General features: G+C 65.1%; 52 protein-coding genes (2 of these 52 only partly in view). 29 read left to right on the top strand and 23 right to left on the bottom strand.

All coding sequences use genetic code 11. The features are described from left to right. Together IIB36_05250 and IIB36_05245 are read right to left on the bottom strand one after the other, a co-directional pair. On the bottom strand, positions 1-615 hold the 5' portion of the coding sequence (locus IIB36_05250) for a hypothetical protein (GenBank protein MCH7531157.1). The gene continues 801 nt to the left of window position 1, outside the view; 615 of the gene's 1,416 nt are visible here — the first part of the coding sequence; its start codon is at positions 613-615; its stop codon lies off the left edge, out of view. A 192-nt stretch (positions 616-807) separates the two neighbouring features. Next, positions 808-1,218: a DUF4143 domain-containing protein gene (locus IIB36_05245; GenBank protein ID MCH7531156.1), complete on the bottom strand. Its 411-nt coding sequence runs from the start codon at positions 1,216-1,218 to the stop codon at positions 808-810. Positions 1,219-1,586: 368 nt separating this feature from the next. Here IIB36_05245 and IIB36_05240 point away from each other — a divergent pair, with 368 nt between their 5' ends. After that, a complete protein-coding gene (locus IIB36_05240) occupies positions 1,587-2,990 on the top strand; it encodes a cytochrome c (protein MCH7531155.1) in 1,404 nt (467 codons plus the stop codon). Between the two features lie 7 nt (positions 2,991-2,997). Continuing rightward, positions 2,998-3,981, top strand: coding sequence for a hypothetical protein (locus IIB36_05235; protein ID MCH7531154.1), 984 nt, complete (start codon positions 2,998-3,000; stop codon positions 3,979-3,981). Here the strand turns inward: IIB36_05235 and IIB36_05230 are convergent. Continuing rightward, a complete protein-coding gene (locus IIB36_05230) occupies positions 3,959-5,005 on the bottom strand; it encodes an SMP-30/gluconolactonase/LRE family protein (GenBank protein ID MCH7531153.1) in 1,047 nt (348 codons plus the stop codon). The genes IIB36_05235 and IIB36_05230 overlap by 23 nt on opposite strands. Beyond that, positions 4,902-5,360: a zinc ribbon domain-containing protein gene (locus IIB36_05225; protein MCH7531152.1), complete on the bottom strand. Its 459-nt coding sequence runs from the start codon at positions 5,358-5,360 to the stop codon at positions 4,902-4,904. Before IIB36_05225 ends, IIB36_05230 begins: the two co-directional genes overlap by 104 nt. A 51-nt stretch (positions 5,361-5,411) precedes the next feature. Here IIB36_05225 and IIB36_05220 point away from each other — a divergent pair, with 51 nt between their 5' ends. Beyond that, on the top strand, positions 5,412-6,851 hold the full coding sequence (locus IIB36_05220) for a short-chain fatty acid transporter (protein ID MCH7531151.1): 1,440 nt from the start codon (positions 5,412-5,414) through the stop codon (positions 6,849-6,851). 5 nt (positions 6,852-6,856) lie between these two features. Here the strand turns inward: IIB36_05220 and IIB36_05215 are convergent, their stop codons facing one another. From IIB36_05215 to IIB36_05205, 3 genes are all read right to left on the bottom strand, one after another. Continuing rightward, a complete protein-coding gene (locus IIB36_05215) occupies positions 6,857-8,260 on the bottom strand; it encodes a PQQ-dependent sugar dehydrogenase (GenBank protein ID MCH7531150.1) in 1,404 nt (467 codons plus the stop codon). Between the two features lie 88 nt (positions 8,261-8,348). Continuing rightward, on the bottom strand, positions 8,349-8,753 hold the full coding sequence (locus tag IIB36_05210) for a type II toxin-antitoxin system VapC family toxin (GenBank protein MCH7531149.1): 405 nt from the start codon (positions 8,751-8,753) through the stop codon (positions 8,349-8,351). Beyond that, entirely contained in the window at positions 8,750-8,986 is a 237-nt protein-coding gene (locus tag IIB36_05205) for a hypothetical protein (protein MCH7531148.1), read from the bottom strand. The genes IIB36_05210 and IIB36_05205 overlap by 4 nt, the downstream gene beginning before the upstream one ends. 143 nt (positions 8,987-9,129) lie before the next feature. On the opposite strand from IIB36_05205, the gene IIB36_05200 reads away from it, so the two are divergent. After that, positions 9,130-11,424 (top strand): carboxypeptidase regulatory-like domain-containing protein, encoded by a 2,295-nt coding sequence (locus IIB36_05200; GenBank protein MCH7531147.1) that lies wholly within the window; start codon positions 9,130-9,132, stop codon positions 11,422-11,424. 38 nt (positions 11,425-11,462) lie between these two features. On the opposite strand, the gene IIB36_05195 is transcribed toward IIB36_05200, so the two are convergent. Further along, entirely contained in the window at positions 11,463-13,340 is a 1,878-nt protein-coding gene (locus IIB36_05195; protein ID MCH7531146.1) for a PQQ-binding-like beta-propeller repeat protein, read from the bottom strand. Between the two features lie 138 nt (positions 13,341-13,478). Between IIB36_05195 and IIB36_05190 the strand changes: the two genes are divergently transcribed. The 5 genes from IIB36_05190 (at position 13,479) to IIB36_05170 (ending at position 20,556) form a co-directional block, all read left to right on the top strand. After that, complete coding sequence (locus tag IIB36_05190) at positions 13,479-14,174, top strand: FAD-dependent oxidoreductase (protein ID MCH7531145.1); 696 nt, start codon at positions 13,479-13,481, stop codon at positions 14,172-14,174. Positions 14,175-14,466: 292 nt separating this feature from the next. Next, complete coding sequence (gene ggt / locus IIB36_05185; protein MCH7531144.1) at positions 14,467-16,167, top strand: gamma-glutamyltransferase; 1,701 nt, start codon at positions 14,467-14,469, stop codon at positions 16,165-16,167. 26 nt (positions 16,168-16,193) lie between these two features. Then, complete coding sequence (locus tag IIB36_05180) at positions 16,194-18,341, top strand: 4Fe-4S binding protein (GenBank protein MCH7531143.1); 2,148 nt, start codon at positions 16,194-16,196, stop codon at positions 18,339-18,341. A 49-nt stretch (positions 18,342-18,390) separates the two neighbouring features. Beyond that, the gene (locus tag IIB36_05175) at positions 18,391-19,371 is read left to right on the top strand and encodes an FAD:protein FMN transferase (protein ID MCH7531142.1); all 981 of its coding nucleotides are present in this window, start codon (positions 18,391-18,393) and stop codon (positions 19,369-19,371) included. 108 nt (positions 19,372-19,479) lie between these two features. After that, entirely contained in the window at positions 19,480-20,556 is a 1,077-nt protein-coding gene (locus IIB36_05170; GenBank protein MCH7531141.1) for a hypothetical protein, read from the top strand. A gap of 24 nt (positions 20,557-20,580) precedes the next feature. Here the strand turns inward: IIB36_05170 and IIB36_05165 are convergent, their stop codons facing one another. Both IIB36_05165 and IIB36_05160 read right to left on the bottom strand, forming a co-directional pair. Then, positions 20,581-21,177, bottom strand: coding sequence for a hemolysin III family protein (locus IIB36_05165; protein ID MCH7531140.1), 597 nt, complete (start codon positions 21,175-21,177; stop codon positions 20,581-20,583). Between the two features lie 72 nt (positions 21,178-21,249). Then, positions 21,250-22,083, bottom strand: a complete 834-nt coding sequence (locus IIB36_05160; GenBank protein ID MCH7531139.1) for a hypothetical protein — start codon at positions 22,081-22,083, stop codon at positions 21,250-21,252. Positions 22,084-22,126: 43 nt separating this feature from the next. Between IIB36_05160 and IIB36_05155 the strand changes: the two genes are divergently transcribed. Next, positions 22,127-23,797: a hypothetical protein gene (locus IIB36_05155; protein ID MCH7531138.1), complete on the top strand. Its 1,671-nt coding sequence runs from the start codon at positions 22,127-22,129 to the stop codon at positions 23,795-23,797. A gap of 19 nt (positions 23,798-23,816) precedes the next feature. On the opposite strand, the gene IIB36_05150 is transcribed toward IIB36_05155, so the two are convergent. Together IIB36_05150 and IIB36_05145 are read right to left on the bottom strand one after the other, a co-directional pair. Further along, positions 23,817-24,893 (bottom strand): DUF3179 domain-containing protein, encoded by a 1,077-nt coding sequence (locus tag IIB36_05150; protein MCH7531137.1) that lies wholly within the window; start codon positions 24,891-24,893, stop codon positions 23,817-23,819. 92 nt (positions 24,894-24,985) lie between these two features. Continuing rightward, positions 24,986-26,110 carry a DUF3179 domain-containing protein gene (locus IIB36_05145; GenBank protein MCH7531136.1) on the bottom strand — a complete coding sequence of 375 codons (1,125 nt, stop codon included), beginning with the start codon at positions 26,108-26,110 and terminating at the stop codon, positions 24,986-24,988. 424 nt (positions 26,111-26,534) lie between these two features. Between IIB36_05145 and IIB36_05140 the strand changes: the two genes are divergently transcribed. The 6 genes from IIB36_05140 to IIB36_05115 all read left to right on the top strand — a co-directional run bounded on the left by IIB36_05140 (position 26,535) and on the right by IIB36_05115 (position 31,034). Further along, positions 26,535-26,996, top strand: a complete 462-nt coding sequence (locus IIB36_05140) for a hypothetical protein (protein ID MCH7531135.1) — start codon at positions 26,535-26,537, stop codon at positions 26,994-26,996. Continuing rightward, complete coding sequence (locus IIB36_05135) at positions 26,993-27,391, top strand: prepilin-type N-terminal cleavage/methylation domain-containing protein (GenBank protein ID MCH7531134.1); 399 nt, start codon at positions 26,993-26,995, stop codon at positions 27,389-27,391. The genes IIB36_05140 and IIB36_05135 overlap by 4 nt, the downstream gene beginning before the upstream one ends. Beyond that, positions 27,388-28,197: a prepilin-type N-terminal cleavage/methylation domain-containing protein gene (locus IIB36_05130; protein MCH7531133.1), complete on the top strand. Its 810-nt coding sequence runs from the start codon at positions 27,388-27,390 to the stop codon at positions 28,195-28,197. Before IIB36_05135 ends, IIB36_05130 begins: the two co-directional genes overlap by 4 nt. A gap of 27 nt (positions 28,198-28,224) precedes the next feature. Further along, positions 28,225-29,367 (top strand): hypothetical protein, encoded by a 1,143-nt coding sequence (locus IIB36_05125; protein ID MCH7531132.1) that lies wholly within the window; start codon positions 28,225-28,227, stop codon positions 29,365-29,367. A 199-nt stretch (positions 29,368-29,566) separates the two neighbouring features. Beyond that, positions 29,567-29,821 carry a hypothetical protein gene (locus IIB36_05120; GenBank protein ID MCH7531131.1) on the top strand — a complete coding sequence of 85 codons (255 nt, stop codon included), beginning with the start codon at positions 29,567-29,569 and terminating at the stop codon, positions 29,819-29,821. A gap of 274 nt (positions 29,822-30,095) precedes the next feature. Next, positions 30,096-31,034, top strand: a complete 939-nt coding sequence (locus IIB36_05115; protein ID MCH7531130.1) for an alpha-L-glutamate ligase — start codon at positions 30,096-30,098, stop codon at positions 31,032-31,034. A 40-nt stretch (positions 31,035-31,074) separates the two neighbouring features. On the opposite strand, the gene IIB36_05110 is transcribed toward IIB36_05115, so the two are convergent. From IIB36_05110 to IIB36_05085, 6 genes are all read right to left on the bottom strand, one after another. Then, positions 31,075-31,278, bottom strand: coding sequence for a hypothetical protein (locus IIB36_05110; GenBank protein MCH7531129.1), 204 nt, complete (start codon positions 31,276-31,278; stop codon positions 31,075-31,077). Positions 31,279-31,463: 185 nt separating this feature from the next. Then, positions 31,464-31,898: a hypothetical protein gene (locus IIB36_05105; GenBank protein ID MCH7531128.1), complete on the bottom strand. Its 435-nt coding sequence runs from the start codon at positions 31,896-31,898 to the stop codon at positions 31,464-31,466. Between the two features lie 132 nt (positions 31,899-32,030). Continuing rightward, positions 32,031-32,876, bottom strand: coding sequence for a hypothetical protein (locus IIB36_05100; protein ID MCH7531127.1), 846 nt, complete (start codon positions 32,874-32,876; stop codon positions 32,031-32,033). 54 nt (positions 32,877-32,930) lie between these two features. Beyond that, positions 32,931-33,698 (bottom strand): NADPH-dependent F420 reductase, encoded by a 768-nt coding sequence (locus IIB36_05095; protein ID MCH7531126.1) that lies wholly within the window; start codon positions 33,696-33,698, stop codon positions 32,931-32,933. A gap of 234 nt (positions 33,699-33,932) precedes the next feature. After that, positions 33,933-34,466: a GNAT family N-acetyltransferase gene (locus IIB36_05090; GenBank protein ID MCH7531125.1), complete on the bottom strand. Its 534-nt coding sequence runs from the start codon at positions 34,464-34,466 to the stop codon at positions 33,933-33,935. Positions 34,467-34,522: 56 nt separating this feature from the next. Then, on the bottom strand, positions 34,523-35,542 hold the full coding sequence (locus tag IIB36_05085; protein ID MCH7531124.1) for a calcium/sodium antiporter: 1,020 nt from the start codon (positions 35,540-35,542) through the stop codon (positions 34,523-34,525). Between the two features lie 121 nt (positions 35,543-35,663). Here IIB36_05085 and IIB36_05080 point away from each other — a divergent pair, with 121 nt between their 5' ends. From IIB36_05080 to IIB36_05020, 13 genes are all read left to right on the top strand, one after another. Beyond that, a complete protein-coding gene (locus IIB36_05080) occupies positions 35,664-35,984 on the top strand; it encodes a winged helix-turn-helix domain-containing protein (GenBank protein ID MCH7531123.1) in 321 nt (106 codons plus the stop codon). A gap of 87 nt (positions 35,985-36,071) precedes the next feature. Next, on the top strand, positions 36,072-38,162 hold the full coding sequence (locus IIB36_05075) for an amino acid permease (protein ID MCH7531122.1): 2,091 nt from the start codon (positions 36,072-36,074) through the stop codon (positions 38,160-38,162). A gap of 211 nt (positions 38,163-38,373) precedes the next feature. Beyond that, positions 38,374-38,958, top strand: coding sequence for a sigma-70 family RNA polymerase sigma factor (locus tag IIB36_05070; GenBank protein MCH7531121.1), 585 nt, complete (start codon positions 38,374-38,376; stop codon positions 38,956-38,958). Then, positions 38,948-39,304 carry a hypothetical protein gene (locus IIB36_05065; GenBank protein MCH7531120.1) on the top strand — a complete coding sequence of 119 codons (357 nt, stop codon included), beginning with the start codon at positions 38,948-38,950 and terminating at the stop codon, positions 39,302-39,304. Before IIB36_05070 ends, IIB36_05065 begins: the two co-directional genes overlap by 11 nt. Before the next feature lies 1 nt (position 39,305). Next, positions 39,306-39,701 (top strand): hypothetical protein, encoded by a 396-nt coding sequence (locus IIB36_05060; protein ID MCH7531119.1) that lies wholly within the window; start codon positions 39,306-39,308, stop codon positions 39,699-39,701. A 26-nt stretch (positions 39,702-39,727) separates the two neighbouring features. Beyond that, on the top strand, positions 39,728-42,139 hold the full coding sequence (locus tag IIB36_05055; GenBank protein MCH7531118.1) for an ABC transporter permease: 2,412 nt from the start codon (positions 39,728-39,730) through the stop codon (positions 42,137-42,139). Next, positions 42,136-44,397 carry a 4Fe-4S binding protein gene (locus tag IIB36_05050; protein MCH7531117.1) on the top strand — a complete coding sequence of 754 codons (2,262 nt, stop codon included), beginning with the start codon at positions 42,136-42,138 and terminating at the stop codon, positions 44,395-44,397. The genes IIB36_05055 and IIB36_05050 overlap by 4 nt, the downstream gene beginning before the upstream one ends. Positions 44,398-44,410: 13 nt before the next feature. Continuing rightward, the gene (locus tag IIB36_05045; GenBank protein MCH7531116.1) at positions 44,411-45,421 is read left to right on the top strand and encodes an FAD:protein FMN transferase; all 1,011 of its coding nucleotides are present in this window, start codon (positions 44,411-44,413) and stop codon (positions 45,419-45,421) included. A gap of 75 nt (positions 45,422-45,496) precedes the next feature. Beyond that, the gene (locus IIB36_05040; GenBank protein MCH7531115.1) at positions 45,497-45,730 is read left to right on the top strand and encodes a hypothetical protein; all 234 of its coding nucleotides are present in this window, start codon (positions 45,497-45,499) and stop codon (positions 45,728-45,730) included. Between the two features lie 54 nt (positions 45,731-45,784). Next, positions 45,785-47,932: a carbohydrate binding family 9 domain-containing protein gene (locus tag IIB36_05035; GenBank protein ID MCH7531114.1), complete on the top strand. Its 2,148-nt coding sequence runs from the start codon at positions 45,785-45,787 to the stop codon at positions 47,930-47,932. Between the two features lie 257 nt (positions 47,933-48,189). Continuing rightward, the gene (locus tag IIB36_05030) at positions 48,190-48,345 is read left to right on the top strand and encodes a hypothetical protein (GenBank protein MCH7531113.1); all 156 of its coding nucleotides are present in this window, start codon (positions 48,190-48,192) and stop codon (positions 48,343-48,345) included. Continuing rightward, a complete protein-coding gene (locus IIB36_05025; GenBank protein MCH7531112.1) occupies positions 48,342-49,847 on the top strand; it encodes an efflux RND transporter periplasmic adaptor subunit in 1,506 nt (501 codons plus the stop codon). The genes IIB36_05030 and IIB36_05025 overlap by 4 nt, the downstream gene beginning before the upstream one ends. Positions 49,848-49,857: 10 nt before the next feature. Next, positions 49,858-51,072, top strand: a complete 1,215-nt coding sequence (locus tag IIB36_05020; protein MCH7531111.1) for an ABC transporter permease — start codon at positions 49,858-49,860, stop codon at positions 51,070-51,072. 110 nt (positions 51,073-51,182) lie between these two features. Here the strand turns inward: IIB36_05020 and IIB36_05015 are convergent, their stop codons facing one another. The 5 genes in view from IIB36_05015 to IIB36_04995 are tightly spaced (at most 38 nt apart) and all read right to left on the bottom strand, a layout consistent with a single transcriptional unit that may run on beyond the window. Further along, on the bottom strand, positions 51,183-52,202 hold the full coding sequence (locus IIB36_05015; protein MCH7531110.1) for a hypothetical protein: 1,020 nt from the start codon (positions 52,200-52,202) through the stop codon (positions 51,183-51,185). 1 nt (position 52,203) lies between these two features. Continuing rightward, the gene (locus IIB36_05010) at positions 52,204-54,411 is read right to left on the bottom strand and encodes a PQQ-binding-like beta-propeller repeat protein (protein MCH7531109.1); all 2,208 of its coding nucleotides are present in this window, start codon (positions 54,409-54,411) and stop codon (positions 52,204-52,206) included. Positions 54,412-54,420: 9 nt separating this feature from the next. Next, the gene (locus IIB36_05005; protein ID MCH7531108.1) at positions 54,421-55,788 is read right to left on the bottom strand and encodes a hypothetical protein; all 1,368 of its coding nucleotides are present in this window, start codon (positions 55,786-55,788) and stop codon (positions 54,421-54,423) included. A gap of 17 nt (positions 55,789-55,805) precedes the next feature. Next, positions 55,806-56,636 carry a PKD domain-containing protein gene (locus IIB36_05000; protein ID MCH7531107.1) on the bottom strand — a complete coding sequence of 277 codons (831 nt, stop codon included), beginning with the start codon at positions 56,634-56,636 and terminating at the stop codon, positions 55,806-55,808. A 38-nt stretch (positions 56,637-56,674) separates the two neighbouring features. Further along, positions 56,675-57,411 carry the 3' portion of an ArsA family ATPase gene (locus IIB36_04995; GenBank protein MCH7531106.1) on the bottom strand. 280 nt of this gene lie beyond the right edge of the window, so 737 of the gene's 1,017 nt are visible here — the last part of the coding sequence; the start codon falls outside the window, past its right edge; it ends in the stop codon at positions 56,675-56,677.

The following is a 57,411-nucleotide window of genomic DNA, read 5'->3' as shown; positions in this document are numbered from 1 at the left end:
GGAGATGTAGCGCGTGCCCGGAGCCCTCCGGAAGAACGCGCCCGGCCGGCTCGGTAGCGGGTACGTGGCGAGCAGCTCCACGTCGCGCATCGGCACGTCGCCCGCGGCGGGCGCGGCGGGCGCGGCGGGCGTGGTGAGCGCTCCCTCCTCGAGCATCCCGAGTCGGCGGCCGAGCATCGACTCGTAGACCTCGGCGGGTTTGTACCCGACCAACGCGTTGCCCACTGGCGCACCGTCGTTCACGACGACGACCGCGGGGAAGTGGACCGTGGCCCCTGCCTCGACCAGAGCCATGCGCAGGGCGTCGAGCCTGGGCTCGGCCACCGGCTCGAACAGAGTGCGGGCGGGCAGGATGCTGAGCGGGACGTCCAGGGCCCGTGTGGCTTCGACGATCTCGGGCACGCCCAGCTCGGAGAGCGGCATGGCAGGGGAGCGCACATAGACCATGTGGGCGCACGGGTCCTGCGTCTCGCACGTGGCGAGTCGCTCGGCCAGCTCGTCGAGCGAGTCCAACTCAGGGCCGCGAACCGCACCGGAGCCCAGCCTCCAGAGCGTCAGTCCCCCGAGCCCGACCGTCGACAGGACGACCAGACCCGCCACCGTGCTGAGCTTCATTGGAGACCTCCCTACGTGCAGACCCAACGAGACGATTACGGCCACTCGCAACGCGGAGTGGCAACGGTCCTGCGTTCGGCAACCTATTCGGCGCGGACCCGATTGAGAACGCCTCGATGGGGGAGCGGCTGCACCTCGTCGAGGAGCTCGTGGATCGACACCGCGCGGAAACCCTCTTGAAGAGGATAGCTGTCACGGCCGGCGTGGACGACACGCACCAGCTCGATGCCAAGCGTCTCCCGGGCGCTCCTCATGGACTTGGTCACCTTGGGCGAGGTCGTCCGCTTCACCTCGAATCCTAGGCGGTCGTCTCCTGAAATGACGAGGATGTCCCGCCAAACCCTCGAAGCTCGCGCCCACCTTCGGATGACCAAGAAGAGCCTCTGGGTCTCCCAGACCCAGAAGCGTGTGCCGGATTCCGGAGTCGCGTATGTATACCTTTGGTGACTTCACGACGCGCTTGCCTACGTTCTCCGACCACGGGCCGCCGTGCGTGCGCACCTCCTCGTCGCGAGTGCGCAACGTCAAGAAGATGTGCTCGCCCCGGATGATCGACTGAAAGGCGTTGTACGCGTATAGATGCAGACCACGCCGCGCGAAGATGCGAGCGAGGATGTTGCCGGGCGTCGCGATTCCCTGGCCGGCGGCCCCGCCGATGCTGATGGTGAAGCCGAGACCACTATCGCCCATGGATTTCTCCTGATGATTCGCGGCCTGCTACAGAGTACGGGAGGGCCGTACCAGTTCCGGACCGGCTTCGATCGTATTGGGCTTTGGGGAAGCCGTCCAGGCAGGGGCTGCCACCTTCGTAGGAGCGGCCTGTGGCCCAGGATGCTTCTAGCGTGCTCCGCACAAATTGCCTTCCCATCGGATCGGCACGTAGATTCGGAAGGGTGTTATTCTTCAGGGAAGGTACCTGGGTAGCTCGTAACATTTTATGCGTAGTTCATTTTATGCGTAGTTCATTCTGCATGACGGAGAGGATCATCATGGAGCTGCAGAATCGGAGCGAACGTCGGGGCTTGTGGACGCCCTGGATCGGAGCCGCCACCCTCATGCTCGTCGCCACCGTCGTTTTCCAAGGTGCGGCGCACGCCCAGGTCACCTTCGCCTCGGCGGATGGTATCGACGTGGACGTGACGTACGCCAAGGACGTGGCGCCGATCATCCAGAAGAATTGTACGGTATGTCACCGGCCAGGTGGGATCGGTCCCATCGATTTGGTGGATTACGAGGACGCCCGCCGGTACGCTCGGCGCATCCGCCGTCAGGTCTCCAACCGCCTCATGCCGCCGTACTACTACGACAACGACATCGGCATCCAGGAGCTGAAGCACGACTGGCGCCTCTCCGATGAGGACATCAACACCATCGTTGAATGGGTGGACCAGGGCACGCCTCTAGGCGATCCGGCCGACATTCCGGTGCTGAACCTCCCCGACACCGAAGACTGGTCGCTAGCACCCGACTTCGGTCCGCCGGACCTGGTCATCCCCTCGACCCCCATCGATGTACCGGCCTCCGGGCTCGACCTGTGGCATCGTCCATTCGCTCCCGTGGGAAATGATAGCGAGCGCTGCATCAAGGCCCTACAGGTGAAGCCCTCGGGGGACGCGAAGGGTGTGGTCCACCACGCCAACACCACGTTCCACATCAGGCAGGAGGACGGCTCCTTCGTCGGGACGGGAGACCGAGCGACCGAGTACGCGATGGGCAAGCTGGGTGAGATCGTTCCCGACGGCGTTTGCCGAACCATCCCCGCGGACGCTTGGGTCCGCTGGGACATCCATATGTACCCGGGCGGGCTCGGATCCCTTGCTCCGAACACGGTGCTCCCAGACAACGTGGTGGAGCTGGCCATCTGGCTGCATCCGGAGGACTACGAATACGAGTACAAGCAGGACCTGGTCAGCTACACCTTCATGGAGGGTCAGCGCGACATCCTAGTGCCGCCGAACGGGATTGAGATGACCCAGGGCTTCCGCTCGTTCGACCATCCGGTCCGCATCGACAGCTTCCAGCCGCACGGCCATCTACGGCTGCGGTCCGCGTCCCTGGAGATCTTCTATCCGAAGACGGGCCGGACGGAAGTGATCAGCATGGTTTCCAACTGGAGCGCCGTGTGGCACCAGAGCCACATTTACGAGGACGACGTGGCACCCCTGGTCCCCACCGGCGCGGTCCTCATCATGAAGCAGTGGTACGACAACACGTCGGGCAATCCCAACAACCCGGATCCGGACCAGTGGGTCGATTACGGAAGCCGGACCGCTGACGAGATGTCACATTTTTGGCTCGCCGTGACCCACCTCGATGAGGAGGGGTACGAGAGGATGGTGGAGGAGCGAAAGGAGAAGGCAACGGTCATCTCCTAGGGAGCCGATGATGAGGTTTCGTTCGATGGTTGGGGGGGTGGCCTTCGCGCTGCTCCTGTGCAGCGCCGTGGCTGGTCCCGCCGCGCTCGGGGCCCAGGCGGCGGATGGCCGTTTGCTCTTGCAGCCCCCCCCGCCTTCCGGTGGGCAACAAAACGTCATCCCATTCTTTGAGGGCTGGTACGCGAACGAAGACGGGACGTACACCATCTCGTTCGGATACCTCAATCTGAATCGAGAATCGGTGGTGGAGATTCCGGTGGGAGAGGATAATCGCCTCGACGTGGCCCAGTTCGACGGGATGCAGCCCACGACGTTTCTGCCTGGACGGCAGCGGGGGGTGTTCTCGTTGATTCTGCCGGCGGATAGGAAGGATGAGGACGTCTGGTGGAACATTCGCAACCGCAACGCGGACGGCGAGGTCATGCGAGTGCCCGGCCGAACCCACGCCCGCGCGTACGAGCTGGACTGGAATATCCGGCCTCAAGGATCCCTCCACCCACTCGTCTGGTTCGAGTCGAGCAGCGAGGAGGGCAGGGGACCTGGGGGTATCGCCGCAGAACGTACGCTGACCACCACCGTAGGATCTCCGATCGTCCTCTCGATCAACGCGAGGGACCCATCCGAGAGGGATCCCGACGATTATCGTTTCGCGGAGCCCATTCCCCTTCGCGTGGTGTGGTCCAGGTACCAGAGTGCCGGAGACGTCGAGTTCACACGGCACGAGTCCAACCCACTGCCCAAGCCGGAGGAGGTGGTGGATTCCACCAGCGCCGCCGGCCGACGCGCTCTGGCGAGGAACCGAAATCCTCCCGGGCCCGAGAGCATCCTTCTTGTGGAAGGGCAGGGCGTAGGCAGCGTGATCGCGACATTTTCCGAGCCGGGTGAGTATATCTTGCGCGCGCAGGTGGACAACTTTCGAGCGGTGGACAGCACCTCAAACGACCAGTGCTGCTGGACCAACGGGTATGTCAGGGTGCGCGTAACGCGGTAGGGTCGATCGTCCCCTGCGTAGTCAGCTCAATCCGGTATAGCCCCGTGCGGGCCGTCATGTAGAGCGTCCTGCCGTCGTCGCCCCAGGCGACGTTCGCGGGAACCTCATCGGGCTGGATCGTTCCCAGATGCTTGCCGGTGGGGTCGAATATCCATACGCCGCCAGGACCGGTCGCGAAGATGTTGCCCGCCACGTCGACCTTGAGACCGTCAGCGGCGCCCTCTGAGGACTCCGAGTTCACGTCGAAGAAAACCCGGCCGTTTGCTAGCGTGCCGTCCTCCTGCACGTCGTACGCCATCCACACCTTGTTCGAGGCATCCGAGTTGGCGACGTAAAGAGTCTGTTCGTCCGGCGAAAACGCGATTCCGTTCGGCCGGCTCTGGTTTCTCTCGAGCAGCTCGAGCTCGCCGTCCGGGCTGAGCCGGTAGATGCCATTGAAATCGAGCTCCCGGGCAGGATCGTCCTCGAGTCCAGCGAGCCCGTAGGGCGGATCGGTGAAATAGAGCCAGCCGTCCGACCTGATCGCAGAATCGTTGGGACTGTTGAGGCGCTTGCCCTGATAGCTGTCCACGAGCACCGTCAGACTGCCATCCGCTTCGATCCGGGATATGCGACGGTTTCCGTGCTCGAGCAGGATCAGGCGCCCTTCAGAATCGATGTTGAGACCGTTGGAGCCGACAGACCGGCCTTCGCTGTCACCCTCGAACACCGGATCCATGAACGTGCTCAGCCCCTCGGCGGGATCCCACTTGTGGATTCTGTTGCTACGGAGATCGCTGAAGAGCAGATAGGAGCCCTCGCGAACCCAGACCGGACCTTCGGTGAACGCAAAGCCGTCGGCTAGCTTCTCGATGCGATAGTCGGCCGGGACGATCGCATCCAGTGCGGGATCCACTCTCAGGACAGATCCCGCACCGGTGTCAGCGGGCGTGGTGTCGTCCGTCTGTTCCGCTTGCGAGCCTCCGCAGCCACCGAAGCCGGTAAGGACGAGCACTGCTACGCAGAAAACCGCGACGTATCTCATGAAGACGCCTCCAGGCTGATGCCGACCCCAACGTAGCCCGCAGCCGCGTTCCCCGCCTGCTAGTGATCGTGGTGGTGCACCGCTTCGTGCTCGGCGTGCGCCTTCTCGATCTGGTCCTTGCCCCCGTGCTTTCGCGCGAGGTCAAGATTGCGCCGCCGACTGGCGTCGGAGCTGGACGAGGAGAGGGACACACCTTCTCGATGTCGGTGGCCTCGCAGACAGGGCAGGTGGGCGTCGTCGAGCCTAGCAAGAGCAGCTCGAATCGGTTGCGGCACTCGCGGCATTCGTATTCGTAGATCGGCATCGGTGCGCCTGCGAAGGCCAAGTCGCTGAATCCTACCCCGCATCCTAACATGTGCGACTCCCGGTGTCTCACGCTCGCCACCAGAACGCCTCGGAACCAGATATGACGAATGCGCAGCCCACGGACCAGCCTCGTCTAACTCCCGTCCAGAAGTTCGGCGAGCTGATCGCCGACAGGGTGGAACGGTGGATGCCGAGCCCGTTTCTGTTCGCGATCATCCTCACGTATGTAGCGGCACTCGCCGCGTTTCTCTCGGAGGGGTCCGGATTAACCGAGATTGCCGCGTCGTGGTACGGCGGCTTCTGGTCGCTGCTCCAGTTCGCCATGCAGATGGTGCTCATCCTCGTGACCGCGTCCGTGGTCGCGTATCACCCGCGGGTGAAGGGGGTGATCACGCGCCTGGTGCGGCTTCCCAAGAGTGGCCGACAGGCAGTTCTCCTAGTCGCGGTCGGTTCGATTCTGGCGTCGTGGATCTCGTGGGGGCTCGGCCTCATCTTCGGCGCCATCTTGGCGCGGGAGATGGGTAAGCAAGCCAACGACAGGCGGATGGCCGTTCACTATCCGCTCTTGGCCGTAGCCGGCTACATTGGGCTGGGCCTGACGTGGGGATGGGGCATGTCCAGTTCGCCGGGGCTGCTGCAAGCGGTCGATGGCAACGTTCTGATGGAGCTCGGCTTCATCGACCGCGTCGTCCCCGCCACAGAATGGGTCTTCCACTCGTATCCGCTGATGCTCACGGCTTTGGCGCTGGTCTACGTTTGCGTCACGCTCTTCCTGCTCTGTCCGCCGGAGGAGAACTGCAGGGGCATCGAGCACTACGTCGATCTCGAAGATGATCCGACTGCGGAGCCGGAGGGCAACGACTCAGAGGTGTCTGAGCCGGATCTCCCAGGCTCTGACGACGGAAAGCCGTCGCTGGCGGACAGGCTCGACAACAGCAAGATCCTTGGCGGGACGCTCGCGCTGACCGGCGTAGTTCTGTCCGTAAACGTGTTTCTGACGGAGGGCCTGGCGGCACTCGACCTCAACGTCTTCAACTTCGCCTTCCTCATGATCGGGCTTCTGCTGTACCTGAGCCCGTCCAAGTACCAGAAGGACTTTTACCAGGCCGTGCAAGGGACCGCGGGGGTGATCCTGCTGTTCCCGTTCTATGCCGGAATCATCGGCGTCATGACCGGAACCGGGCTGGTCGACACGATGACCGAGGCTCTGCTATCGATCGCGACGGAGGACACGTTCGCGGTGATCGCATGGATCACGGGGGGCGTGCTCAACGTCTTCGTGCCCTCAGCGGGTGGTGAGTGGGCGATCATCGGCGGGCCCATGTTGGCCGCCGGCGCGGACCTGGGAATCCCGCCGGGCCAGACTATCGTGGCTTACGCGGCGGGTGACGCGCACACGAATCTGCTGAACCCTTTTTGGGCGATCCCTCTGCTGGCGATCACCGGCCTGCGTGCGCGCGACATGTTCGGTTACGCGATCACGATGATGCTCTTGCTGATCCCGTTCCTGGCAATCGTGTTCTACGTGCTCCCGTACTGAGACTTCTAGCGCACGATCTCCCGGATCACCCCGTCCTGCTTGTTCAGCACGAAGACCCGGCCTCCGGGCCCCGTGCCGAAGTGCAGGTCGGAGCGTGTGGCCGTATCGCGGCCCTGCTCGGCGTTCTTCGCCTGAATCAGCTGGAGCAGCGTCTTCGACTCTCCCTGGTCTCGGAAGAGCACTCTGGCCAAAGCATTCTGCCCACCCGCCGGCAGGTCGTCGGCGTCGATGTGGAAGATCTCGCCGCTTGGGAAGTCACCGAACAGCACCCTGTCCTGGAGCTGAGGAATCGTGCCCTCCCGGTGGACCACGACGCCCGTGACCGCAGACTGGCGTTGTAGCAGAGGATCCAGCTGTCCGTACTCGGCCACGGGATACGTGATCCAGGGCTCACCCTGTGGGTCGGCCAGGTCGACTTCGGAGCGGCTGATGAACCGGAAGCTGCCCTCCCATGAGTTCCAACCGAGGTCCGCGCCGGCTGTCACGAGGCTGAGCTTCTCCACGATGTTCTGCCCGATGTCGGCCACGAAGAAATTGCCGTTCTCCGGATCCCACCCGAACTGCTGGGGGTTACGCAGGCCCGATGCGTAGATCTCGCCCAGGGTCCGGTCGATCCCGTCCTCGGCGTACGGGTTGTCGGCGGGGATGCCGTAGCGGCCGTTCGCGCTGTTCGAACCGAGCGGGTGGATGCGCAGGATCTTGCCGAACACGGAACCGAGGTTCTGCGCCAGATCCAGCGGATCGCCGCCGCTGCCGCCATCCGCGACCCCGACGTAGAGCATCCCAAAATCCAGGTCCCCCGGCGACGACCGGGGGTTGAAAGCGATGCGGCCACCGTTGTGATTGCGGAAGGGCTGTTCCAAGCGAAGCAGTTGTCGCGGCGGCCCGCCGTCGTACGTCGGAGCTTCCGGGTCGAGCGCCGTCCACTCGAGCAGCACGGTGTCGTGGGTGTCCTGGCCCCCGCCCGGAGTGAAGTCCGGTGTCGGGCTCGTATCCTCGGTGTCGGTCCAGATGTAGAGCTTCCCGTACCCGGCCGTGCCGCGCTCGTTGAACTGCGGGTGCAGCGCGAAGCTCTGCATCCCCCGCTCCCTGCCCGACGACTCGACGGGCACGCCCCACTCCGGCGCGTTCACGTCGAGGTAGAGCGTCACGCGACCGTCGTAGGTGACGGTGTAGAGCGGCCCCCGCATGTCGTTCACGAACAGGCGACCACTGCCGGGCTCGTCGATGAGCAGCATGGGCCGAGCAGGCCTACCGTCGATATCCGGGAGCGAGGCGAATTCCTGGAACCCGACGACGATCACGCCGTCGATGGCCGCGATTGGCGCCGGGAAGGGATCGTTGGAGGTCTGGGCGAAGGCGGGGGTAGCGATCAACAGGGCCGCTGCGGCTAGGCGAATTCTGGACATGCAGCACTGTGGGGTGGAGATGGCCGGGATGCAAGGCGACCGAGTCGTGGCAGGGGAGGGGTCGAGGTGGGCCTCGTTGATGCGCTCCCTATCCTTGGGTTGGTGGCAGCACGAACCCGCATGTCGGCCCGGTAGAGCGGGTCAAGCGCGCGTCCAACGTGGCCACTTTCGCATTCAGAAGCTCAGCCAGCGCGACGTACCAGGCGTCGTAGAGGGTGAGGTTCTCCCGGAGCTGCCAAGCCCGCGACGCAACCGGGGCGTACGGGAAAAGCGATACCCGCAGATCCAGGAGATCGGCATGGGCGAGCGAGGCCACGTCCGATGAGACCTCGCCCGAGTGGGCTGCCCGCCGGAGGATATTGGCCGCCTCCACGGGCATGAGGTGGGGTGCCGCCAAGTCATCGGAAAGGACTACGCCTGCCGCCCAACGTCCGGTGGCCCCCCCATCCACCAGCGCGGACACCATGAGGCTCGCGTCGATGACCAGCGTCACCGACGGTCCGCATCGCGGTGGGTGAGAATGGAATCAGGTGCTAGTCGGCTCCCAGTGCTCTCCTTGCGAGCGAGCGCGCGGGCCATGAGCACCGCAGGGTCGGGCTGGCTTACCAGCTCGATCAGGTGGGCGCGCAGGTATTCCTGGAGGGAGCGACCCGTCAGCGCCGCTCGTGCCGCCAACTCCTCCGCGGTTTCCGTGGGAACATCCCGAATGGTGATCGACTTGCTCATGACGTCACTATGATGGCAATAGCAGCAGAATGCAAGTATGGGGCGACAGTGCTGCCACTCGTGAGTGGTTGGCCCTCTTCCGCACCGCCACCTACTATTGCCGCCCTCCCCACCATCGTTCTCGATCCGAACGAGGCCCGGCCATGAGCTCGACGTCGCAGCTGTCTGCCGTCCAATCCACTTCCGACCGGGGCTTCATACGCCGCATGGTGCCGCTCGGCGCGTCCTTGGCGATCGCGCTCACGTGGTCGTCGTGCACGCTGGGCGACCGTATGGAGGCTTCGAGCGTCGTAGGCAGGGCCGTGGACGATGCGGTCATCAGCGGCGTGGTCCAGGGACGTGACGGTCCCGAGGCCGGCGTCTGGGTGATCGCGGAGACCGACGATCTCGAAACTGGCTTCACGAAGATCGTGGTGAGCGACGACGATGGGCGGTTCGTTCTCCCCGAGCTACCGGAGGCGAGCTACGACGTGTGGGTCCGGGGTTACGGCCTCGCCGACTCCGAGCCACTGGCCGCCGCGCCGGGCGACGACCTCGTTCTGGCGGCGAATTATCCGGAGACGCCCCAGGAGGAAGCGAGCGTATATCCGGCCAGCTACTGGTACTCCCTCATGGAGGTCCCGTCCGAGAGCGACTTTCCGGGCACGGGCCCTTCGGGCAACGGCATCAGCACCAACGTCCGGTCACAAGCCGCGTGGATCGACAACCTGAAGCAGGGCTGCCAGCTCTGTCACCAGCTCGGCAATCAGATCACCCGGGAGACCACGCATATCGAGGGCCGCTTCGCCTCCACCGAGGAGGCGTGGAGTCATCGGCTCAACTTCGGCCAGAGGGGTCCGCGCATGGGCATGCAGCTCGCCGCGATGGGACAGGAGCGGGCCGTGCTCGAGTTCGCCGACTGGACCGACCGGATCATGGCCGGCGAGGTACCTCCGCAGCCTCCTCGGCCACACGGCGAGGAGCGGAACGTGGTGCTCACGCTCTGGGACTGGGGTGACGCGACATCCTACGTGCACGACGAGGTCGCCACGGACAAGCGCGACCCCTCAGTGAACGCCGGGGGCGCCGTGTACGGTGTCTCCATGTCGGACGACCGACTGCTGATCGTGAACCCTGGCAAGAACGAATCTCGTGACGTGCGCGTGCCCGTGTGGGACCCCGACACCGAGTCCTATTTTCCCACTACGCCCGGCTTCGAGCCCTCTCCGTTCTGGGGGGACGAGGTCGTTTTGAACGGTCCCGCCAACGTCCACAACCCGATGATGGATCAGGAGGGACGGGTGTGGCTCACGTCCAGGATCCGCAACTCGCCGAATAACCCTGACTGGTGCCGGGAGGGCTCGTCCAACGCGTACGCCCAGTACTCGCCCATCAACTTCAGCGGCCGACAGGCTTCGGTCTTTCATCCGGATACGGAGGAGTTCACCCTCGTCGATACCTGCTTCGGGACGCACCACCTCCAGTTCGGAGAGGACTCGGAGAATACGGTCTACTTCAGCGGCGACACCCGCGTCATCGGCTGGGTGCGCAGCAGCGTTCTCCTGGACGGCCCGGCGGGCCCGCTGGTGGATCGCGTGCGAGACCAGGCGCCGGCGCGGCTCGCGGAGCGGGCCGAGGCAGCGCAGGGCTGGTGCCCCACTGTGATCGACACCAACGGCGACGGGCTGATCACGAAGCCGTGGAACTCGGGTCCTGGCCCCGCGGACCCGGAGCTGGACACGCAGCTCACCGGCTTCGCGTACGGGATCATCGTGAACCCGGTGGACAACTCCATCTGGATCGCGCGCACAGGCGGAATCCCTGGCCGGATCTTCCGCCTGGAACTGGGAGACAATCCCCCACAGAGTTGCAAGACCGAGGTCTACGAGCCGCCCTTCGAGAACCCGGCCGTGCCCCAGGACCAGTGGGGATTCTCGCCACGCGGCATCGACGTGACCCGGGATGGGATCATCTGGACAGCGCTCTCCGGAAGCAGCCACCTGGCGAGCTTCGACCGCAGCAAGTGCGCGGTGCTGAACGGGCCGGCAGCCACAGGCCAGCACTGCCCCGAGGGCTGGACCCTCTATCCGGCTCCGGGACCCCAGATGAAGAATGCGGTCACCGCGGGGGGTGCCGATTTCCACTACTACAACTGGGTGGACCAGTTCAACACGCTGGGGCTGGGCGAGGACATTCCCATCGCCAACGGCACCACGTCCGATGCACTGCTGGCGCTGGATCCCGATTCCGGCGAGTGGGTTCGCATGCGGGTGCCGTACCCCATGGGCTTCTTCTCTCGGGGGCTCGATGGTCGCATCGACGATCCGGACGCCGGATGGAAGGGACGCGGCGTGTGGGCCAACTTCGGCACGAACGTCCCGTGGCATCTGGAGGGCGGCGCGGGAACGACGAGCAAGATCGTCAAGTTCCAGATACGGCCGGGACCGCTGGCGTACTAGCCGGATTGGCGTCCAGCCATTTGGATGCTGGGCTGCCGCTATGGCAGCTTGTACGCCACAACCGCGTCGGTCGCGACGATCACTACATATTGCGCGCCGTCCGCGCCCAGGTAGGTCATCGGATTGGCGTTACCTCTCCGGTCCAGCGTGCTCACCCAGAGCTCCCGGCCGGTCGCCGCTTCGAGCGCGCGCAGGCGGTTGTCGTCGGTCGACGCCACGAACAACAGCCCGCCGGCGGTTACGATCGCGGCCGCACGCCCCGGCCGACCGGTGTTCTGCCGGTCCGCAGGAAGCTGCTCGGTGATGCCGATCGCGCGTTCCCACACGATGTCGCCGGTCGAGGCGTGAACAGCGGTCATCCGGCCCCAAGGCGGTTTTTGGCACGGCCAGCGCGCGTCCCCGATGCGAACGTCGAAGCTCGACGGGCGTGGGCCGCTCCTCCGGTAGGGCGCGGCCGAGCCTTCTTCGGCCTCCTCCATCCAGCCGAGAGCGCCGAGATCCTGACTGAATACGAAGACGTATCCGGAGTTGGGATCGAATGCGGCGCCGCCCCAATTGGGCCCGCCCACCAGCCCAGGGAACAGCAGCGTGCTTCTGGGCGGCGCGCCTTCCTCGCGATACACCCACGGCGAGAAGGGCCCGGCGTTGTAGATCTCTCCCACGCTCGCCACCAGCTCGGCGCACGCCGCTGCGTGCTCGGGTGACGTGTCTTCGGCGGTAACCAGGTCAGTCGCCTCGTAGCTGACCCGGGAAAGCGCCTGAGGCTTCACGGGAAACGGCTGGGTCGGAAAGGTCAGCTCGCCAGGAACGTCACTCGCTGGCACCGGGCGCTCTTCCACGCCGAAGATCGGCTCACCGGTCTCGCGATCGAGGATGTACAGGTAGCCGGACTTGGTGGTCACGCCGAGCGCGTCGACGGTGCCTCCAGCGCGCGGGAGGGCGAACAGCACGGGGGGCGCAGGCGGGTCGGCATCCCACAGGTCGTGATGGATGGTCTGGAAGTGCCAGACATATGCACCGCTCCGGATGTCCACCGCGACCAAGGCGTTCGCGAACAGGTTGGCGCCCCCGCGGTCTCCGCCGTATGCGAACGGGATGGGCGAGGCTAGGGGCAGATACACGTGTCCGCGCTGCTCGTCCATCGTGAAGTAGAACGGCCAGGCGTTGGCTCCGAGACGGCCCTGCCAACTGTCGCCCTCCCAACTGTCGTGTCCCACGCTCCCCGGCTGCGGAACGGAGCTGAACTCCCACAGCTTGGCGCCGGTGCGGGCGTCGTAGGCGCGCGCGTTGCCGATGCCCCCGATGGTCCCGCGCGGCGTATTCGCGCCGACCACGACGATGTTCTCATAGACCAGGGGTACCGAGTTGTACGGTACCACCATGTCCACCTCGCCCGACTGTCCGAAGTCCGCCGCCAGTGTGCCGGTTGCTGCGTCGAGCGCTACCAGACGTCTCCCGGCGGTGAAGATGATGCGCGCTGGCGTGCCGTTCGCACCGGGCCAGTACGCGACGCCGCGCCGCGAGGGCGCGCCGTCATCGACCGCATGCTGCCAGATCTCCGCGCCTGTGGTCGCTTCGAGCGCGACCACGCGGTCCACCGCCGGCAGGTACATGACGTCACCGACGACGATCGGCGTCACCTGCGAGTTCGGCTCACGGGGGCGAGCCTGGCTCGGGCCGTCGGCGCCGGTTGGTGTAGCGCTGCGCAGCGAGTAGTTCCAGGCCCCGGTCAGCTTCGCGACGTTGCCCGTCGTGATCTGTGTCAGCGGCGAGTACCCAGTCCCAGCCAGGTTGCCGCGATACATCGGCCAGTCGACGGCCGTCGGTGCGCCGAGGTCTTGCGGGGCACACCCGGACTCGGCGAGAAGGAGCGCGAGCAACGCGCTGCTTGTGATCATCAGGCGGGCGGAGCGCATGACTTCTCCTCGAGTCACCTTGATATGCGGGGACGGGCAAACAAAGTGGGGTGTGGGGAGAGACGCAGGCAATTGCCACCAACTGACGAGCGCCGCAATGTGGGCGGAGGGAGGACGTTCCTTCGTGAGGACGACCAAATGGATACCAAGCTCAATCGCCGTCAGTTGCTGAAGGCAGCGGGCGCCGTCGTGCTGGGGGCGAGCCTAGGGAGTTGCGCACGCACGTCCAGCCCCTCGAGGCGCTTCGCCAAGGTCAAGGTATCCCCCGATCGGGTGATCCGGACCACCGTCGGCTTGCGCCCTTTTCGCACGTCCGGTTTCCGCGTCGAGGTCGAGCGGTTCGACGAAAGGACGGTCGTCCACAATTACGGCCACGGTTCGAACGGCGTGTCGATGTCGTGGGGCACCGGTCATCTGGCGATGGAAGAGGCTCTGAAGACCGGTGAAACGACGGCCGCCGTCATCGGCTGCGGGGCCGTCGGCCTCGCGACGGCGCGGCTCCTCCAGAGACAAGGCCTGGAGGTGACGATCTATGCCAAGGACGTTCCCCCGAGAACGACGTCCAACATGTCGGCGGCTCGGAGACCTGGCACCGGAGAACGTGCAACTCGCCCCGGACGAGCATCCGTTTCCGCGACCCTATGCCCGTCGCTTCTGGACCATGCTGATCGAGCCATCGATCTATCTGGATGCTGTGCTGCGCGATGTCCTGCTTGCCGGCGGAGACCTGGTCGTGCGCGACTTCGACAGCCTGCAGGCGCTGCTGGCTCTGCCCGAAAGACTGATCATCAATTGCACGGGCCTGGGCGCCAAGGAGCTGTTCGCAGACGATGAGCTCACGCCGATCAAGGGTCAACTGACGGTCTTGTTGCCGCAGCCGGAGGTGGACTACATCATAGGCGCCAACGGCCTGTCCATGATTCCGCGACAAGACGGTATCCTGCTGGGCCAGACGTGGGAGCGCGGCGAATCGTCACTGGAGCCGAGCGCGACCGAAGCGCAGCGGGTGATGGAAGGTCTCACCCAGTTCTTCGCGGACATGGAATGAGGGAGGCGCTGAACAGCGTCGGGGAGCTGAGGGTCCTACTATTGTCGTGAAAATCCTTAAGGCCAAATGAGGGGACACATGCTGAACTCCATCCTTGAGCGTCGCGTCGCGACCGTGCTCGCGCTGCTGCCATGCCTCTTCCTCAGCCTCGATCCGCAACAGGCAGAAGCACAGGAAGACGAGGGATTCGACTACGAGACGCTCCGGTCTCCAGTCTCCGGCCTCCGCGGCGTCGTGGCTACGAGTCAGCCTCTCGCGTCGAACGCCGGGCTCGACATCCTGAAGGCGGGCGGCAATGCCATCGACGCAGCCGTCGCGACGGCTGCGGTGCTCACGGTCGTGGAACCGAACAGCACGAGTCTGGGCGGTGATGCGTTCATCATGATCTACATCGCCGCCGAGAAGAAGCTGGTCGGCCTCAACGCGAGTGGTCGGGCGCCCTACGGGATGACGCTCGAGGCTCTCAACGAGAAGCTCGACAAACACGACATGGACCGGATTCGGGGGATCTACTCGGTGACCGTTCCCGGTGCCGTCGACGGCTGGTTCGAGGTGCTGGAGAAGTACGGCACCATGAGCATGGCTGAGGTACTCGAGCCCGCGATCTACTATGCCGAGCACGGCTTCGCAGTGTCGCCGATCATCGCCGACGCTTGGCGATCCCTCGAGAGAAACCAAGAGCCCTCGACCCGGGCCACGTGGCTGATCGACGGCAAGCGAGCACCCAGGGCTGGCGACGTGTTCCGGAACCCTGATCTCGCAAATACGTTCAGAATGCTCGGTGCGGATGGCAGGGACGCGTTCTACAACGGCCCCATCGCGGAGGCGATGGTCGCGTACTCGAATGAGCACGACGGCTTCTTCACGATGAAGGACTTCGCGGATCACACCTCCACGTGGGTCGAGCCCATCTACGCCGACTACAAGAACTACCGGCTGTACGAGCTGCCGCCGAACGGCCAGGGCATCGCGGCGCTCGAGATGATCAAGATCCTGGGCAACGTCGATCTGGGTGCGATGGGCCACAACTCGGCCGACTATCTGCACCACTTCATCGAGGCGAAGAAACTGGCCTACGCCGACATCCAAAAGTGGAACTCGGACCCCGAGTTCAACCATCTGCCGGTGCAGGAGATGATCTCCACCGAATACGCCAGGAGTCAGTTCGAGCGCATCGATCCGACGAGAGCGGCGGAGCGTCCGGAGTCGGGAATCAACGGAGACGGTGACACGGTTCTTTTGGAGGTCATGGACAAGGATCACAACGCCGTGTCCTTCATCTACAGCCTCTATTCGGGCTTCGGGTCCGGCCTGGTTCCCCCTGGGACCGGCTTCACGCTGCAGAACCGGGGCGCGCTCTTCTCTCGCGAGCCGGGCCACGTGAACGTCGTCGAGCCGCACAAGCGCCCGTTCCATACCATCATTCCTGCGATGGCCTTCAAGGACGGTGAGTTCTTCATGACGTTCGGCGCGATGGGTGGCGCCGTGCAGCCCCAGCAGCATGTCCAGATCTTCCTCAACGTCGTCGAGTTCGGGATGAACATGCAGCAGGCGGTCGAAATCCCTCGCATCAACCACGGCGGTGGCCTGAACGTCACGGTCGAGCCGGGGATCAGTGAAGACGTGCTGACGCAACTGGAGGCGTGGGGTCACGTGCTTCGGCGCAGAACCACACGAGGGGGCGTCGGCGGCGCCCAGGGCATCATGTTCGATGTCCAGACCGGCGTGATGACCGGTGGCTCGACGCCTCACAAGGACGGGATGGCGGTTGCGAACTAGGCTTTCCGCCCCATGACCCTCTCGCCATGACCCTCTCCTTGCGCACGCTCGCGTGTGCCTGCCTCCTCGCCCTGCTGCTCCCGGCGGGGGCGGCTGCGCAGCGCATACGGGACGTTCCCGAGGAGCTGATGCATCAGGTCATGCCCGGGGTGGACCGCTTCGTGGAGTGGGGCGTGGATCCCACCGTGATGCAGGCGTTCCGCGTCGATCCTGAAACTGGCGACGAGAGCCTGGTCGGGTACGTCTTCCACACCGCCGACGTCCCCCCTGAGAGAAGCGGATACAGCGCTCCCATTGGAACCGTCGTGGGACTCGGGCTCGACGGTCGCCTGACCGGCATGCGAATTACCGACTATCGAGAGTCGATGCGGAGTAGTCGCGGCGACTTCCTGCGACCGCGCGGTTTCCAGGAGCAGTACGCGGACAAGCACATCGGCGATGCGTTCCGTCCCTTCAGGGACGTCGAGAGCATATCGCGCGCGACGGTCAGCGTGCGAGCGATCTCGCTCGGCATGCGCAACGCTGCCCGCCGTGTCGCCGAGGCATACTTCACGCGGGCGGCGGAAGCCCCAGGAGTCGTCGCCGACGCGAACGCTCTCTCGTGGTTGGAGCTACGCCAGGCCGGGGTCGTGAAGGTGATGATCGTGGACAGCGAGATCGGCATGGCGGAGTTGTCGCTGGTGCACCTGTTCGACGATGCCTTCGGCGAGCGCCTCGTCGGCGCGGAGGCTTTGGCCAGCGCGTACCGCGCACGGGAGTCGGTCGGTGGTGGGCATGTGTTCGCGTATGGTGTGGACGGCCCGCGACTCCGTTACTTCAGCCGGGACGGGTGGTCGGTCGCTCAGGACGGTGACACGATCCCGACGCCCGAAGACCAGGTCCTCCCATTTGGACTGGCTGCGGGCGGCGTCATGTACGACCAGGTACGGTTCACTGGCGCGATGATCCTGGACGCCTCGATCGACATCACGAGGCCGTTCGAGATCCTGTTCGATCTCCGGCCGAACCTGGATCTCTACGCGGTCGAGTACCTCACGCTCGAGGCGCGCGAGGTGCTGGCGGTGGAGGCTCTGGCAGCGGCAGCGCTGCCCACAGCCTCTTCAGGCGGCGACACGGCCCCGACGGACCGGGCAAACGGGGGCGTTGGCGAGACGGCAAGCGCGAGCCCCACGCCAGGCGCCGAGCGACCCGCGAACACGCCGGCGCCCGAGCTTCCGGAAGCGGCACCTTCGGCAGAAGCGCTCCGTGCCAGTCGCGGGTCGCTCACGCCGGCCCAGGACCTCGACGTGCTCGACCTCGTTTATGCCGAAGACGAGACGATCCTCTCTCGCGCATTTGAACGAACTGAAGCGAAACGGCTCGGTGCGATGGCCGTGGTGCTGCTACTCGCCACGCTCGCTTTCTTCATGAAGAAGCGATCGATCCGCGCCGTCTCGCTCGCCGTCACGCTCGTCTTCCTAGGGTGGATCGACGGGGGATTCCTGTCCGTCTCTCACATCACGAGTGGCATCTGGCGCGGACCCTCCGTGTACTTCGACGACTTGGCTCTCCTGCTCATGGTCACCTTCACGGTGATCGCGACGGTGCTCTTTGGTCGCGTCTTCTGTGGCTTCCTGTGCCCGTTCGGCGCACTGCAGGACCTGCTCGACAACGTCGTGCCCGCACGCTTTCACAAGAAGGTGCCGCAAGCCGTCCATGACCGTGCGCTATGGGTGAAATACGCCTTGCTGGGCGGGATCCTGATTCCGGCCATCGCCGGAAGCCACGCCAGCCTGTACCAATACGTGGAGCCGTTCGGGACGGTCTTCTTCCCGAGCACCTCGGTCCTGTTGTGGGGGATCGCGCTGAGCTTTCTGGTCGCGTCCGCGATCGTGCCGCGCTTCTACTGTCGGTATGTGTGCCCGCTCGGCGCGGCGCTCGCGATCGGCTCACTCGTCTCGCTGAACCGCATCCGCCGCGTCGAACATTGCGGGCACTGCAAGGTGTGTGAGCAGGGGTGTCCGACCGGCGCGATCCGCGGCGATCTCGTGGACTTCAAAGAGTGCGTGCGCTGCAACGTCTGCGAGACCAAGCTGATCGAGGAGGCTGGCGTATGCAGGCACGACATGGAGGAGATCCGCCCCCGGCTCGTGCAGCTCCAGGTGTCAGGCGCCGCGGGAGCATCTCTTGGCTGAGCGGCCGGAGACTCCCGCGGCTGGATGGAGATCCCTCACGCGCAGGGACATGCTCAAAATCAGCGCGGTCGCGGGGGTCGGGACAGCGCTCGGCACCGGCGTGGTGTCCGAACTGCTGCGACGGGCTGCGCTCCACCGCGTGAGCCTCACCCGGACGCGGCTCGGGACGCTCGTCACGGTGACGGTCGTGCATCCCGACGCGTCGGCCGCGGGCGCAATGGTCGACGAGGCCTTCGCGGAGATAACCCGGCTGGAGGCGATCCTGAGCCGTTACCGGCCCGACAGTCCGCTTTCGCGACTGAACGCCGTGGGGAGCATCGATGACGCGCCCGCGGAGTTGCTCGAGGTGATGGCTCAGGCGCTCGACTACGCCCGCATGAGTGCGGGCGCGTTCGACCCGACCGTCGCGCCGCTGCATCACCTCTACGCTTCGCGGGCTGAGCGCGGCGAGGGGCTGCCAGACGCGGTTGCCGTGGCCAGTGCCCTCCCGCTCGTCGGCTACGAAGGCGTGCGCATCGAGGGGGCCGGCGTGGAATTCGATCGCCCCGGGATGTCGGTCACGCTCGACGGGATCGCGAAGGGTTACGTCGTCGACCGCACCGTCGCCACGCTGGTGGGAGCGGGGGCCGACCGGGTGCTCGTGGACGCCGGAGGGGATATAGCGAGCGGCGGAGCGAGATCGGTCGACGAACCGTGGACAGTGGCGGTGCAGGATCCCCGGGATGAGCACGGCACGATCGATCTCGTTCGGCTCGCCGGCGGCTGCATCGCCACCTCGGGGGACTATCTGCAGTGGTTCACCGAGGACCGCAGCGCGCATCACATCATCGATCCCCGGACAGGGCACTCTCCCACCCACACCGCGTCGGTGTCGGTGGTAGCACGAACCGCGATGGCGGCCGATGCGCTGTCGACCGCCGTGATGGTGCTCGGGCCCGATGCCGGCGTTCGCTTGCTGGAGCCTCTCGACGGGGTCGAGGGGTTGGTGGTGACGAAGGCCGGCGAGGCGGTGCGCACGAAGGGTTTCTGAGGCCCCGACTGGCTGGACGGGGCAGCGGTCCGCATATTTCACCGCTGAAGGGTCCGCATGTTCGAACGGACACCTTCGAAGGACGTCCGTCGGCTCGGAGGAACAAAGGTGACCGTGAATCTCTCGACCTCGGCTCCGCTCAAGCACTCCGCGATCGCCGCGATAGCGCTGCTGGCGTGTACGGCGGTGCTGGTCTGCCCCGCGGTCGCCCAGACTCATGCCTCCGACGCGGGAGATTGGGAAGCGCCCAGGACCGTGCACGGTCACCCCGACCTGCAAGGGAACTGGACCAACGCGACGCTTACTCCCCTCCAGCGCCCCGAAGGCTGGGCGCCCGTTCTCACGTGGGACAAGGTCAGCGAGCTCGAGACCGGTCAGGCCGAGCTCGTCGCGCTGACCAATGCGCCGAGCGATCCGGACCGCGCACCGCCTCCGGCCGGTGGTACGAACCCGATCTGCATCGATTCAGGGACCTCGTGCTACAACGAAGTCTATAGGGATCCAGGCGACCGGGTCGCGATCGTGAGCGGTGAGCCCAGGAGCTCACTCGTCATGAATCCGTCGGACGGCCGCGTACCGCAGATGACGTCCGAGGCGCGCCAGCGGATTGCCGACGAGAAGGCGCTCAGGAGCCAGTTCGGTCCGTACGATCATCCGGAGCTCCGACCCAACGCTGAACGGTGTCTCGTCTCCTTCGGGTCCAGCGCCGGTCCGCCGATGCTCCCCAACTACTGGTACAACAACAACTACACGATCGTGCAGAACGCCGACTACGTGATGATCATGGCGGAGATGGTGCACGACGTGCGCATCATTCGGCTGGGTGAAGCTGATCCGCTGCGCGCTGATCTGCGTCCATGGTTCGGTGACTCGCGGGGTTGGTATGAAGGGAATACGCTCGTGGTCGAGACGACCAACATCAATTCCGATCAGCAGTTTCTCGGGGCCGGTCCCTCGGCAGATCGAAAGGTGACGGAGCGTTTCACGCGAGTCGACGACGAGACGCTGCTCTACGAGTTCACGATCGATGACCCCTCGACGTATGAGAGTGCGTGGGGCGGCCAGATTCCGTTCAAGGCGCTCGACGGCCAGATCTACGAGTATGCTTGCCACGAAGGCAACTACGCGCTCGCTGGCGTGCTGAGTGGCGCTCGTTATCAGGAGAGGACGGAGGGGGGGCGGTAGCGAGAAGCCCCGAGGGCGCGCTCGTCAGGCGCCCACCATCTGCAGTGCCACCGCGATGCCGTGGGAGACGCTACCCGCCAGCACGAAGACATGCCAGATGGCGTGGGCGTAGGGGATGCGGCGGTTGTGGTAGAAGAACGTGCCCGAGGTGTATGCCACGCCTCCCGCGAAGAGCCAGGCCAGCGTTAGGGGGGATAGCGCCCGGATGGTGGGGGCGGCGGCGATGACGATGAGCCATCCCATCGCGATGTAGAGCGCCGTCGATACCTTCGGGAAGCGCCCGGTCCAGAAGAGCTTGAAGACCACACCTGCCGCGGCCAGCCCCCAGATGACGCCGAACAGGCTCCACCCCCAGGCGCCTCGGAGGCCCACGAGCGTGAAGGGCGTGTACGTGCCCGCGATGAGGACGTAGATGGCACAGTGGTCGAGCACCTTGAGGCGCACCTTGGTGGTCGGTCTGCGGGTCGCGTGGTAGAGCGTGGATGCCGTGTAGAGCAGGATGAGCGAGCCCCCGAAGACTGATGCTCCCACAACGGCCGCGGTGCCGGCGGCTGCCGCCAGGCTGACGAGCACTGCCGTTCCGGCGGCACTGGCGAGGATGCCTGCGCCATGCGTGAGCATGTTGGCGAGCTCCTCTCGGGGGGTGTAAGCTCGGGCGGTTACGCGCCGAGATTCTCCGTCGCGCTGGATGTCCTATCTCCCGAGGAAAAAGGCCGACGCGGCAACGAGGATCAGCGCAACCAGCATGAGGCTTGGCCACCGGTTCTGTAGGAAGACGAGGGCGTGCGTGTCCCACCCCGCCCACGAATTACCCTCGATATGGTGAACGAGTGCCTCGTCGGCGCTGCCGTGGCCATACTCACCGGAAGTGAGGAGCCGCACAGCCGTGGCTGCGTCGAGCCTCGCGAAGACACGCGACAGATGCAAAGAGCCGGTGCCGCACATGATCTGGAAGTGGCGAGGCACCCACGGCCTTCCCCAACGACGATGCGAGACCGCAAGCTCATCCAGAAGACTGTGGAATAGGGGATGGTGTGCGGCAGCCGCCATGAGGTCGTTCGACACGCCGAGCGGTTCCGTGGGTGCGAGCAGTAGGTCGGCGTCGGCGACGCGGTTGAAGCTGCTCACGCATCGGATGTCCAGATCGGCGTACACGCCGCCGAACTCGTGGAGGATGAGGTACCGGGCTGCATCCGCACGCTGCACCCAATGTGGGTAGCTGCGATAGAGGGTGTGAAGGTCGGGCCGGCTGGAAGCGAAAAGCCGGTCGACGTCCGCAGCGTCCCACAGCCGATACTCCCAGTCCGGATGGTGGTCGCGCCACGTGGCGGCCGCCTCGCGGAACGCTGTAGGTGGCGACGGGTCGCCTGATTCCCCCAGCCAAATCTGGTGAATCACGCGTGGGATCACGCCTCCGCCTCCGACTGAGCAATAAAGGTCACGTTGATCAGGAAGCCCTGAAGGAAGTAGTTGCGACCCAAGGTACACGGTGCCCGTCCACTGTTCACCTTGCGCCCCATGGCTCATCATTGTGTTCGCGAAAGTCGGACGAAACAAAGGCGCAGACCACGTGACCGCCACCTCACCTTCGGCAAGGCATCGATCTCTAGCTGCCTCCCCGATCCACCGGGCCGTCAGCGTTCTCGTGCTACTGCTGGGTTCCGCGACCTTGAGTCCGGCCGACGCTCTGGCCCAGGGTTCCCCCTACGTCCCGAACCTCGACCCGGCGTACGCGGACCTCGACGCGCTATTCGCCTTCGGCCTGGTCGAGGTACCGTCGATGGCTCAGCGTCCGTATTCGCGCATGGCGTTTGCGCGTTTCGCGGCACAGGCTCGCGCTACGTTGCATGGCTCCGACGAAGGCCGAGCTCGCTTTCACGAGGCGCTCGGCCGTCTCGAGGCGCGTTTCGCGCACGAGATGACGTTGCTGTGCGAAACGACGGACGATGTGTGTGGCCGCGCCGACGCCGGCTTCTCGGCAAGGTCCGCGGCGTTCGCTCTGACGTCGGCGGACAGTCCAAGTCGGCCAATCCGGGTGAGCTACGACGAGGGCTTCATCGAAGGCGACGTCAACCCGCTGCTAGAACGCAATCAGGGACGGATCCTCGCCGACGGATGGACGGTGGCGGGGGAGGCGACCGCCGATATCCAGCTCACTCCCCGAGTGGCGGTCCAGCTCCGACCTCGCGTGTGGCATTCTCGCCCTACCGGTATGTCCAGCGAAGAAGGCGCGACGCTTCTGGACGCCTACGTGCGCGGTGTATTTGCCGGAATGGCTTTAGAGGTGGGTCGGAACCATGTCGCCAGCGGTCACGGCCGATTGGCCGGACCCTTGCTCTCTCACAACGCTCGCGGACTCGACATGGTGCGGGTGTCTCACGAACGCCCGGCACGACTTCCTTGGTTTCTTGGGGCTCTAGGGTCCTTCACCGGAGCGGCTTGGGTCGCAGATCTAGGCGGCGACCGACTGATACCGCACGGCAAGCTGATCGTCTTCGAGGCGAGCCTACGCCCCAGCCGGTCCGTGGAAATAGGCCTGACCCTGCTCAACAACCAGGGAGGCGAAGGCGCTCCCGGTGCGACGGTCAAGGAGCGACTCCTCGACATCTTTCTCATCAAGCCTCAGGGCGAAGAGATCTCGGACAAGGTCGTGATGGGCGACGTACGCGTCACCTTGCCCAGCAAAGGTCTGGAGTTCTACCTCGAGGGACTCTCGACCGATCTGGACGCGACAATAATCAAACACGCGGAGTCCTTCTGGTCCGACGCCGCGTGGACCGTCGGAATGAAGGTCGTGGGGCGAGGCCGCGGAGGACGTCTCGACCTTTGGCTCGAGGGTCACATCGCGGGGCTGCGTCCGCATACTCATCACCAGCTCCGCGACGGCCTTACCGTCGGCAGACGCCTGATCGGAGATCCGATGGGTCCTCTGGCTACATCGTGGCGGGGTGGCTTGGATTGGCGAGGTCGGTTCGATGTGGTGAGCTTTGCCGGCACGTGGGAGCGGTACAGCGGGGATGATTGGGCCTTTCCAACAGATGGGCTCCCCCGCAGACGAACCGCCGACAACCCTGACGAGATCCGCCTCAGGGCCACGGTCGACTGGACGCGCGAGCACGCCGGATCGGAGCTGCGCACGTCCGTCCGACTCGGGTACGAGCGTGTCACGCGCTTCAATTTCACCGACCAGAACCGGTCGAACTATCTGGCTCAGATTCAGGTGGCCTGGCTTCCGAGCTAGCGCCAAGGCCGCCGAGCCATCACTGGACGAAAGTGTCCCCATTGGGCTGGAAGTGTCGCCACGCGAACCAGAAGAGGACGAAGGCATCGCTCCGTGTGATCAGGCGCTCTCCAAGCAACGGGCCATCCGTCGCCGCCCCACCGATGGTCCAGGTGGAGCCGGTCTCCGCGTCGACCCACACACCCTCCCCGGCGACGCTGAAGGTCAGCGTTTGGCCCGCGACCCGTGCATCGAATGCGACCGCGGTCTCGCCGTCCCTTGCGTCGTAGAAAACGGCCGTGGGGATGCCGCCCACCGACTCATTGACGACGGACGTCGGTCCCATCCCGAAGAGTTCGCCGAACGGGTATCCCCGCCCGCCCTCGCCGATTCGGATGGCGAGTACACGCTCCTTGATGGGGCGCGAGCCGTCCACGCTCATCGGGTAGAGAAGTTCCGAGCTCGTAAGCCGGTCATAGGAGCCGTACGGGTAGGAGCGGTAGTTTCGAGGAATGCCGGTATTGGCCCCGACGACCTTCGTGTCCGGGTGCAGCGCCTTCCAGCGGCCCCAGCTCATTTCCTGAACGGAGCGCAGCGCGAGCGCTCGGTCGCGGAAGGCCGTACACTTCCCTTCGGCCGAGAGCTGCGGCCCGTACACGGCACCGGTGATGCGGTCGAACATCACGAGATTGTTCGCGAACAGCAGCCCGGAGACGCCCAGGTCGAGCCGGTTACCGTCGATGAAGGGATCGAAGACGATCCCCGAGCCCGTGAGCGGGCAGAAGGTGGCTGAGATCCACGTATCCCCGATGCGGTCGTTCACGATCTCGTGATGCCAGAGGATGTTGTGCGGATACGCTCGGGCCTCCCCGTTGACCACGACGCCGAGCACGCGGTCGAAGTCGAAGAGGTATTGCGCCCAGGGATCATCGGGTAAGACCATGTCCGGCAGCGTCAGCGCGGGAATCGCGTCAGGCGGCAGAGTGGAAACCAGCAGGTCCGGATCGAGGGAGCACAGCAGATTCCCGTCCAGATCGACCAAGGCCTTGTCCCCGCAACCAGCTGCGATGACCGCCGCGAGCAGAACGGGCACGAGCCCGAGTCCGGGTGTCTTCATGGTTATCCCACCTGAGATCATGCTTGCACTTGTCGACCCAATGCGTCTGAGGTGTCGTGGGGTTCCCAGTTCGGCATGGTTCGGGAAAGCCGCTACGACCCTTCCGGCCAGCTGTCCAAGCCCGACGACAGCCACACCCACGTTTCGGTCTGGAAGTCCGCCCAGGCGAACCAGAACGCCACGTACGCTTCCGGTACCGGCTCGAGCCTTTCCCCCGCCAGGGGGCCCTCGATGGCCAACCCGTCCAGGCGCCACCGTGTGCCGGTGTTGGAGTCGACGAAGCCGTCGCTCGTCACGTCGAAGCTGAGCTCCGCTCCGGCGACTTCATCGAAGAAGGAGAGCGCCGCCTCAGCGTCGCGTTCCCAAAAAACGACCCCGCCCCGCCCGGCGTGTAAAAACGGAATCGCGAGTCGCTCGCTCGTCTTGAGCTCCTCGAATGGGAAAGCGGAACCGCCCGTAAAGCTGTCGGGAATGCCGAGCACCCGCTCCTTGGGCGGACGCCTAGGATCGATCTCCATCGGAATCAAGACGTCGGGGTTGTCGATGCGCTCGTACTCGGCGTTGGGCGGCAGGGAATACGGCCGTTCGATGCCGGTGTCGCTGGACACGACCAGCGTGTTGGGATGCAGCCGCTTCCACGCATCCCAGCGGATCTCCCACGAGGCGACCATCGGGAGCGACACACGGGACCTCGCTAGAGGGCCGCACTCTGCGCGCCGGCTCATCTGCGGGAAGAAGGAGGGCTCGTCTGCGCGGTCGTACAAGACGAGGTTGTTGCGATACAAGAGACCGCTGACGCCGAACTCCGCGCCACCGACCGCCGATCGATCGAAGACCAGGCCAGTGCCCGTGAGCGGACAGTACGAGATCGAGAGCCGCGTGCTCCCCCGATTCAGGTTCACGATCTCGTGCCACTGGAGAACCTTGATCGGGAACGCCAGAGGCTCACCGTCCAGAAGCAACGCGATGACCCGGTCGTCGTCTTCGAGGTACGAGGCGTCGACGTGATCGGAAGCGACGAAGGCGGGGTCCGTCAGCGCCGGGATGGCGTCGGGAGAAGTGATGTAGCTCAGCTCGGCACGGGAGCCGATGCAGAAGACCTCTTCTTCGTCCTCCTGGGCGGGATCTGTCACCGCGAGGCCCGTAGCGTCGCACGACGCCACGGCGAGCACCGCGACGAGGCCGGGACCAACGCCCGTTAGGACAGAATTCCGCATCACCTCACTCTCCATCCCGGTGAGCACGTGTTCATCGCCCACCCAATCAGTTGGGCCCTCGGGCGGTTCCGAGGGGAGAACGCCAGCAGCGTGTGCGGCAACCTGCAACGGGTATCTACATCGGCAAAAAAGTGCCAGCCTCGAACCGCTTCCGGTCCCCGAAACGCCTGGAATAGGGCGATTCTCGTCTTTGGCACGGTTCAAGCAGTTGCGAAGACTGTCGCGTGGATTGTGATCCCCCACCGACCGGCCTCCATCTCGGGGCCGGTGTGTTAGGGGGGGCGTCAGAATAGAGGCTCTACCCAGGCACTCGGCACCGGGATTCCTGTCCTAGCACCATCCCGGACGTGACCGCAGTCGCAGTCTGGCTGCGTACATGGCACACGTCCGCCGGTTCGCGTTCTCGGACCGGCGAGGAGGAGCAGTGGGACGATTGATTCGGGGAACCGGTGGATTCTCTATGGTCGAAATGGTCGTCGTGTGCCTCATTGTCAGCGTCCTGATCGGCGCAGGCGTCAGGTCGGGAGGGGGAGTCCTGGACAAGATGGCCGTGGATTCCTCGCGCAGCGCGTTGGTAGCGCTGCACGCTCGAGCCCGAGCTCGGGCCATCGAACATGGGACCGTTACGCGGCTGTTCGTTGATCCCGCTGGCGACAGCGCGTGGGTCTCGGACGGAGCGGTGGTCGTCGAGCGCGTGGACTTCGCTACCTCCCACGGCACGGACATCGTCGCCGACGAAGTGCTCCTGCTGTGCATGGCGCCTAACGGAATCGCCGACACCGGGTGCAACTCGTTCGACTCATCGGTCACCATCGGGTTCGCGCGGGGTGGCGAGACCACGCAGCTCACGTTTCGCCCCCTCGGCCAAGTGATAGTGGGCACATGAGCGCGCGCATCACACCTGCCGACGGCCACTCCGGCGGGTTCACCCTCATCGAGGTCGTGATGGCCATCATGATCCTGACCTACGGTATGCTCGGCATGGCCGGGGTCACCCTGCATGTGGTCCGCCAGGTCCAGATCGCTGAAATGGACACGGACCGGTCCGCGGTGTTGCAGTCGGTCATAGAGCGCGTTCGCGCCGAGTCGTTCGATACGTACCAGACCGGCAGCGACACGGCCGGCGCGTACACGGTGGAGTGGCAGACGTGGGCCGAGAACTCGCGTGCGAAGGGTCTTCGTGTGGTTACGACGGGCCCCGGGCTAGTGAGCAACGGTGGCCCCGTGATGATCGCGGCGGACGCGACGGATACCGTCGAGTACCGACTGGTGCGACGATGAACGCAGCGAATCAGCGCGGGTTCAGTCTGATTGAGCTAACCATCGTCGTGGTGCTGGGGATGCTCGTGCTGGCTGCGGTGCACAACGTCCTGACCACCAATCTGCGGGCGTACACCATCCTGAACTCGAAGGTGCGCTCGCAGCAGACCATCCGCGGCGGTTCCCAGATCCTGTTCGCCGCGCTCCGCGAAGTTAGCCCGCGGGGCGGCGACCTCATTCGTATCGCCGCCGACTCGATGACCGTGCGCAGCTCGTCGGCCTTCGGAATCGTATGCGGAGCGGTCACTTCGGCTGAGATGACCGTGATGCGATACGGCCGCTGGATCGGCGTTGGCGACTCGGTCTTTGTGCTCGCGGACAACGATCCCGGGAAGGCTTCGGACGACGTGTGGCATGCGGCCTTGGTCGGCACGGTGGACACCACTGTCACATGCGGGGGCGGGGATGAGGCCCAGAAGATCACACTGCCAGGCATGGAGGCGGCGTTGGCGGCCGACTCGGTGCTCCCGGGAGCGCCCGTGAGGGTGTATCAGCACTATACGTACTCCCTCGCGTCGCTGGACGGGAGCTGGTACCTGGCGCGAAGCGCTCCGTCCGGAGAGGCCGAGCCCTTGGTGGGCCCTCTCAGGTCGCCCGGCGAAGGCGGGCTGCGGATCGAGTATCTGGACTCGTTGGGGGCGACCACCACGATCCCGGCCGACGTGGCGCAGTTCCGGATCACGCTCAGATCGGCTCCGGGAGCAGCGCGTCCGGGCGGAGAGCCGCTCTCGGACACCATCGTGACCCGCGTGTACGCCAGAAACTGACCGGTCCGACCGGTTGGAGGGATAGAGATGAACATGCAGGACGAGCGCGGCTTCGCGCTTCCAATGGCCATCTTCGGCATGCTCATCGCGGCGGTGATCATCACGGGCGCCACATTCCTCGGTCGCCAGGAGCTCCGGGTGGCGATCGCGAACAGCAATGGCATCCTTGCGCTCTATCTGGCCGAGCGCGGTCTCGCCAACACGATGGTCGACTGGGACGCGGTGGTGCTATCCACTCTTCCGCTCTGGGGCGACACCACTCTCACCGACACGCTGGACACAGGTGTCGTGTCGACCGAGGTCACGCGCGTCGGCTCGCGGATCTACGTCTTGGAGGCCACGAGCACGGTGACTAAAGGGGGGGAGGTTCTTTCCGGTGCGAGCAGGCGAGTGGGATTGGTCGTTCGGCTCTTCACCGCGGATATCGATCCCCCGGCGGCGTTGACCACGCGAGGAATCACCTCAGTCGGGGGGACAGCCGAAGTCCACGGTGAGGACGTGGACCCCGCCGAATGGGGCGGGCTCTGCTCCTTCCCGGCCGAGAACAAGCCTGGCGTGCTCACCGACGACGCCGAGAACGTGACGACCTCGGGCCAGGGCGAGCTCACTGGTAACCCCGCACTCGAGGAGGACACGACGATCTCGAACAGTACGTTCACGCAGTTTGGAGAGATGAGCTGGGACGACTTGGTCGCACTGGCGGATCTGAGCCTGCCCGCTGGCACCATCAATGGCACGGGACCCGCTGTCGTGAGCGGCCAGTGCTCGACGAGCGTCCTGACGAATTGGGGTGATCCACTCAATCCGACGGCCCCCTGCGGGAGCTACTTCCCCCTCATCTACGTCAACGGCGACGCCCTCATCCAGTCCGGGGGAGTCGGGCAAGGGGTGCTGCTCGTCGAGGGTGATCTCGACCTGCGCGGTGGTTTCGTCTTCTACGGAGCCATCATCGTTCAGGGCAACTTCGACACACAGGGAAACGGGAATCGCGTGTTCGGTGGCGTGCTCGCCGGCAACGCGAACTTCGAGAGCCAGAGCGTGACCGGTGGCTCCGTGATTCAAAACTCGACCTGTGCGGTCTCCCGGGCGATCCTCAACAGCAGCTCGCTGAACAGGCCGCGCCCGCTGGGGATCCGGAGCTGGGTCGACTTGTCTTCGGCGATGAACTAGCGCGACGGTCGAGGTCCATCGCCCGCCGGAGGTCGACGGGACCGGCGCTGAGCCGAAGAGGTTGTCGATCGACCCAATGTCGTCGAGTATTGAGCGTTTCTTGCGCGTAGCGCGTACTCGGTAGGATGTTGGCTTCGGAGAATCTTCCGACACCGAGGCATCCGTGGAGGGTGCCGCATCCTCAGAGAGGACCCCGACAGTGGGCCTATTCGAATTCGTCATCGCGTTGGTCCTGATATCGACGCTCGGCAGGGTGTTGAGCCGTCGTTCCCCACGGCGGCAGCCGCAAGCGGAGCTACCCCCTGGCCAGCGTGCGGAACTCGACGGTATTCGTGACGCCATGCACGATTTGAGTGGCCGCCTTCAGCGCCTGGAGGAAGAGCGGGACTTTTACAAGGATCTGCTCGAGGCGCCGGGGGGGCGTCGTGAGATCTCGCCACCCGAAGGGGAGTGAGCGTCGTGGCCTTCCGACGCCATCCACGCACCGCGCATGGTCGAGCGGATGACGGCCGTTTGGCCTTGCCAGCAACGCCGGAGACGGCTAGACATTCCCCCATGATCAGCCAAGCCATCGACCGAGATTTCAATGACCACGCCGGCTGCGCGTGTTGTTGTTGTCGCCCCCCGGGCCGAGGCGTGCTGACCTAAGCACCGACTCCTGTCGGTTACGTCGCCCGCCTGGCTCTGCCCGGCGGGTTTTTTTACGTCCGTCAACGAAATGGAAGGCCATGACCCTCCACGTGATATATGAGAACCCGGCTTGGTTGCCTCCGCTCGAGGCGGCGCTGGAACGACAGGGTGTGCCCTACGCGCTCCACTTCACCGACGGTGGAGTCTTCGACCTGTCGAGCCCGCCTCCGCAGGGGGTATTCCTCAACCGGATGAGCCCGTCATCACACACGCGGGGCAACCAGGGCGGGGTACGCTTCCTTGGCGAGTACCTCGGCCACCTGGAGGCGTACGGCAGGGGAGTGCTCAACGGCAGCCGGGCCTTTGCGCTCGAGATGAGCAAGATCCGTCAGGACCGAGCTCTGCGCGCGTTCCGCATCCGCACACCACGAACCGTCGCGGTCGTCGGTCCCGCCAAGTTGAAGGCGGCTGCCCGGGAGATGGAGCTGCCCTTCATCACCAAGCACAACCAGGGAGGGAAGGGGCTCGGCGTGCGGCTCTTCCGTGACCTCGACAGCTTCGACGCCTATGTCGACGGCGCCGACTTCGTCGCGGGTCCGGACGACGTGACGCTGCTGCAGCAGTACATCGAGCCGGCGGAGCCGTTCATCACTCGCGTGGAGATCGTGGGGGGCGTCTTCCAGTACGCTATCCGCTCGAGCACCGAGGACGGCTTCGAGCTCTGCCCGGCCGTCGAGTGTGGGCCCGAGGACGCGCTCTGCCCTGCGGAGGGGAACGGCAAGTTCTCACTTCGCGAGGATTTGACGGCGGACGACCCGCTGATTCGCCGCTACGTCGATCTCATGGGAGCGCTCCAAATCGATATCGCCGGCATCGAGTTCGTCGAGGACCGAAACGGCGTGCGCTACACCTACGACATCAACGGGACCACCAACTACAACCAGGAGGTGGAGGAGCGCCACGGCCTCGATGGAATGGCCGCGATCGCTCGGCTGGCGGCGAGGACATTGGCGGGGGCTGCTGCCACGGCGGCCTGAGAGACTGAGCTGAGCGGGATTCACGCCTTCGGGGCCTGATCTACATCGGCGGTGGGGTTTCGCCGGTCTCCTCCGCCGTTTCTTCCGGGGCCTTTGACTCGGGCGCCGGTGCCGCAGCCACATCCGGCGCGCCCGGACACCATTCAGTGTGTGCGCCCTTCGTCATCCCGCACTGCATGCAGCGATCCGTCGCGACGTCCTTGCGGTCACCGGAGCGTCCGAACAGTCCTCCGAGGAAACCCATGGTTACCTCCTGCCGAGGGATACTGCGAGGACCCAGTCTTGGGGTGAGTATATTATGGGACCTCAAGCGACGAGATGCGAAGATTGGGGCTGTGTGGCTCCGCCGACCCCTCACACCATGGACGTCTCAGATGGCTGACTATACACGACACGCCGACGCTTTTTCGAGACCACCCCAGTATCTAGCTATCTGCCCCGCCGAGTGACCACTCGGATGATGCCGCCCGGGTAACCCGTACCGTATTGGATCGTGGCGTCTCTCATGTCGAGGAACTCGATCCGTTCGACCTCCGCGACCGAGATCCCGGTCAGAGATGCGATGTCTCCCCAGGACGTCTGATCCATGAAGACCACGGGGAGGGCCGGGCCGCCACCGGGGGTGCCCTGGCTGCGAGAAGCCCGGAGCCAGCGCGGCCGGAGTTGCTCGATGATGTTGTAGGCAGTGCCAACGGCGTTGGGAAGGTCAGCGATCTGCTCGGCCGTGATTTCGTTGCGCGGCCCACTCCGCCGACCCGTTCCCGCTGTTCCGGTCGTACTACAAGCCGAGATACCGACGAACATGCCGAGAAGCAGGACGCTCGTCGCGGCGCGAGGAACCCTCGCGACAGTAGATCGCTTCACATCGACCTCCAGCCTGGAGTGACCTGGGCTCACCCGGCCCGTCCCGCCAGTCTATCGCTTGGCGACCGGCGGGAACACCCACCGACCGATGGCGTGCCAACCGAGGCACGACATCAGAGCGCCGTGCCTACCTCAGAGCGGCCAACGGCTGAAATACCCGAGGACCAAGGACGTACCAGCGGGCAAGTTCTTCCCGGCCAACGCGATTCTCGCTCCTGCACTCAAAGTGCCCGAAGCGACCCCGTAGGAGATCTTCGGAGTGACGAGGAGCATGGAGCGCTCCGCGTTCGGTAGGGGAACGCCTTCGATCACAGGGGTCGTGACGCTCTCCATGCCTTCGACGATGAGCTGGAAGCCAAGCCTCCCGCGGTTTGCTCCGGCTTGTGCCAGGAAAAACCCCTCATCGCCGAAGTCTCGCCGCGCCTCGACATTGGTTTCCCGCCACCGGTACCCCACCCACCCGCTCACGTAGGCCGGGAAAGGGTAGAAGGAGTGCCCGATCTCGGTCATGAGCTGCCAGTCCGTCTGCCCGTCACCGAGTGGGATGACGTCGGAACTCACAGCGAAATCTCCCACGGGCACCTTCACACCAGCGCGCACGGCTAGCGGAAAGTCTGAACCGAGATAGAGGAGGGGTTGAACGCGAAGGTAGAGATTGCTGTCCCCGATCCCGGTACGGACGAGGTCGTCGCCCGCGTCCTTATAGTCGAGCCGCTGGTACGGGACCTGCAGCCATCCGTCCACGCCCGGCAGGATCCCAGCGGCCACCGTGAGAAATGCGGAGGTGCTCACCGCGTGCCCGTCCGCGAAGAAGTCGATCACGCTGCCATCGATGTCGAAGATCCGCCGGGTGTCCAGGTGGTAGACCGTGAGATCAGCCCATCCCTGACCGGGCGTCTCGACCCACTGGGCTTCGGCGGAGGCCGCGAGCGCCGCGAGAGCTACCGCGAGCCATGCACTAGCGCGCCCGGGACTCACTTCAGGCCACGCTGATCTTGCGCTCGAAGAGCTGAGGCAGGCCGGTCTGTCACACTATCTGAGGCCCATGGCCTCCCGGAGCTGGGCCGCGGTCATTCCCCTCACGTAGACCGGTGTACCCCGGTCGAACTCTCTCGCCCGGGAGAGGGCCCCGACCACGACCGGGTCGAAGCCGGCGTCCACGACGAGGTCCACCACCGTCTGGATCGCGTCCTGGTCGTCGGCCGCGATCGGGATCCCGATCTTCTCACCCTCACGATGAGCTTCCCGCTCGACCTGCCTCGCGCTGAGCGCGTTGAACGCGCGCACCAGACGGACACCCGGCAGGTACTCGGCGGAGGCGACCCCGGTTCCCCGAGCGATCGCGTCGTCTGCCATCGGTCCGTCGCGGTCCGCACGGGGGTTCCCGCAGTCGATGACGACCTTACCCTGCATCAAAGGCGCGTAGTCCTGGCCCACCTGGGGGAGGGCGCCGTACGGCACCGCGATGAGCACGGCTTCCCCGAACGTGGCGGCCTCCTGTGGGAGGCCGGCGCGAGCCCCGGAGCCGGCTCTCTCGACGAGCTCCGTGAGCTCCTCGGGATGGCGGGAGGAAAAGAGAATCTCGTGTCCCGCCCGCGCCCACTGCAGGCCGACCGCCCCTCCCATCTGTCCGGACCCGATGATCCCGATCCTCAACGCACCCCGTGGCACTCCGGCTGCCCATAGCCCCCGTGGTAGGAGGCCCGGGGCAAGAACCAAACCGGCCGCCGTCGCGCCCGCCCTGACAAGAAAGGCCCGTCGCGACTGGGTTCTCCGGTCCTTCGCTCCGTGTCGCGTCATCTCTCACCTCCGCGCTGATTTCACCCCGTTGGGCCATCGAGTGCTGAGCACCGTATCCGTCAGCGGTCGGACGGACAAGTCGAGCGGCCGGCCCCATGTACCGCGAGAACGGCGCTCGAAGAGCTGGTTGCTCTTCCAACCGGTCTAGAACCGGTAGGTGTAGTTCGCCTTGGTAGACGCACCGCGTGACCGCGTGTTCAGAGTGCGGGCGTCGGGCCCGGGTGTGCAGAAGAATCAGAAGGTGCTCGCTGAACTCGACACCGTTGAGAACGGTTCCGTTGGTGCCCCCCCTGGACCAATGAGGACCGACGATACCTCGATCTGCCGCTCCGGTACTGACCAGTACCGCTCGAGCAGGCACCGGGCCTTGTCGGGAGACGTCGCGGTAAAGCCGTGCCGCTCGTAGAAGCGGATAGCCCAGATCGCGTTGCTCCACGTGCCGACGAGGACCGGCCGGGAGGTCCCCGAGAGAACGTGGGTCAGCAGGGCGTGGCCGATTCCTCGAGCCTGATGCTCCGGCCGCACATAAGCGTGCCGAATCAGCGTCACGTCCTGAACGTCCTGTGAACCCATCACGCCGATCAACTCACCCTGCTCTTGGTACCCCACGAACGACACCCCGTCGTCGATCTCAGATCGGAGTTCCTCGAAGGACATGTAAGGCTCGTGCCAAAAGTCGGTCGGGATCACTCCCTCGTAGGCACGAGCGGCGGCGTTGATGACTCCGCAGATCTGCCGAGCGTCAGCATCCGCACATCGTGAGATCATGACTGCTGCTCACCGCGCGGTCGGGCCCCCACTCGGTAGTTGAGCTTGGGCATCTCTCAGGCTCTCCAGGCCAGATCCAGGATCCAGCGGACGGAGGCCAAGGCGATGAGAAGGAGCCCTTCCCTCCGCGACAGTCTCCAGCCTGTCCGCATGAAGAGGAGCGTGATCAGAACCATCACGCAGAGCCCGGCAAGAGAAGCCGTTGCGGCCGGCTCAACCTCCACCGTGCGGATCATCCCCGTGAGCCCGAGCACTCCCAGGACATTGAAGATATCGCTACCGATGATGTTCCCCAGGCTGATTCCGTAGCGCCCCTTCACTACAGCGGCCAGCGAAGTCGCGAACTCGGGAAGGGAGGTTCCCGCGGCGATGATGGTGACGCCGATCACCCAATCGCTGAGACCCAGTGACGTGGCTAATGACGTTCCTCCGTAGATGAGCATCTGGGCCGCGACCACGATCATCAGAAGGCTTCCCGCAAGGCGGACTAGATCGATTGCAACAGGCCGAAGTGAATCGCCGCGGGAAGTCTGTTCGCCAACGAGTGGGGGGCTGCCCTCGAGAAACCGACGTCGACTCGGCACGAGATACCACAGGTATAGGATGAGAGCAGCGAACAGGACGAGGCCCTCGCCACGATCGAGGCTGAGGTCCATCCCGACGAAGGCGAAGAGCGCGATCGTGGCCACCGCCAAGACCGACCCATCCCGCCAGACGATGAGCGGGTCCGTTTGGAGCGGCTTGATCAGCGCGACGCTCCCAAGGATAAACCCGAGGTTGAATATGTTCGATCCAACGACGTTGCCTATCGATATGCTCCCGCGGCCCTCGAACGCAGCCATGAGCGTCACGGAGAACTCGGGTGCGGACGTGCCGGCAGCGACCACGGTGAGACCGACCAGACTCCCGGAAATCCCCAGGTCCCGCGCGACTCGCATAGCGGATTCCACGGTCCAGTGAGCGCTCACGGCAACCAGCCCAGATGCTGCGACCACGAGCAGGATCGAAGCCCACAAGGGCAATGGAGTCCCGCCCAACTGGAGTAGGTCACCCACGATCGGGCCTCCCAAGGCCATTGCTACTTGCGCAGAAACGATGGCGTGTTATACGTAATATGTAACAGGATTCAGATTTCGTAAATTGCGTTTCCGCTATTCCGGATCCTGATTGGCTCGATGATACGGAGAGATCAGCCGTATGAGTGCAATCGGTGTCGGCCGTGAGTCGGGCAGCCCAGGATGGACCTTCCTCACGAACCACTTCCACGTCCTGATCTGCATCGCCGAGGACCGGTCGGCGCGCTCGCGCGATATCGCCGCCCGGGTGGGCCTCACCGAGCGGGCGGTCCAACGCATCGTGACGGAGCTCTGTGACGCCGGGTACGTCACTAAGGTCCGCCAGGGCCGACGAAACCGTTATACGGTCTACCTGGATCGCCCACTGAGACACCCGGTGGAAGGTCACTGCAAGGTGTCCGAACTCCTCGAGACGGTTCGGCGTCTGCCCGTGTCGGGATGACCGCAGCGTCAGGCTCCGGTGCGCGCCAAGGTGTGACCATGAGGAGGGAAGCGTGTCCGCGCATCGACGCACGACAGGAGGACTCCGGTGAAGCCGTCATCGCTCGAGAAGCAGTTGGGGCTGTGGGACGTGTATGCCATTGCCACGGGTGCGACGCTCAGTTCGGGCTTCTTTCTCCTCCCCGGGCTCGCGGCCGCTGGGGCGGGCCCGGCGATGCCGCTCTCGTATCTGCTCGCGGCGCTGATCCTCCTACCCGGGCTGTTCAGCATGGTGGAGCTGGCGACCGCGATGCCCAGGGCAGGTGGCATCTACTATTTCCTGGACAGGAGCCTGGGTCCGCTCGTAGGGGCGATCGGCGGATTCGGAACCTGGATCGCGGTCGTCCTGAAGTGCGCGTTCGCGCTCATCGGCGTCGGCGCCTACCTGGAGCTCTTCCTCCCGGGTCTCGAGATGGGCCCGATCGCGGGAGGGTTCGCGGTGTTCTTCGGCGCGGTCAACTACTTCGGGGCAAAGAAGAGTGGGTCCTTCCAAGTGCTGCTCCTGGTTGGGCTCCTGATCCTGCTCTTGTGGTTTTGTGGCGTTGGCGTGCTTCAGCTCGAGGTGGGCCACTTCAGCGACTTCTTCGGGTCGGGTAGCACCGGAATCATCAGTACCGCAGGGCTGGTGATCGTCAGCTATATGGGGCTGACGACGGTAGCCAGTGTCGCCGAGGAGGTGAAGAATCCGGAGCGCAACCTGCCCCTGGGGATGTTCCTGGCCTTCGGCAGCGTCATCGCGATCTATGTGGTGGGAACCTCGGTGATGGTGGGCGTCGTCGGTGTGGATAGACTCGCCAGGGACGGCGGAGATCTCACACCTGTCGCGACCGTGGCCGAAAGCCTGGTGGGTCCGTGGGGCGCGGTGATCATGACGGTGGCCGCGGTGCTGGCGTTCTCATCCGTCGCGAACGCTGGGATCCTCGCCGCATCCCGCTACCCGCTCGCCATGGGGAGAGACAAGCTGCTACCCGGTCTGTTCAGCCATGTCGGTGGGCGGGGGACGCCCACGGTGGGCATCGCTGTGACGGTGGGAATGATTCTGCTGTCGGTCGTGCTTTTTGATCCCACCAGGATCGCGAAGCTGGCCAGCGCGTTTCAGATGGTGCTGTTCGCCCTTGCCTGCCTCGCAGTGATCGTGATGCGGGAGAGTCGCATCGAGTCCTACGATCCTGGCTACCGCTCCCCGCTCTACCCGGCCGTTCAGATCCTCGGCATCCTCGGTCCGTTCTGGATGATCGTGAACATGGGGCTTCTACCGACCCTCTTCACAGGCGGATTGATCACCTTCGGAGCGATGTGGTACACGTACTACGCTCGCGACAAGATCAGCCGGGAGGGTGCGATCTTCCACGTTTTCGAACGGCTGGGGCGTCAGCGATACGAGGGACTGGACCGGGAACTTCGCGAGATCATGAAGGAACGTGGGCCGCGCGAGGCCGACCCGTTCGATCAACTCCTCACCCATGCCCGTCTGCTCGATCTGGCAGGGCCCATCGACTTCGAAGAACTGGCGAACCAAGCATCCAATCAGCTGGCTTTGGATTTGCCCGTAACGGCGAGCCAACTGTACGAGGGATTCCTCCAGGGTACGCGCATGGGAGCGACCCCGGTCTCACACGGCGCTGCGCTACCGCACATGCGATCGGAGCTGCTCGACCGCTCCTACATCCTACTGGCCAGAGTGCGTGAGGGGGTTCGCTTCGAGAGCGAACCAGGTGGGGTGGAGCGTGCTTCGGAGGAAGCGATTCGAGCGGTCTTCTTTCTGGCGAGTCCGGAGGCGGATCCGGGACAGCACCTCCGGATTCTGGCGCACATTGCGCGTTGTGTGGATCAGGACAGCTTCATGCCCGAGTGGCTCGGGGCTGAGAGCGACGAGCAACTGAAGGAGGCGCTGTTCCGAAACGAGAGGATCTTCGTGATGATGCTCGGGCATGACCGGGCCGGCTCCGCTCTGATCGGCCTCCATCTGCACGAGGTGTCGCTTCCCGACGGTACGTTGATCGCGATGATCCGCCGCGGCGATGAGCTCGTCATTCCGAGAGGTGATACGGCGCTTCTCGACGGCGATCGGCTCACCGTAATCGGGCGGCCGGAGGGGATCACCGCTCTCCGTGAGCGCTACGGTGTAGCGGCGCCGTAGGCGTGTTTTCGGAGGAGTCGCCTGAATAGACAGCGCCCATGCATACCGCACACGCGGGGGGGCGGCGGCGTCTCCCACGTGATCTCTACCAGTCAACGTTTGAGCATTTCGGCGGTACTGACTATGAGCGAGGCCCCATCTACGTTGGAGGAGGACCTAGCAGCTATGGTCAGCAAGGGCCTGCGAAAGTGGCGGGCATGCGCGGGAGCTTGTGAGCCGTGATTTCGCGTCCCTTCCGGACGAAGAACTCGCTCGGCGCACCAAGGATGGAGATGCCCGGGCGTTTGATACTCTCGTGCGCAGGTACTTGCGCCCAGCGCTGGCGGTCGCGTTGGAGTTCGCCGACGCGAGGGACGATGCGGAGGATCTTGTCCAGGAGGCGTTCCACCGGGCACTCAGGCGCATGGAGGACTTCGATGAGCGCCGTTCTTTTCGATCGTGGTTTTTCACGATCCTCCGCAACCTCGGACGAAACCTGGTGGCGGGGCGGCGGCGGTGGCAGATGGGAGACTTGCCCGAGACACTCGCTGCGGAGCAGCGGAGTCCCCACGACGACGCCGAATGGAGCGAGACGTCTGAACGACTTTCCGCGGCGATCGAGGGACTGCCGAAAATGCAACGAGCGTGCCTCAGACTCTTCGACCTCGAGGGATTCAGCAATGTGGAGGTCGCGGATATGCTGGGCATAAATCCTGGGACCGTCCGTACGCATGTGCATCGTGCCCGACGGGCACTTCGCGAGATCGTGCCACGCATTGGTGGAAGCGATAGCAGGGAGGAAAACGATGAGGACTAACGGGCTCCGCGGGCTACGGTCACGACTTCCGGCAGGTGCTGCCTATTGGGATGCGCTTGCCAAGCGAATTCTCGAGAGCGCGCCGCCCCTGCTGAGTCAACGAACCGCGTGGTGGGACTATCCGGCGTGGGTGAGCAATAGTTTGCTCGTAGGCACGGTCGTGGGCGTTGTGGCAGCTGTGGCACTCTTGCCGGCTCCCACCAACAGCGCGGTGCTTCGAGCTGCCTCTGTCCTGGAGCGTGCCATCGCCCCGCGCGATGCGCTGGCGGAGCGTGTCGTCGTCGGGTCGTCGCCGCCGTCCATCGCGGACTTGCTTCCCGAGATCCTGGCTGAGGAGGGTCGCTAGCATGTCCAGTCGGCGATGGCGAGCCATGCTCACGGCGGTCTCGCTGGTCGTGCTCGGTGGAGTTCTTGGGGTCACGCTCGACCGAGTGTGGTTCCTGCCAGCTTCGATGGACGGCGATGGGCCGGCGGATGCTCAGACGGAAATGGTTACGTCCCTCCAGGCCGAGCTCGGGCTGACTCCGACGCAGGCCGACGAGATCGCGGCCATTCTTCTGCAGTATCAGGGACACGTGACGCAGAGCTGGGAGGGTATGCGGCCCGGTCTTCGAGCGGCCATGGACTCGGCCGGGGCTGCGATCGAGGCTGTTCTGGCCCCGGAGCAGCGTGAGCGGTTCAGAACCTGGATCAGAGAGCAGCATGGCCCCAATGGCAGCATGGGCCGAGGCCGGCGGCCATGAGAATCCACCGCTCTGGGAAATAGCGAGTGATACAGGACGTCCGCTTCGCACTGAGGACACTTCGCAGAAGCCCCGGCTTCACCCTGGTCGTGATGGCGACCCTAGGGCTCGGGATCGGCATCAACACCGCGATCTTCAGCCTGGTCAACGGCGTCCTTCTGCGGCCGCTACCCTACGACGAGCCCGAGCGGGTGATGACGGTGTGGGAGGCCAATCCGCAGCTCGACATTCCTCAGGCCCGGGTTGCGGCTGGCACCTACCGAGATTGGACCGAGCGCTCCGAGTCGTTTGCCGCGCTCGGCGCGTACAGTTTCGAGACGTTCATCTTGGGGGGCACGGCTGAGCCGGAGCAGATCTCGGGCGCCAGGGTGTCGCCGTCGGTATTCGACGTGGTGGGGGTGCAGCCCGCCTTGGGCCGCTCCTTCCGGGAGGAGGAGGCGACACCCGGAAACGACTTCGTGGTGATCCTGTCGAACGGGTTCTGGACTCAACGCTTCGGTGCCGATCCGGGGGTTATCGGCACTGCGATCGTGCTCGACGACGAGCCCTTCACGATCGTGGGGGTGATGCCACCACGCTTCGAGTTCCCGCCCGACGCCGACGCCGTTCGCCTCTGGAGGCCGCTGGCGATCAATGCTCAGCTCTTGGATGTCCGCGCGATGCGCGTCTACAACGTCGTGGGGCGGTTGGAATCGGGCGTGTCGGTGGACCAGGCCCGCTCCGAGATGGCCGCGATCTCCCTCGGGATCGCCGAAGAGTACCCAGAGACCAACCGTGGCTGGGGCTCCAACGTCACGCCCGCCTTGGAACAGGTAGTGGGCGACTTCACGACGCTCGTCGCGGTGCTCGCGGGTGCGGCAGCGCTCGTGCTGCTGATCGCGTGTGTGAACATCGCCAATTTGGTCCTCGCGCGGGCCTCGGTGAGCCAGCGAGAGTTCGCGATCCGGGCCACTCTGGGTGCCGGTCGTGGCAGGCTGCTTCGCAGGTCTCTCGCGGAGAGTTCCACGTTGGCGATTCTGGGCGGAGGTTTCGGGCTGCTCCTCGCCGTGCTCGGCGTCGCGCTCCTCAAGCGCGTGCTACCGCCTGACGTGCCTCGCATCGGAGAGATCGGGATCGACGCGACGGTACTCGGGTTCGCGGCGGCAGCCTCCGTCTTCGCCGGTATCTTCTTCGGCCTCTACCCGGCCATCCGCGCGATGCGGCCGCGGCTGGTCGAGGTCCTCCAAGACGCTGGGCGCGGCGGTTCCGCCAGCCGCTTCACGCGGCGCCTGCTCAACGGCATGGTCTCGGGTCAGGTGGCGCTCGCGCTCATCCTTCTACTCAGCGCGGGCGTGATGATCCGGAGCTTCTCCCGCCTCCTCCAGGTGGAGCCGGGCTTCCGGACTGAGGACGTGATGGTTGCGGTTCTCTCGCTTCCGAGCAGCGAGTTCCGAGACCGCGACAGCCAGGTCCAGTTCTGGAACGAGCTCGTAGACAGGGTGAGCGCGCTGCCCGGGGTGGAAGCGGCGGGGGCGTCGTCGGCGCTCCCTATGAGTCCGTTGGGCGCCGAGTTCGACCTTCCCATCAGCATCCTCGGGCGCGAGGCTGCCAGTTCAGCGGAGCGGCCGAGGGCCCAGTATCGATCCGTGCTACCCGGCTACTTCGAGACGATGGGGGTGCCTCTGATCCACGGGCGGTTGCTGGACCGGTTCGACCGCGAAGAGGGACGCCCGGTGATGGTGCTCAACGAGTCCGCCGAGCGGCTGCTCTTTCCCGGTGAAGACCCTATCGGTCGGATTCTGGGCGTGCCGATGGCGGGCGAGATCGAGATCATCGGCGTCGTGGGAGACGTGCGTCACAACGGCCTCGACGCACCGCCGAGCCCCGAGCTCTTCGTGGCATATCAGAACTTCCCGCTCCGGGACATGCACCTGGTGGTCCATAGCGAGGGGGACGAGGCTGAGCTCGCCCAGGCGATCCGAGCGGAGATCGCGGCGCTCGCGCCGGCTCTCCCGGTGACCCGCGTCGCGACGATGGAGGAGCTCGTTTCCGATTCGTTGGCGCAGCCTCGCTTCAACATGGCTCTCCTCTTGAGCTTCGCACTCTGTGCGCTGGTCCTGGCCACGGTCGGGATCTACGGCGTGATCTCCTATTCCGTGGTGCAGCGGACCGGAGAGATCGGGATCAGGATGGCGCTCGGATCCGATGCGCCGCGCACATTCCGCCTCGTCGTCGGTCAGACGCTCGCCTATGTGCTCGTGGGTGGCGTCCTGGGTGTGGTGGGCTCCTTCTTCGCCAGCCAGCTCATTCGTGGACTACTGTACGAGGTGAGTCCGCTGGATCCCCTGACGCTCGTCGGCGTTGCGGTCATGCTCGTCGCGACAGCCGCTGGGGCGGCCGCCATTCCAGCTCAACGGGCGACGCGCATCGACCCGATCAGCGCGCTTAGGCCCGAGTGAGCAGGAAGCGCTCCGGCAATGCCGGATCGAACGGTCCGGTTTCCCGTGTCCAGGCGAAGCCCGTACGCCAATCGCGTCCACTGTTCCTCGTGGCCTTGGCGATCCTGTCCCTGGTCGGACCGACCGGTGCCGTCTCGCAAGAGGTCACGGAGGACGAGGCGCTGCTGCTGAGGTCCGTGATGCCGGCGGCTGACAGCTTTTCCGAGAAGCGAGGTCAGCCGCCCGTCTTCAGGGCCTATGGGGAGGATCCGGAGAGCGGAGAGCGGACGCTTCTCGGATATGTCTTTCTGACGTCGGACCTACCCCCTGAGGAACGAGGCTACAGTGGGCCCATCGAGGTGCTGGTCGGGGTAGATCTACAGGGTACGCTTACCGGAGTGCGGGTAACGCGGTACCGGGAGTCGATCCAGAGCATCTACGGCGACTTCCTCAGAATCCCAGGTTTTCAGGAGCAGTTCGCGGGCAAGCACATCGCCGACCCGTTCAGAGTCTACCGGGACGTGGCCGGCATCTCCCGGGCCACCATCACGGTGGCCGCCATGTCCCGTGGCATCCGCAACGCTGCCCGCCGCGTGGTGCAAGCGTACCCTCTGCGGCCGGAGGTGGCGGCGCCCAGCGATCCGCCGAGCAGCGCTCGCTCCTCCCGCCTGGAGGACTTTGGGCGCCTCTCCTGGCCCGAGATGGTTGCCGGTGGCCTCGTCGGGCAGATCGTAGTCAGCAGTAGGGGCCTGGTCCGCCTCGAGCTCTCGTTCGCGTACATCGGTGTCGAGGCGGTGGGCAGGATCCTGCTCGGTCCGAGCCTGTTCGACGAGGTGCGGCAAGAGGCCGAAGCCAGGGCGAGGGACGACCACGTCATGCTGCTGGGGCTCGACGGCCCGTTGTTGGACTTTTTCGAGCCCCAGGCGCTGGCTATCGCACAGGGGTCCGACACTCTCTCGTTTTCGCGAGAGGACGTCGTGCTGCTCGGCGGACCTTGGGAGGGAAAGGTCGACGGCCAAGTGGAGTTCGTAGGAATCCTGTTCATCGACCGCGTGGTGGACATGACGCGCCCGTTTACGATTCTCTACGACCTGCGCCCGGGGCTGAGCCTTTTCTCCACGGAGCACTCGGTCGCGCCCAGCATGCTGGCTCTGACGCGGGAGCCTGCCGCACCCGAGGCTGACTCCGCGCCGGCGAGCTCCGCGGTGGACACAGAACCGGTGGTGCCTGACGAACTCGTCGCATCCGGCGGAACGGTAGCCGCATCCCCGGTGAGCCGGGACCCGGCGGGAGGGGCAGGAAACGCAGTCATGGTGCCCGAGCCGACGCCCACGCCTGAAGAGCGGGGGATCACGCCGGACGAGGCGCTAGCGGAACGGGACCCCGTTACGCTTGACTTCGCAGTCGTCGAAGAGGAGACGGTCCTCGCCCGGACGCTCGCCCGGACCTCCTGGAGCCGGGTGGCGGGGCTCGTCATCCTGCTCGGTCTCGTCACGAACGCTTTCTTCGCCAAGAAGGCCATGCTGCGCTGGGTCGCTCTCTCCGGCACCCTCGTGTATCTGGGCTTCATAGATGGTGGCTTTCTTTCGGTATCCCATATCACGGCCGGCATCTGGGTAGGCCCGAGCGTCTACCTCGGCGATCTGCCTTTGCTGCTGCTGCTGGTGTTCACGATCGTTACCACCCTCATATGGGGGCGGGTCTTCTGCGGATTCCTGTGCCCGTTCGGTGCCCTCCAGGACGTGATCGACCGCTTCGTGCCGCGTCGTCTCCAGCGACCCCTCCCCCAAGACATTCACGACCGGGCGCTATACGTGAAGTACGGCGTGCTGGCGATCATCGTGCTCCCCGCGCTCGCCGGGAGTCACGTGAGCCTCTACCAGTACTTCGAGCCGTTCGCGACCGTCTTCTTTCGGAGTCCCTCCCTGCTGCTGTGGGCGATCGCCGGGACGTTCCTCGCGGCTTCCGTGGTGATTCCACGGTTCTACTGCCGATACGCGTGCCCGCTCGGTGCCGCGCTCGGCGTCTTGTCGCTCATCTCGCTCAAGCGAATCCGACGCGTCGAGCAGTGCGACTTCTGCAAGGTCTGCGAACAAAAGTGTCCGACGGGGGCCATCCGGGGGTCCGAGATCGATTTCAAGGAATGCGTGCGCTGCAATGTCTGCGAGATCCAACTGATCGAGCGGTCCGGCGTCTGTCGCCATGAGATCGAGGACGTCCGGCCGCGACTGGTGCAGTTGATGGTCGGAACCCCTGCGGGGGCGGCTGATGGCCGGTAACGAGCCGCGCCGCTTGAGCAGACGCCAGGCCCTGAGGATCACCGCGGTCACAGGGGTCTCGCTCACACTCGGCGGAGGTCTGGTGGCCGGACTCCTCCGACGAGCTGGACTTCACAGGGTGAGTGAGACACGGACTCGCATGGGGACGTTGGTTACCGTGACGGTGGTGCACCCGGAGGTCGCGGCCGCCCGGGCGATGGTGGCGGATGCTTTCAATGAGATGGCGCGCCTCGAGGACATCCTCAGTCGACATCGACAGGGCACGCCCGTCGCGCGCCTCAACGCCGAAGGGGCCGTCCGCGACGCTCCTCCTGAGTTGATCGAGGTCATGCGCCGAGCCACCGAATACTCGACGTTGACCGGGGGCGCCTTCGACGTGACGGTCGCGCCGCTCCTGAGGCTCTACTCGTCACGGTTCGAGCGCGGGGAAGGCCTTCCCGGTGACTCGGAGGTCCGCTCGGCACTCGCGCTGGTTGGCTACCACGGTGTCCACATCGACGACCGGTCCATCTTCTTCGATGAGCCGGGAATGTCGGTCACATTGGACGGCATCGCGAAGGGATACGTGGTGGACCGGACCGTGGACGTCCTCGTCCGCGCCGGCGCTGAGCGGGTCATGGTCGACGCCGGGGGAGACATGGCGTCGGGGGGGCGAGAGGCCGGCGATGAGCCCTGGACGGTTGGGATCCAGGACCCTCACGATATGGATGGCTACCTGGGGCTGGTGCGCCTTGGCGGGGAATGCATCGCGACCTCCGGGGACTATATGCAGACGTTCACCGAAGACAGGCGCTTCCACCACATCATCGATCCCAGGACCGGCAGATCGCCTGACCACACCAGCTCAGTCACAGTTGTCGCGGGCACCGCCATGGACGCTGACGCGCTGTCCACCGCGGTCCTGGTCCTCGGTCCCGCGGACGGCTTGCGGCTGCTCGAGCGGCTGGACGGCGCTGAAGGCGTGATCGTCACAAAGAGGCACGACGTGTTGAGAACGACCGGGCTGGCTCGGTACACCGTATGACGATCGCTAAGCCGCACTTCGTCCTGGGGAATATGCTGTTCATCTCGCTGCTCTTGCTGGGCGGCCACGTACTCGGTGGAGTTCGCCGTCCATATCGGGGCCGTCGGCGTTCGCCGGACGCGCCGAGCCACGGAATCAGGCACGTTCGCGATCGACGGCGACCGGATTCTGCTCGACGCCGAGGAGGCCAGCGCCGATGGAGAGCTTGGCGACGAAGTGCTCTCCGAGATTCGGATCGAGGGCGACGTCATGAACCTGGTCTCGAACAACGGGAACAATCATGAAGTGTGGCGGAAGGTTGCGGCGTAAGGTGTCGACGGTGAGCGGTGGTGACGGACGAGGCGGTAGGCCCTCCAGGGTGCCTTGAACGTCGCCTCCGCGGCCTTGCTTGCCGCATTCTTGCAGCCCACGCCGCCGCAGCCCGGCCAGATCGCCCAACAGCTTGCCGCCACGAGGGTGAGCACGGCACCCGTCATCGACGCCGTGCTGGACGAGTCGCTGTGGGCTGGGATTCCCGCCGCGAGCGACTTCCGGCAGAGGGAACCGGCCGAAGGGTCCTTGGCCACGGAGCGAACCGTGGTTCGACTCGCGTATGACGACGCCATGCTGTACGTGTCGGCCGAGCTCTTCGACACCGAACCCTCCCTGCTTCGGGCGACCGAGCTACGCCGGGACGACGCGCTCGACAGCGACGATCGCTTCACCCTCTTGCTCGACACGTTCCACGACCATCGCAACGGCTTCGTCTTCCGTGTGAACCCTCTAGGGACCAGATACGACGCAACGGTTCGGGACGAGCGTCGCTTGCGCGCGGACTGGGACGAGCAATGGGAGGCCGCGGCCCGCGTGACCGAGACCGGTTGGATCGTTGAGATGGCGATCCCCTTCAAGATCCTGCGGTTCACGGGAGGCGAGGGGGCACAGGAGTGGGGCATCAACTTCGAGAGGGTGATCAAGCGCAAGAACGAGACGGTCCATTGGGCCGGCTGGAGCCGCGACTACGAATTCACACACGTCTCTCAGGCCGGACACCTTCTGGGGCTGGCTGGGATCACGCAGGCCGAGCGCGTGCGCATACGACCCTACCTGGTAAGCGGGGCGGAGCGGCTACGAGCCGTGGCGGACCCGAAGGGCACGAAACGTGTCCTCGAAGTCGGGATCGACGACCTCAAGCTCGCGCTCACGTCGAACCTCACGGCGGACCTGACGGTCAACCCGGACTTCGCACAGACCGAGGTGGATCAGCAACGCGTCAACCTCACCCGCTTCAGCCTGTTCTTCCCCGAGAAGCGACAGTTCTTCATCGAGGGAGGAGATGCGATGCGCGCGGGCATCAACATGCTCCACTTCGGACCGCCACCGCTGGAACTGTTCTACAGCCGGCGCGTCGGACTGGCCGGCGGAGCGCCCCAGTCGATACTCGGGGGTGGCAAGTTGACCGGGAAGGCGGGAGGTCTAGACGTCGGTCTCCTATCGGTACGAACCGAGGCTGTCGGAGGCGTCGAAGGTGAGACCTTCGCTGTCGGCCGCATCCGCAAGGAAGTCCTGGGCCGCTCCTATATCGGTGGCATCGTGACGAGTCGCGAAGGCGGCGGAAGCTACAACCGAGTGCTGGCCGCCGATGCCAACCTCATAATCGCCGACCACCTGCAGGTGGGTGCCATGTTGGCCCGCTCCTTCGAGCCGGCATCCGGCGGGGAGCGATGGGTCCGGCACGCCGCCGCGCAGTGGCGTGACGATTTCGTCCAGGCTGGCTTCACCGTTCTCGACATATCGCCCGACTTCGACCCTGGCGTCGGATTCGTCAGACGCCGAGAGCGCATGATGGGCGGGAGCGTCGCTCTCAGGCCCCGACCCAGCAGTGAGCTCATCAGACAGTTCGAGATCTCTCCCAGCCTCGTCTACTTCCATGACGATGAGCGCGACCTGCAGACCCGCCGCGCGACGGTGCGTCTGGGCGCGACCCTGGAGAGCGGCGACGTGGTGCGTCTCGATCTGAGGAACCGAGTAGAAGTGCTGGAGCGTCCGTTCGCGATCGTTCCCGGCGTGACGCTCTCGGAGGGCCGGCATGAGTGGACTTCGGTGAACGTGGAACTGCGTACATTCAACGGCCGGACGGTGCAAGGGACCGTCAGCGCGGAGATCGGCAGCTTCTGGAGCGGGACCAAGCGTACCCTGTCCATCAGCGGCAGCGCTCGCCCCAACGCCAACCTGTCCCTGCAGCCCAGCTACAGCTTGAACGACGTCGATCTGCCCGAGGGCTCGTTCAGGACACACCTGGTCGGGCTTCGTACGAACTTCTCGGTCACAGGGTCCTTCCTGACATCGGCGTTCATGCAATACAACAGCTCAGGAGACCTCGCCGCCCTCCAGGTACGCCTCAACTACATCTTTCGCCAGATCGACAACGTCTACCTGGTCTATAGCCTGACACGCTTCACCGACGGCTCGTACGACGGCCTCTCCAACAGCTCTCTAGTGCTGAAGGTTACATACTCGATGCACCGATAGGCGGTGAGTCGAGCAAGGCCCATCCCACCCCACCGCCCGCCCTTGAGCTGGTCTCGAGTCAACGTTTGAGCACTTGGTCTGTACTGACAGGTATGAGAGAGCTACGACTTATAGTGCTGGCCCAGGCTGAGCTCGAGTCGATTCTGGGGGGGGAGCGGAGCCGTGAGTGATCTGATCATCAAGATCGAGGATCTGAAGAAGGACTATGCTCGGCGCGGAGACGGTGCGCGCGGGACTCGGTGACGAGCGCGGCCATCATGCGGCAGCTCGCCGAGCTCAACGCGCAGGGACAGACGATTGTCTTGGTGACACACGGGCACGACATTGCCGAGTACTCGAAGCGGCAGATCCACCTGAAGGACGGTCTCATCGAGCAGGACTTCCTCAAAGAACGGGCGGGGGCGACGGTATGACGAAGTTGATCGGACGGTGCGCTGTTCTCGGCCTCCTCCTCGTCACGGCTAGCGCTTGCGAGGGCGGTGAGGCTGCCGAAGCGGCCTCTACCGTCGAGACGGTCGAGGTCGTGCGGGCCACTCTCCTGATCAGCGCGGAGGCCACTGGTACGATCGAACCGATCCGCGAGGTCGAGGTCAAGTCGAAGGCGTCTGGCGAGATTCTGCGGTTGCACGTCGATATTGGCGACGAGGTACGGCCCGGACAGCTGCTCGCGGACATCGACCCTCGAGACGTGCAGAACCGCTACGATCAGACGGAAGCGGACCTCGAGGTGGCGCAGGTGCGGTTCGACATCGGCGAAGACCAACTCGAGCGCTCCAATCAACTGCTCGCGCGGGAGGTCATCACGGCGCAGGAGCACGAAGGGGCACGGGTCGAGTACGCCAACTCGAGGGCTAACCTCGTGAAGGCTCAGACGAACTTCGACCTCGCGGTGCTGCAGCTCGAGGACGTGCGCATTACGGCCCCGATGACGGGCACGATCATCCAGAAGAACGTCGAAGAGGGCATGGTCATTCAGTCCGCATCCGGCAACGTGTCCGGTGGCACCACGCTGTTCCTGATGGCGAACCTACGCGAGATGCAGGTTCGCACGCTCGTCGACGAAACGGACATGGGCCAGCTCGCTCCCGGCATGGTCGCGAACGTGACGGTGGAAGCGTTCCCCGATCGCATCTTCCGCGGCGCGATCAAGAAGATCGAGCCGCAGGCGACGGTCGAACAGAACGTGACGATGTTCCCGGTCATCGTGAGCATCGACAATCGCGGAGGGCTGTTGAAGCCGGGCATGAACGCCGAAGTCGAAGTGATGGTGGATGAGGCGGTGAACGTGCTGGTCGTGCCCAACAACGCGATCGTGAAGACGACGGACGTCGGTCCGGCGGCGATGGCGCTCGGCCTGGACGTCGACAACATGGATCTGTCCGAGTTCATGAGCGCCGGCCGAGGTGGCTTCGGCGGGTATGCCGCCATGGGTGGACGCGGTGGGGGAGGCGAAGGCGCTGGCCGGGGTGGCCGACGAGGCGGGGAAGGTGGATTCGGCGGTGGACAGGGCGGAGACCACAGTGCTGGACGTGGCCAGCGGGGTGGCGGTCAGTCCGGTGAGATCACGCAGGAAGAGATGCGCGCGCGCATACAGGGCGCGATGGCAGGATTCGGTGACATGGGGGGCGACGGCGGTCCGCCTCGTGAATCCCGCTCCGCAGTGGTCTTCGTGATGGGCGCCGACAGCGTGCCGCAACCCAGGCTCATACAGATCGGTCTGAACGACTGGGACCGTACGGAGATCGTGAGCGGCGTCGAGGAAGGCGACGTGCTGGTCGTCGTCGGTGCGGCTCAGCTCATGGCCCAGCAGCAGGCGTACCTCGACCGCATGCGTGAGCGCATGGGCGGAGGCAACCCGTTCGGCGGCTCGACACGCGGCATGGGCGGCATGCGCGGTCGCGGTCGGCCCCGATAGGAGAGGCGAGATGTTATTTCTTGAGATTTTGGTGGTTTCGATGGGTGCGATCCGTGCGAACCTGCTGCGGTCGGTCCTCACGACACTGGGGATCGTGATCGGAATCGCGGCCGTGATCACGATGGTCGCGCTCGGAGAGGGCGCCCAACAGAGCGTGCAGGAGCAGATCAACCGGTTGGGCACCACGGTTCTGACGATCCGACCCGGACAGCAAATGATGCACGGCGTTGCTCGTGGCGACACCCAGATGTCCGTCGATGACGCGGCCGCACTGAGAGACGGCTCGAGTGGTCTTCTGACCGTGTCGCCCGAGCAGCAGTCCCGCATGCAGGTCACTTACCTGCGTTGGAATTCCAGTAACACGCTGATGGGCGTGTGGCCGGAGTATTTCGACATCTACAACCACAGTCTCGTCGCCGGGCGCTTCTTCACCTGGGGTGAGGTCCGGGGGCGGCGTCGCGTCGTGGTGCTCGGAAGCAATCTCCCGGAGTCGCTCGGCGAGACGCCTCCCGAGCTCCTCGTCGGCCAGACGATCCAGGTGCGCGGGATTCCGTTCGAGGTGGTCGGTGTCTTGGCGGAGAAGGGCGACGCCGCCTGGGTCCGTCCTGACGATCAGATCTTCGTCCCACAGTCGACCGCGCAATATCGGGTGATGGGTGGGCGGGACCGGCTGAGCGCGATCTACGCAGCGACTGCAACGACTGACGAGCTAGACATGGCGTACGCGGAGATCGACCGAATCATGCGCCGGGAGCGCCGGATCCGGCCGGGTGAGGATGCGGACTTCAACATCAGCAACTCATCGGACCTTCTCGCAACGTTCAACGAGACGAACGAGACGTTCACGCTGTTGCTGGCGGGAATCGCGGCAGTGAGCCTGCTCGTAGGTGGCATCGGCATCATGAATATCATGCTGGTGTCGGTGACGGAGCGCACTCGCGAGATCGGGATTCGCAAGGCGATGGGCGCGACGAAGCGAGCGATCATGTCCCAGTTCCTGGTGGAAGCACTCTTCCTGTGCACTCTTGGTGGCTTCTTGGGGGTGGCCGCCGGTTACGGTGCGGCGGAAGTGATGACGCGGGTTGCCGGTTGGGATACGGCCGTCCGGCCTGAAGCGGTGATTGCGGCGCTCGCTTTCTCGGCTGCGGTCGGTTTGTTTTTCGGGATCTGGCCAGCCCGGCGGGCCTCGATCCTGGACCCGATCGACGCGCTGCGGTACGAGTAGGCACTCTAGACTCAGAAAGGCGCTCGCGAGCAGGAACGCACCCACTCGTCCTTAGTTCTTCATGGTTGTTCTCCGATCGTTGGCGTTCGTGTCTGAAAAAGAACCGCGCGCTACCGGATTCTCTCGTATTTCACCAACGTCTGGCCTGGGACGTGTGCCCCGTACACGTTGCCCGCGCGATCCGCCGCCGCGAACTCCGCGTCGCTCGGGATGAAGGCGGTCACCTGGCCGGTCCTGGCGTCCCCGACCCGGATGCCTCTGACCCATCCTTCACCCCGCCGCTCCGCGTACCAGCCGGGCAACGCACCCGTCTGCGTGTCGGTCACGTACATGACGTCGTTTGCATCGATGTAGATGTCGCTCGGCGGGCCGAAGTGGGTCCACTGCTCCAGGAAATTTCCGTCGCGATCGAAAATCTGGATACGGATGTTGCGACGATCGCCGACGAAGATCCGTCCCTGGGAGTCCATCGCGATCGCGTGGGCGTCCGAGAGCTCGCCGGCGGCGGGGCCCGGTCCTCCCGTCCCCCAGCTCAGGTCGAAGCGGCCATCGCTGGTGAACTTGACGACTCGATTGTTGCCGCCCTCGCCGTGGCCGTCCAAGACGTAGATCTCGCCGGTCGGGGCAACCAGCACGTCGGAGGGGCCGTTGAAGCGGTCTTGATCCTCTGGCCCTCCCCAGACGCCGGCGATGCCAAGCGTCATGAGGACTCTGCCTTCCGGGCTGAGTTTGAAGACCTGCTGGCCTTTCCCCTCGGCGGCGCCCGCTTCCGCGCGCGCGCCTGTAGGACCGTCGGTGACCCAGACGTTGCCAGCGCCGTCCACGTAGAAGCCGTGGGGCCACGCGAAGAGCCCGGCACCGAAGCTCGTCACCAGGTTGCCCTCGAGATCGAACTTCAGAACGGGATCCAGATCCGAGCCGAGACAACTGTTCGCGCCGCATCGGTCCAGCACCCACAGATGTCTTCCATCGGGGTCGGGGAAGACCCCGGTCACCGCACCCCACTCCCTCCCGTGCGGAAGCGTGGCCCAGTCATCGACGGCGCGATACTTCCCGGACGACTGAGCGCTGACGTCGACCGCGGCGGCCATCAAGAGCAGCGTGAGGAGCGACAGATTCCGATACCCCATCTCAGAGCCCGCCGAGCTTGAAGACGTAGAGCGCGTTGTGACCGCTCGGACTCACGAGCTCGGGTGTGAGGAAGCTGCCGATCCGCCAGGGACTCCCACCACCTCTCCCGGTCGGTATCCCGACGTACTGGACCCCGTCGATCTCGAAGGAGACGGGAAAGCCCTCGACCGAGCTGGCTAGACGACTCTCCCAGAGCGGTTCGCCGGTGTCGACGTCGTAGGCCCGTACCCAGCGGTCGTAGTCTCCGACGAAGGCCAGGCCACCGCCGGTCGTGAGCACGCCGGTCAAGAAGGGCGCTTTCTGCTCCACGCTCCAGACCTCGTCCAGCGTCCGCACGTCGTAGGCGGCCAACTTCCCGAACAGCCCTTCCTTGCCGGGCATCGGCATCCACATGCGAACGGCCGCTGTTCCACCCCTTCCCACTTCCAAGGTCGTCGGCCGGGCGGACATCTCCATGCAGCTCTGGCTCAGGGGGGCGACGAGCAGCCCGCTCTCGGGGTAGAACGCGGTGGACGGCCAGTTGTGGCCTCCCGCGGTGGACGGGCAGACGGAGAGCCAATCACCTACCTGGGCTTCTTGGATGTCCTTGCGGTAGCGGATCGCGCCGGTCTCGCGATCGAGGCCCGCGAACACGTTCTGGAAGACCGTCTCTGTCAACCCCAAGAAGGTCCCGTCCCGCCGATCGAGCTTCCACAGGATTCCGGACTTCCCGATCGATAGGTGGAGCGGGACACCGTCGACGTCCACGAGGACCTGCTCGAAGGCCTCATCCATGTCGAGTGTCTCGCCCGGGACGTGCTGCCTGTACCAGACGATCCGCCCGTCGTCTACGTCCAGCGCCAGCGTCGAGTTGGCGTAGAGCGTCGAGTCGGCGGTCGTGAGCCCACGACTCGCGGCCATCCACGGCTTGGCCTGCGCCGTGCCGAAGTAGACGAGACCCAGCTCGGGGTCCCAGCTGCCCGTGATCCATATGTCCGCGCCGCCCCTCAGCTCGAGAGGAAAGTCGCCCCAAGTGTCTCCGCCGGGCTCCCCCGGGCGTGCCACGGTGTAGGTGCGCCACAGCTCCTTGCCGGTCCTGGCGTCGTGGGCCGTGACGAAACAGCTCTCCTCCTGGAGGCGAGTGCATCCGCCGATGCCGGTGATCACCTTGCCGTCGGCCACGACGGGGCCAGAGCTGTACGCGAAGCCGAGATCGTGATCGGCTACGTCTGTCTCCCAGCGGACGACACCGGTGCGGGCGTCGAGAGCGACCAGGTTGGCGTCCAGGGTCGCGACCAGGATGAGGTCCTCCCAGATCGCCAGGCTCCTCAGGTGGCCCCGCCCGATGCTGGTGCCCTCTGCGAACTTCCGGCGGTACTCCCACAGCAGAGTGCCGTCCGTGCCGTCCAATGCTTGAATGACGTTGGCCTGGCTCGGGAGGAAGATCACGCCGTCTCGGACCAGGAACGACGATTGGCTCGTTCCGGGCTCCATCCCCCACACCCAGGCGAGCTGCAGGCGGTTGACGTTCCCCCGGTCGATCTGGTTCAACGCGCTGTAGCCCTGCGCTCCTGGAGTGCCACGCCACTGGAGCCAATCACCCCTGGGAGGGTCGGCCAGATCCGAGTTGGAAACGGGCGTGAAACGAGAGGGGACACGATACGTCCGGGTGACCCCGGTGGGCGTCTCCGAGATTTCGGCCACTTCCGGTGCGGCGTTGACGGCCTCCGGCGAGGGGACGGTCCCGATCCGGCCGGGGACCGGTGGACGGGCCGCATTCGTGGCTCCGGTCGCTGATATGTCCCCTGCGGCGAATGCTCGTCCCGGGGAGGCGAGGCTCAGAGGGGTGTCGGCCGGAGAGACCCCGTTCTCACGGAGCAGGTAGGCTGCCACCGAAGCGGCTTGCTGCTCGCTCAGCGTGCGCGGGGCGTCGGGGGGCATGGTCTCGCGGATCAGGTCGAGCAGATTCGCCACCGTCCCTGCGCGCCAGCCGGCACGGAAGCTGGGACCTGACAGTTCCGGCGCCTCGAACGAACCTCTCAGGTTCGCGAGGTGGCACTCAGCGCACGTCTGCCGATACACGGCTGCGCCGGCTTCGGCCTGGTCACGCGTGTAGGCTGCCTGCTGCGTTCCGGCTGCGCCTTGGGCCGTCGCCCGGGCGCCCGGCCATACCACTGCTGCCGCGACGAAGAAAAGCGACAGGACGACACGTTGGGGCGTGCGAATCAAGCTTCTATCCTACCGACGCTCTTCTTCCGTCCCGCCCTGCTCCTCCTCCGAGACCAGCTTGGCCCTCCTCTCCGCCACCAGCCGATCGTACTCCTCCTGGTCGAGCTCGGTGATGCCGACCCACATGTGGGACATCTCGTCGACGCCCCGTCTGCCGAATACGACCCATTGCTCGGGATCGGGGTTGAGTGGGTTAGCCGCGGTGTTGTCGAACACGGACGTGAGGAGGAGCATCGTCCCTTTGGGCAGAAGCGGCCTCGCGTCCGCTGAAAACTGATACGCGATCTGCCAGATGTGCTTGTAGTCGGAGACCTTGCCCAGCATCTCCCGCCGACCGTCCGGGTAGATCGCCTCCAGGGACATTTCCTTGCCCCTCATGTGCAAGTGGGGCCGGAAGCTGCTGATCAAGGTCGGCTGGTCGAGCACGTGTACGCCCTGAAGAACCTGTTGTCCGTGGGGCGGAATGAGGATATCACCGCCCCTCGGCATGCCACCCATCCGGTCGGCCCGCAGCAACACCTCGCCTCTGGTCTCGGTCTTCGGCTTCTCCCCCTCGGGATAGAACCAGATCCCGACGTCGACGACGTCCTGGGGGACGCTGATGCCGACCGGGAAGTAGTGGAGGCTCCACGTCACTTCCGCCTCGCCAGCCGGAAAGAGCATACCGACGTCTTCGGCGAAAATCTCGTAGCGCTTCCCTACTCCGTAGTGCGCGAGTCCGATCTGTCGGCCTCCCGCCCTCAGGTAGGCGTGGCCGTGGTGGACGACCCTGAGGCCGAGCGGCCAGGCCGGCTTGAATTCGTACGCCTTGATCCAGCGCTCTTCCTCGAGCCCGGCGAACGGCACGCTGGGGGCCCACCACTGGTCCTGACCGTTGTCCACGACGTCGTAGGGCGTCGACTGAACGATCAGATCGGGCGGCCGGCCGAACCGCTGCTCGAGCTGCCAAGCACCACCCTCCAAAAGGTCGGGGAGGGGGGGCATGTCCGCTTCGTCACCCTTGGGTGCGCCGGCATCCACCCAGCGAACGATCGTCTCGATCTCTTCATCGGTCAGAGAGACATCGTTCTCGTAGTCCTGGATCCCTACGGTCCGATCGACGTGCCAGGGCGGCATGATACGCGCTTTGACCCGCGACCTGATGCGGGGCGCATACGTCCTGGCGTCCTCATACGTGAGCAACGACATCGGCGCGAACGAATTTGGACGGTGACAACTCGCGCAGTTCTCGTAGAGGATCGGCGCGACGTCCTTGGCGAAAGTGACCTCCTGCGCTAGGGCAGGGGACGCTGCGAGCAATGTCAGAATAGCCGAGGTCGCTAGGCCGGTGCCGAGGCCCCGCACAAACCGCCAGTGGGGTGAGCTTTCTCTTGTCATGATGTCCTCCGCCCTTGTTATCGCGTGACCGTCACCGGTACGTATCCGTTCGTCCAACAACAGTGGTATTCGAAAGACGTCGTCGAGTAGATCGACTGTACACGGACGAGGTACTCTCCGGGCTCGCTGAATCTCGCCGTCGTGGTCGCCATTCCGTCCGCTCGCTCCACTTGGATCTCGGACTCGCCGAACTCCACCTGGCCGGGCCCTTGGTGCACCGTCCACCCCACCCAACTCGTCGGCGCGGGGTGGTCGACCCAGACCGTGAGAGTGAGCGGATCTCCGACGGCCACCGTGCGCGGCGATGCCGTGAGGCCGGTCCGACCCTGGAACTCGGGTCCGTCCTCTTCGAGCTTGAGCACGGGCGCCACGATGCCTCGGCCCCCGCTCTCCGGCTCGTCCAAGTAATAGGGTGGAAGCAGCTTGCCCGGGGTTGAGAGCGCCTCGCCACGAGTGCGCAGCGTCCAAACCACCCGCTTCTGCCCGAAGTCCTCGGGCACAGTGACGGTGAAGACGCAAAAGTGCCGTCGGTAGTTCGCTTCCGGCACGCGGTCGAAGTGCGTCGGCTGCATGCCGTCGAACTCGCTCGGCACAATGAAGTTGTCCGCGCCGAGAGGCACGTCGACGGCCTCTTCGGTATTGAGGTTGAAGTATCCGAAACAGATCCCGTACGAACCGTCAGGGTTCTCGTACCAGCCCTCGTAGAGGGGGACGACAACTTGGCCGGACGGCCGAAGCAACTGCTCGTTGAAAGCCCGCCTCTCTTGCGGGATCACCTGCGCCTCGCCTGCCGCCGCGAACAAGAATGCGGCACTCACGAGACCGACTGACGGACGCCACCACTGCATTCGACCCTCCCGAATCCGACTCTCCGGCTCGAGCCAGGTTAGTGCGTTGGCCGTGGGGAGGCCAGATACCCCCCCACCTCCCTGATCGCCTCGATCCCTACCACGTCGCGCGACAACAGCGGCACCCTCACGCGGGGGAGCTCGGCGAAACTTCGGTCCACGCGCTCCAGGTATTCGGCTTCCTGCGCGCGCCGGCTCTCCAGGAAGTCACCCAGTGGCACGTCGGGCAGCACCCGGTTCACCACCACTCCGGCCACCGGGACTTTGTGGTTGCGGAGGACCTCGAGCGTCTTTTCGCTCTCGAGAATAGGGAGCTTCTCTGGGATGAGGACGAGCACGAAGGCAGTCACCTCGGGGTCCAGCAGGAGCCGTCTGGCTCGGGAGAACCGGCGCCGGCGCTCCAACAGCACTTCGCGGATCTTCCGAGTGCGCTCGTCCCCGCGGGCCTCCTTGACGTCGTCGAACCAGGAGAGGTCGTCGCCGCTGGACTCCTTGCGTCGCTGGAGCCGGTCCACCGCCTTGCCCAGAGAATCGGACCGGTCGCGGCTCCGGAGCAGCCCCTCGGTCCACGCCGCCATGATCTCCGGGAGCGCGAGCAAACGAAGCGTGTGGCCCGTGGGAGCTGTGTCGAAGATGACGCGATCGTGCCGCTGGGGCCCCTCGTCCATGAGAGCCGTCACACGATCCATCAGCGCGGCCTCCTCGGCGCCGGGTGAGTGGCGGGTCAGCTCAATTTGACGCTCGATCTCGGAGTACATGGCCGGTTGCACGTACT

The sequence above is a fragment of the Gemmatimonadota bacterium genome (assembly GCA_022560615.1).
GTDB lineage: Bacteria > Gemmatimonadota > Gemmatimonadetes > Longimicrobiales > Gaopeijiaceae > UBA1138.
The sequence above is the reverse complement of the archived record's forward strand: the minus strand, read 5'-3'. Positions and strand labels throughout refer to the sequence as shown.

What these genes read in the sequence shown, in the direction of transcription:
- IIB36_05005 (MCH7531108.1), bottom strand. Translation starts at nt 55,788, where the DNA reads ATGACAAGAGAAAGCTCACCCCACTGGCGGTTTGTGCGGGGCCTCGGC.
- IIB36_05025 (MCH7531112.1), top strand. Translation starts at nt 48,342, where the DNA reads ATGACGAAGTTGATCGGACGGTGCGCTGTTCTCGGCCTCCTCCTCGTC.
- IIB36_05220 (MCH7531151.1), top strand. Translation starts at nt 5,412, where the DNA reads ATGACGAATGCGCAGCCCACGGACCAGCCTCGTCTAACTCCCGTCCAG.
- IIB36_05160 (MCH7531139.1), bottom strand. Translation starts at nt 22,083, where the DNA reads ATGAGCCATGGGGCGCAAGGTGAACAGTGGACGGGCACCGTGTACCTT.
- IIB36_05015 (MCH7531110.1), bottom strand. Translation starts at nt 52,202, where the DNA reads ATGGGGTATCGGAATCTGTCGCTCCTCACGCTGCTCTTGATGGCCGCC.
- IIB36_05130 (MCH7531133.1), top strand. Translation starts at nt 27,388, where the DNA reads ATGAACGCAGCGAATCAGCGCGGGTTCAGTCTGATTGAGCTAACCATC.
- IIB36_05235 (MCH7531154.1), top strand. Translation starts at nt 2,998, where the DNA reads ATGATGAGGTTTCGTTCGATGGTTGGGGGGGTGGCCTTCGCGCTGCTC.
- ggt (MCH7531144.1), top strand. Translation starts at nt 14,467, where the DNA reads ATGCTGAACTCCATCCTTGAGCGTCGCGTCGCGACCGTGCTCGCGCTG.
- IIB36_05095 (MCH7531126.1), bottom strand. Translation starts at nt 33,698, where the DNA reads ATGACGCGACACGGAGCGAAGGACCGGAGAACCCAGTCGCGACGGGCC.
- IIB36_05000 (MCH7531107.1), bottom strand. Translation starts at nt 56,636, where the DNA reads ATGCAGTGGTGGCGTCCGTCAGTCGGTCTCGTGAGTGCCGCATTCTTG.
- IIB36_05030 (MCH7531113.1), top strand. Translation starts at nt 48,190, where the DNA reads ATGCGGCAGCTCGCCGAGCTCAACGCGCAGGGACAGACGATTGTCTTG.
- IIB36_05230 (MCH7531153.1), bottom strand. Translation starts at nt 5,005, where the DNA reads ATGAGATACGTCGCGGTTTTCTGCGTAGCAGTGCTCGTCCTTACCGGC.
- IIB36_05135 (MCH7531134.1), top strand. Translation starts at nt 26,993, where the DNA reads ATGAGCGCGCGCATCACACCTGCCGACGGCCACTCCGGCGGGTTCACC.
- IIB36_05060 (MCH7531119.1), top strand. Translation starts at nt 39,306, where the DNA reads ATGTCCAGTCGGCGATGGCGAGCCATGCTCACGGCGGTCTCGCTGGTC.
- IIB36_05240 (MCH7531155.1), top strand. Translation starts at nt 1,587, where the DNA reads ATGACGGAGAGGATCATCATGGAGCTGCAGAATCGGAGCGAACGTCGG.
- IIB36_05180 (MCH7531143.1), top strand. Translation starts at nt 16,194, where the DNA reads ATGACCCTCTCCTTGCGCACGCTCGCGTGTGCCTGCCTCCTCGCCCTG.
- IIB36_05200 (MCH7531147.1), top strand. Translation starts at nt 9,130, where the DNA reads ATGAGCTCGACGTCGCAGCTGTCTGCCGTCCAATCCACTTCCGACCGG.
- IIB36_05125 (MCH7531132.1), top strand. Translation starts at nt 28,225, where the DNA reads ATGAACATGCAGGACGAGCGCGGCTTCGCGCTTCCAATGGCCATCTTC.
- IIB36_05215 (MCH7531150.1), bottom strand. Translation starts at nt 8,260, where the DNA reads ATGTCCAGAATTCGCCTAGCCGCAGCGGCCCTGTTGATCGCTACCCCC.
- IIB36_05065 (MCH7531120.1), top strand. Translation starts at nt 38,948, where the DNA reads ATGAGGACTAACGGGCTCCGCGGGCTACGGTCACGACTTCCGGCAGGT.
- IIB36_05085 (MCH7531124.1), bottom strand. Translation starts at nt 35,542, where the DNA reads ATGGCCTTGGGAGGCCCGATCGTGGGTGACCTACTCCAGTTGGGCGGG.
- IIB36_05165 (MCH7531140.1), bottom strand. Translation starts at nt 21,177, where the DNA reads ATGCTCACGCATGGCGCAGGCATCCTCGCCAGTGCCGCCGGAACGGCA.
- IIB36_05205 (MCH7531148.1), bottom strand. Translation starts at nt 8,986, where the DNA reads ATGAGCAAGTCGATCACCATTCGGGATGTTCCCACGGAAACCGCGGAG.
- IIB36_05080 (MCH7531123.1), top strand. Translation starts at nt 35,664, where the DNA reads ATGAGTGCAATCGGTGTCGGCCGTGAGTCGGGCAGCCCAGGATGGACC.
- IIB36_05145 (MCH7531136.1), bottom strand. Translation starts at nt 26,110, where the DNA reads ATGCGGAATTCTGTCCTAACGGGCGTTGGTCCCGGCCTCGTCGCGGTG.
- IIB36_05110 (MCH7531129.1), bottom strand. Translation starts at nt 31,278, where the DNA reads ATGGGTTTCCTCGGAGGACTGTTCGGACGCTCCGGTGACCGCAAGGAC.
- IIB36_05150 (MCH7531137.1), bottom strand. Translation starts at nt 24,893, where the DNA reads ATGAAGACACCCGGACTCGGGCTCGTGCCCGTTCTGCTCGCGGCGGTC.
- IIB36_05190 (MCH7531145.1), top strand. Translation starts at nt 13,479, where the DNA reads ATGGATACCAAGCTCAATCGCCGTCAGTTGCTGAAGGCAGCGGGCGCC.
- IIB36_05195 (MCH7531146.1), bottom strand. Translation starts at nt 13,340, where the DNA reads ATGCGCTCCGCCCGCCTGATGATCACAAGCAGCGCGTTGCTCGCGCTC.
- IIB36_05115 (MCH7531130.1), top strand. Translation starts at nt 30,096, where the DNA reads ATGACCCTCCACGTGATATATGAGAACCCGGCTTGGTTGCCTCCGCTC.
- IIB36_05020 (MCH7531111.1), top strand. Translation starts at nt 49,858, where the DNA reads ATGTTATTTCTTGAGATTTTGGTGGTTTCGATGGGTGCGATCCGTGCG.
- IIB36_05090 (MCH7531125.1), bottom strand. Translation starts at nt 34,466, where the DNA reads ATGATCTCACGATGTGCGGATGCTGACGCTCGGCAGATCTGCGGAGTC.
- IIB36_05175 (MCH7531142.1), top strand. Translation starts at nt 18,391, where the DNA reads ATGCTCAAAATCAGCGCGGTCGCGGGGGTCGGGACAGCGCTCGGCACC.
- IIB36_05225 (MCH7531152.1), bottom strand. Translation starts at nt 5,360, where the DNA reads ATGTTAGGATGCGGGGTAGGATTCAGCGACTTGGCCTTCGCAGGCGCA.